Origin of the sequence: Gordonia oryzae (assembly GCF_003797185.1) — a bacterium.
In the GTDB taxonomy this organism is placed as follows: domain Bacteria; phylum Actinomycetota; class Actinomycetes; order Mycobacteriales; family Mycobacteriaceae; genus Gordonia; species Gordonia oryzae.
Map to the genome: position 1 here is coordinate 57,672 of NZ_RKMH01000016.1, position 44,571 is coordinate 102,242.

General features: G+C 65.9%; 40 protein-coding genes and 2 pseudogenes. 28 read left to right on the forward strand and 14 right to left on the reverse strand.

The window, feature by feature from the left end; translation table 11 throughout:
- The first annotated feature begins 32 nt into the window (after positions 1-32).
- Together EF294_RS18200 and EF294_RS22255 are read left to right on the forward strand one after the other, a co-directional pair.
- Positions 33-341: a WhiB family transcriptional regulator gene (locus EF294_RS18200; RefSeq protein ID WP_006373141.1), complete on the forward strand. Its 309-nt coding sequence runs from the start codon at positions 33-35 to the stop codon at positions 339-341.
- A 301-nt stretch (positions 342-642) separates the two neighbouring features.
- Positions 643-939 (forward strand): hypothetical protein, encoded by a 297-nt coding sequence (locus EF294_RS22255; protein ID WP_246007941.1) that lies wholly within the window; start codon positions 643-645, stop codon positions 937-939.
- Positions 940-1,071: 132 nt separating this feature from the next.
- Here the strand turns inward: EF294_RS22255 and EF294_RS22260 are convergent, their stop codons facing one another.
- Genes EF294_RS22260 through bagA form a run of 3 tightly spaced genes read right to left on the reverse strand, consistent with a single transcriptional unit; the run spans position 1,072 to position 3,672 of the window.
- The gene (locus tag EF294_RS22260; protein ID WP_246007942.1) at positions 1,072-1,458 is read right to left on the reverse strand and encodes a hypothetical protein; all 387 of its coding nucleotides are present in this window, start codon (positions 1,456-1,458) and stop codon (positions 1,072-1,074) included.
- A 22-nt stretch (positions 1,459-1,480) separates the two neighbouring features.
- Positions 1,481-2,575 (reverse strand): ArsA family ATPase, encoded by a 1,095-nt coding sequence (bagB, locus tag EF294_RS18210; protein WP_123932375.1) that lies wholly within the window; start codon positions 2,573-2,575, stop codon positions 1,481-1,483.
- Positions 2,575-3,672 carry an ATPase BagA gene (gene bagA, locus EF294_RS18215; RefSeq protein ID WP_123932376.1) on the reverse strand — a complete coding sequence of 366 codons (1,098 nt, stop codon included), beginning with the start codon at positions 3,670-3,672 and terminating at the stop codon, positions 2,575-2,577. The genes bagB and bagA overlap by 1 nt, the downstream gene beginning before the upstream one ends.
- 105 nt (positions 3,673-3,777) lie before the next feature.
- On the opposite strand from bagA, the gene sp36 reads away from it, so the two are divergent.
- The 4 genes and pseudogenes from sp36 to EF294_RS18235 all read left to right on the forward strand — a co-directional run bounded on the left by sp36 (position 3,778) and on the right by EF294_RS18235 (position 5,804).
- Positions 3,778-3,942, forward strand: a complete 165-nt coding sequence (gene sp36, locus EF294_RS18220) for a Sp36 family protein (protein WP_123932377.1) — start codon at positions 3,778-3,780, stop codon at positions 3,940-3,942.
- Positions 3,943-3,946: 4 nt separating this feature from the next.
- Entirely contained in the window at positions 3,947-4,423 is a 477-nt protein-coding gene (locus EF294_RS18225) for a RidA family protein (RefSeq protein WP_123932378.1), read from the forward strand.
- A 48-nt stretch (positions 4,424-4,471) separates the two neighbouring features.
- Positions 4,472-4,814 (forward strand): annotated as a pseudogene (locus EF294_RS22785) (TSUP family transporter); the annotation flags it as partial.
- 126 nt (positions 4,815-4,940) lie between these two features.
- Positions 4,941-5,804 carry an MBL fold metallo-hydrolase gene (locus tag EF294_RS18235; protein ID WP_123932379.1) on the forward strand — a complete coding sequence of 288 codons (864 nt, stop codon included), beginning with the start codon at positions 4,941-4,943 and terminating at the stop codon, positions 5,802-5,804.
- A 105-nt stretch (positions 5,805-5,909) separates the two neighbouring features.
- Here EF294_RS18235 and EF294_RS18240 read toward each other — a convergent pair whose 3' ends face one another.
- Complete coding sequence (locus EF294_RS18240) at positions 5,910-6,584, reverse strand: Crp/Fnr family transcriptional regulator (protein ID WP_123932380.1); 675 nt, start codon at positions 6,582-6,584, stop codon at positions 5,910-5,912.
- Between the two features lie 204 nt (positions 6,585-6,788).
- Positions 6,789-7,001, reverse strand: a complete 213-nt coding sequence (locus EF294_RS18245) for a hypothetical protein (protein WP_123932381.1) — start codon at positions 6,999-7,001, stop codon at positions 6,789-6,791.
- 148 nt (positions 7,002-7,149) lie between these two features.
- Between EF294_RS18245 and nth the strand changes: the two genes are divergently transcribed.
- Genes nth through EF294_RS18265 form a run of 4 tightly spaced genes read left to right on the forward strand, consistent with a single transcriptional unit; the run spans position 7,150 to position 10,725 of the window.
- Positions 7,150-7,971, forward strand: coding sequence for an endonuclease III (nth, locus tag EF294_RS18250; protein ID WP_123932382.1), 822 nt, complete (start codon positions 7,150-7,152; stop codon positions 7,969-7,971).
- Entirely contained in the window at positions 7,968-8,699 is a 732-nt protein-coding gene (locus tag EF294_RS18255; RefSeq protein ID WP_123932383.1) for a TlpA disulfide reductase family protein, read from the forward strand. The genes nth and EF294_RS18255 overlap by 4 nt, the downstream gene beginning before the upstream one ends.
- Positions 8,696-9,535 (forward strand): NUDIX hydrolase, encoded by an 840-nt coding sequence (locus EF294_RS18260; RefSeq protein WP_123932384.1) that lies wholly within the window; start codon positions 8,696-8,698, stop codon positions 9,533-9,535. The genes EF294_RS18255 and EF294_RS18260 overlap by 4 nt, the downstream gene beginning before the upstream one ends.
- On the forward strand, positions 9,532-10,725 hold the full coding sequence (locus EF294_RS18265) for a MarP family serine protease (protein WP_123932385.1): 1,194 nt from the start codon (positions 9,532-9,534) through the stop codon (positions 10,723-10,725). Before EF294_RS18260 ends, EF294_RS18265 begins: the two co-directional genes overlap by 4 nt.
- A gap of 472 nt (positions 10,726-11,197) precedes the next feature.
- Here the strand turns inward: EF294_RS18265 and EF294_RS18275 are convergent, their stop codons facing one another.
- From EF294_RS18275 to acs, 3 genes are all read right to left on the reverse strand, one after another.
- Positions 11,198-12,127, reverse strand: coding sequence for an alpha/beta fold hydrolase (locus tag EF294_RS18275; RefSeq protein ID WP_123932386.1), 930 nt, complete (start codon positions 12,125-12,127; stop codon positions 11,198-11,200).
- 3 nt (positions 12,128-12,130) lie between these two features.
- A complete protein-coding gene (locus EF294_RS18280; protein ID WP_123932387.1) occupies positions 12,131-12,694 on the reverse strand; it encodes a phage holin family protein in 564 nt (187 codons plus the stop codon).
- A gap of 197 nt (positions 12,695-12,891) precedes the next feature.
- Positions 12,892-14,844, reverse strand: coding sequence for an acetate--CoA ligase (gene acs, locus EF294_RS18285; RefSeq protein ID WP_123932388.1), 1,953 nt, complete (start codon positions 14,842-14,844; stop codon positions 12,892-12,894).
- Positions 14,845-15,527: 683 nt separating this feature from the next.
- Between acs and EF294_RS22790 the strand changes: the two are divergent.
- Both EF294_RS22790 and EF294_RS18290 read left to right on the forward strand, forming a co-directional pair.
- A pseudogene (locus EF294_RS22790) lies at positions 15,528-15,742 on the forward strand (ABC transporter ATP-binding protein); the annotation flags it as partial.
- A 198-nt stretch (positions 15,743-15,940) separates the two neighbouring features.
- A complete protein-coding gene (locus EF294_RS18290; protein ID WP_123932389.1) occupies positions 15,941-16,696 on the forward strand; it encodes a Fic family protein in 756 nt (251 codons plus the stop codon).
- 521 nt (positions 16,697-17,217) lie between these two features.
- On the opposite strand, the gene EF294_RS18295 is transcribed toward EF294_RS18290, so the two are convergent.
- On the reverse strand, positions 17,218-18,054 hold the full coding sequence (locus EF294_RS18295) for an HAD family hydrolase (RefSeq protein WP_123932390.1): 837 nt from the start codon (positions 18,052-18,054) through the stop codon (positions 17,218-17,220).
- Positions 18,055-18,501: 447 nt separating this feature from the next.
- Between EF294_RS18295 and ssd the strand changes: the two genes are divergently transcribed.
- The 7 genes from ssd to EF294_RS18330 all read left to right on the forward strand — a co-directional run bounded on the left by ssd (position 18,502) and on the right by EF294_RS18330 (position 23,335).
- Positions 18,502-19,578, forward strand: coding sequence for a septum site-determining protein Ssd (ssd, locus tag EF294_RS18300; protein ID WP_123932391.1), 1,077 nt, complete (start codon positions 18,502-18,504; stop codon positions 19,576-19,578).
- Positions 19,575-20,744 carry a TadA family conjugal transfer-associated ATPase gene (locus EF294_RS18305; RefSeq protein WP_123932392.1) on the forward strand — a complete coding sequence of 390 codons (1,170 nt, stop codon included), beginning with the start codon at positions 19,575-19,577 and terminating at the stop codon, positions 20,742-20,744. The genes ssd and EF294_RS18305 overlap by 4 nt, the downstream gene beginning before the upstream one ends.
- Positions 20,741-21,559 (forward strand): type II secretion system F family protein, encoded by an 819-nt coding sequence (locus EF294_RS18310; RefSeq protein ID WP_123932393.1) that lies wholly within the window; start codon positions 20,741-20,743, stop codon positions 21,557-21,559. The genes EF294_RS18305 and EF294_RS18310 overlap by 4 nt, the downstream gene beginning before the upstream one ends.
- 28 nt (positions 21,560-21,587) lie before the next feature.
- The gene (locus tag EF294_RS18315) at positions 21,588-22,220 is read left to right on the forward strand and encodes a type II secretion system F family protein (RefSeq protein ID WP_123932394.1); all 633 of its coding nucleotides are present in this window, start codon (positions 21,588-21,590) and stop codon (positions 22,218-22,220) included.
- Positions 22,221-22,302: 82 nt separating this feature from the next.
- Complete coding sequence (locus tag EF294_RS18320; RefSeq protein ID WP_123932395.1) at positions 22,303-22,569, forward strand: DUF4244 domain-containing protein; 267 nt, start codon at positions 22,303-22,305, stop codon at positions 22,567-22,569.
- On the forward strand, positions 22,569-22,967 hold the full coding sequence (locus EF294_RS18325) for a TadE family type IV pilus minor pilin (protein ID WP_123932396.1): 399 nt from the start codon (positions 22,569-22,571) through the stop codon (positions 22,965-22,967). Before EF294_RS18320 ends, EF294_RS18325 begins: the two co-directional genes overlap by 1 nt.
- Positions 22,964-23,335 (forward strand): Rv3654c family TadE-like protein, encoded by a 372-nt coding sequence (locus EF294_RS18330; RefSeq protein ID WP_425459452.1) that lies wholly within the window; start codon positions 22,964-22,966, stop codon positions 23,333-23,335. The genes EF294_RS18325 and EF294_RS18330 overlap by 4 nt, the downstream gene beginning before the upstream one ends.
- A gap of 25 nt (positions 23,336-23,360) precedes the next feature.
- On the opposite strand, the gene EF294_RS18335 is transcribed toward EF294_RS18330, so the two are convergent.
- Together EF294_RS18335 and EF294_RS18340 are read right to left on the reverse strand one after the other, a co-directional pair.
- Positions 23,361-23,960, reverse strand: coding sequence for a hypothetical protein (locus EF294_RS18335; RefSeq protein WP_246007943.1), 600 nt, complete (start codon positions 23,958-23,960; stop codon positions 23,361-23,363).
- Positions 23,961-24,099: 139 nt separating this feature from the next.
- Positions 24,100-26,460, reverse strand: a complete 2,361-nt coding sequence (locus EF294_RS18340; protein WP_123932397.1) for a DEAD/DEAH box helicase — start codon at positions 26,458-26,460, stop codon at positions 24,100-24,102.
- Between the two features lie 408 nt (positions 26,461-26,868).
- Here EF294_RS18340 and EF294_RS18345 point away from each other — a divergent pair, with 408 nt between their 5' ends.
- The 3 genes from EF294_RS18345 to topA all read left to right on the forward strand — a co-directional run bounded on the left by EF294_RS18345 (position 26,869) and on the right by topA (position 31,289).
- Positions 26,869-27,072 carry a cold-shock protein gene (locus EF294_RS18345; protein WP_004022110.1) on the forward strand — a complete coding sequence of 68 codons (204 nt, stop codon included), beginning with the start codon at positions 26,869-26,871 and terminating at the stop codon, positions 27,070-27,072.
- Between the two features lie 158 nt (positions 27,073-27,230).
- Positions 27,231-27,824, forward strand: coding sequence for a hypothetical protein (locus EF294_RS18350; RefSeq protein WP_123932398.1), 594 nt, complete (start codon positions 27,231-27,233; stop codon positions 27,822-27,824).
- A 258-nt stretch (positions 27,825-28,082) separates the two neighbouring features.
- Positions 28,083-31,289 (forward strand): type I DNA topoisomerase, encoded by a 3,207-nt coding sequence (gene topA, locus EF294_RS18355; protein ID WP_123932399.1) that lies wholly within the window; start codon positions 28,083-28,085, stop codon positions 31,287-31,289.
- A gap of 54 nt (positions 31,290-31,343) precedes the next feature.
- Here the strand turns inward: topA and EF294_RS18360 are convergent, their stop codons facing one another.
- A complete protein-coding gene (locus EF294_RS18360; protein WP_246007947.1) occupies positions 31,344-32,828 on the reverse strand; it encodes an adenylate/guanylate cyclase domain-containing protein in 1,485 nt (494 codons plus the stop codon).
- A 170-nt stretch (positions 32,829-32,998) separates the two neighbouring features.
- Here EF294_RS18360 and EF294_RS18365 point away from each other — a divergent pair, with 170 nt between their 5' ends.
- Positions 32,999-34,282 (forward strand): DNA polymerase III subunit delta', encoded by a 1,284-nt coding sequence (locus tag EF294_RS18365; protein ID WP_123932401.1) that lies wholly within the window; start codon positions 32,999-33,001, stop codon positions 34,280-34,282.
- Between the two features lie 22 nt (positions 34,283-34,304).
- On the opposite strand, the gene EF294_RS22265 is transcribed toward EF294_RS18365, so the two are convergent.
- On the reverse strand, positions 34,305-34,712 hold the full coding sequence (locus EF294_RS22265; protein ID WP_246007944.1) for a hypothetical protein: 408 nt from the start codon (positions 34,710-34,712) through the stop codon (positions 34,305-34,307).
- A gap of 1,018 nt (positions 34,713-35,730) precedes the next feature.
- On the opposite strand from EF294_RS22265, the gene EF294_RS21575 reads away from it, so the two are divergent.
- From EF294_RS21575 to EF294_RS18395, 5 genes are all read left to right on the forward strand, one after another.
- Positions 35,731-35,868, forward strand: coding sequence for a hypothetical protein (locus EF294_RS21575; RefSeq protein WP_185091148.1), 138 nt, complete (start codon positions 35,731-35,733; stop codon positions 35,866-35,868).
- A gap of 312 nt (positions 35,869-36,180) precedes the next feature.
- Entirely contained in the window at positions 36,181-36,372 is a 192-nt protein-coding gene (locus EF294_RS18380; protein WP_123932402.1) for a hypothetical protein, read from the forward strand.
- A 310-nt stretch (positions 36,373-36,682) separates the two neighbouring features.
- Entirely contained in the window at positions 36,683-38,269 is a 1,587-nt protein-coding gene (locus EF294_RS18385; protein ID WP_123932403.1) for a hypothetical protein, read from the forward strand.
- Positions 38,270-38,372: 103 nt separating this feature from the next.
- Positions 38,373-38,555 carry a hypothetical protein gene (locus EF294_RS18390; RefSeq protein ID WP_246007945.1) on the forward strand — a complete coding sequence of 61 codons (183 nt, stop codon included), beginning with the start codon at positions 38,373-38,375 and terminating at the stop codon, positions 38,553-38,555.
- A gap of 1,721 nt (positions 38,556-40,276) precedes the next feature.
- Positions 40,277-41,722, forward strand: coding sequence for a hypothetical protein (locus EF294_RS18395; RefSeq protein WP_148083267.1), 1,446 nt, complete (start codon positions 40,277-40,279; stop codon positions 41,720-41,722).
- 328 nt (positions 41,723-42,050) lie between these two features.
- Here the strand turns inward: EF294_RS18395 and EF294_RS18400 are convergent, their stop codons facing one another.
- Positions 42,051-43,853: an AIPR family protein gene (locus EF294_RS18400; protein WP_123932405.1), complete on the reverse strand. Its 1,803-nt coding sequence runs from the start codon at positions 43,851-43,853 to the stop codon at positions 42,051-42,053.
- Positions 43,854-44,571: the final 718 nt, after the last annotated feature.

Here is a 44,571-nt window from a genome sequence, read left to right on the forward strand (position 1 = left end):
TTCGCAGACAACGACAGACAGGGGCGACAACGATGGCAACAGCGGCAGTATCGGCAGACGAGGCGCGGTTGACCTGGGTGTCGCAGGCCCGGTGCCGCGGAGAGAACCCGGATGACCTGTTCGTGCGGGGCGCGGCGCAGCGCAAGGCCGCCACGATCTGCCGGCACTGCCCGGTGCAGTTGCAGTGCGGCGCCGACGCTCTCGACAACCGCGTCGAATTCGGGGTGTGGGGCGGCATGACCGAACGCCAGCGTCGGGCGCTGTTGCGCCAGCATCCCGAGGTCACCTCGTGGTCGGCGTTCTTCGAGGCGCAGCGTCGCCGCCAGCGCGTTGCGGGCTGACCCAGACCACACACTCACATCACCGGCGGGAGTGCCCCGCCGGTGATGTGAGTGTCCGGGCATGCGTGGTGCGTTCGGGAGACTGCGCCGTTCGAGGGACAGATCCGATCGCCATGCACCTATCGACTGGCGGCTGAGATCGACCGGCTGTGGCCACTGCATGGTTCTCGGCAGCAGGATCGGCAGCACCCCCTCCGGCCGCGACCCGGAGCGCCGGGTCGTCTATGTGGGCGATCGATACGTGCGTGACGCGAGTGCCGGGGCGCTGAACGTCGCTGTGAGACTGTCCCAGTCGAGGACGGTGAGCAACCAGCACTGGCTGCGGCCGTGGTCGTACTCGGTGGGTCCGGTAGCGGCCACCATCCCGACAGCGCCGTTCCGTCGGCGGGTGACCAAGGGTCCACAGCCCGTCGTCGACGGTCCCTGCGTGGAAGAATCGCGGTGGAACATGCTGCGTGGCAGTCGCTTCGAGAGGCGGTGCCCGAGCAGGGAGGGTGAGAAGCGGGGGCCGGTCGTCGTGGCCGTCGAGGATTGCCGGATCGCCTACATCCATCGCGCCGTCGTGACCGACGCGCCCCGCCGCCGGAAATGGCTGTGACGGCCACCGCAGGGGGTCTTCGACGTTGCGGGACTCGCCAGCCCCGATCGTAGATGGTCCATCGACCCGCGCCGCCTCGGGCCAGAAAGCGTTCGCCGACAACGGCTCCCGCGACGACCGGGTCGCCCGCCCCTACCGAACCCGCGGCGTGTCGATCCCTGTGACGCCGTGAAAGGAGCCGGTCAGCTCCACCTGTCCGGTCCGCGCTGTTGTCCGTCCCACGGCGCGGTTCAGTCCTCGCCGCGCAGGGGTCCGCCCCGCCAGAGGTCGTGTCGTCCCGCAAGTATCGGTAGCTGCGGGGTTCTCGGCGAGAACGAAACGCCGCGGTGGCCGGCCTGAGGGCTCGAGCCGGGCGCGCGTGGTCGTCGCGTCGTGCTGATCGGTCCCGGTCTCGCCCGACGAGTACTCCCAGAACCGCAGAGCGAACTCGATGACCTCCCCGATCGCGGGTGGGCGAATCTGTCCGTCCTCGATCGTGATGCGATCCACCAGGATCGTCAGCACGCGACGGCGAGCCATCGGCGTCACCGGCGGATCGAGGTCAGCCCCGACCGGTGATCTGCTCGGCGACCGCGCGCAGGGCGACGCGGTCGGCGACCTCAAACGGCAACGACGGGACGCCGACGATCGGCACCGTCGGATGCGCGGAGGTGAACCGCCCCAGCAGATGGACCTCCCGCTTGGCCGTCGCGGCACGCTCGGCGTGCACCAGCAGCACTCCGCGGGTGAGGTCGTCGTCGGCTTTGTCCGCGGCCACGCGCGCCACCTCTTCGGTGATGCCGGTGAGGTTGGGGTGGGTGCGATTGAGGATCAGCCCGGCCAGCGGCATCGACTCCTCCGACAGGCGATCGACGAAGAAGGCCGCCTCGCGCAGGGCGTCGGGCTCGGCTGCGGCGACCACCGCGAACCGTGTGCCGGGCTGTTGGAGTAGTTGGTAGGTCTTGAGCGCGCGGTCCTGGAACCCGCCGAACATCGAGTCGAGGGACTGCACGAACGTCGCGACGTCGCGCAGCATCTCACCCCCGATGATGGTGGAGACCCCGCGCATCGCCAGGCTCATCGCGCCGGTGACCATGCGTCCGACGCCGCGGCCGCCGCCGACGAGCACCTTCATCAGCCGACCGGACAGGAACGACCCGAGACGCTGCGGTGCGTCGAGGAAGTCCAGCGCGTTGCGCGACGGTGGGGTGTCGACGATGATCAGGTCCCACCGATTGGTCTCCAGTAGCTTACCGAGCTTCTCCATGGCCATGTATTCCTGTGTGCCGGAGAAGGATTCGGCGACTGTCTGATAGAAGGAGTTCTCCATGATGGCGGCGGCGCGCTCGGGCGTGGAGTACTCCTGCACCATCTCGTCGAAGGTGCGGCGCATGTCGAGCATCATCGCGTCGAGAGAGCCGGTCCCGTCGATGGCCACCGGTTGTGGGTCGTTGGTCAGTTCACTCATGCCCAACGACTGCGCGAGCCGCTTGGCCGGGTCGATGGTGAGTACTGCGACGGTGCGGCCGTGTTCGGCAGCGTGCAGGGCCATCGCCGCGGCGGTCGTCGTCTTGCCGACGCCACCGGCGCCGCAGCAGATGACCACGCGCGTCGCCGGGTCGGCGAGTACCGAGCCCATCTTCAAGTCGAGCGGCATCATGCACCCGCTTTCTGTAGCAGAGTGGCCAGCTCGTAGAGGCCGCCGAGGTCTATCCCGTCGCCGAGGGTGGGCAGTTCCAGCGTCGGGACCTCGACCTCGTCGAGTTGGGCCTTGGCCACCTGCTGCGCCTGTAGCCGGGAGGCGTGATCGATCGTTTCGGTGAGCAACCCGGCGAAATCGGCCTCGCTCGCCTCGAGGTCTGCGTCGGCGAGCCCGGCCGCGACCCGCTGTGCGTCGACGTTGCCCTCGGCGATGTCGTCGATCTCGTCGGGCGGCAGATGCATCGGGTTCACCCGATTGATGATCAGGCTGCCGACGCGCAGCTTCTTGCCTCGCAGCTCGTCGACGGCCTCGATGGTTTCGGTGATCGGCATCGCCTCGAGGAGGGTGACCAGGTGGATTGCGGTCTCCGTCGAATGCAGCAACCGCGCCACCCCCTCGCTCTGGTTGCGGATCGGACCGGTCTTGGCCAGGTCGGCCATCGCCTTGGTGACGTCGAGGAAGCTCCCTATCCGGCCGGTGGGCGGGGAGTCGACGACGACGGCGTCGTAGAGCCGCACGCCCTTCTTGTTGGTTGCGATGATGCGTTCCTTGATCTTTCCGGTGATCAGGACGTCACGCAGCCCTGGGGCGACGGTGGTGACAAAGTCGATCGCGCCGATCCGCTTCATCGCCCGGCCGGCGAAGCCCAGGTTGTAGAACAGGTCGAGGTATTCCAGCAGTGCATGCTCGATGTCGAGGGCCAGCGCCCACACCTCGCCGCCGCCCTCGGCGGTGGCGATGCGGGTATCGGTCGGCGGTAGCGGGGGCAGGTCGAAGAGTTGCGCGACGCTTTGGCGCCCCTCGCATTCGACGAGCAGAACGCGCTTGCCCGCGGCGGCAAGGGCCAGCGAGAGCGCGCCGGCAACGGTGGTCTTGCCGGTGCCGCCCTTGCCCGAGACGAAGTGCAGACGTGCTTTGGCGGCAGAGTCCGGCCAGATGTTCGGTGCGGCCACCGCCTTCTCGTCGTCGAGAATCGAGCCGACCCCGTCAGGTCGGGGTCGGCTCTGCCGACCACTGGATGTCTGGTCGCCCCCGGACGTGTCGTACACCACGGATTCACCATATCGACTCAGTTGTCGTCCAGGGTTACTCCGGTCAGGTCATTTCGTCGGATCGTGTCTACGGGCATCCCACCTCGATGCCCTAGGCTTGGGGCCATGAGTGATGTCACCGCCTGGGAGTACGTGACGGTTCCGCTGCTGACCCACGCGACCAAACAGATTCTCGATCAGTGGGGCGCCGACGGCTGGGAGCTGGTCAGCGTGCTGCCCGGCCCCACCGGAGAGCAGCACGTCGCCTACCTCAAGCGGACGAAGGGCTGAGGACATGAGCACCTGGACACAACGGCTCGACGAGCTGGGTATCGTGCTGCCGACGGCTCCCAGCCCGGTCGCCAATTACGTCCCGGCGGTCCGGTCGGGGAATATGGTGTACACCTCGGGGCAGTTGCCCTTCGTTGACGGTGAGCTGTCGATCCACGGCAAGGTCTGCACCGGCGCGGAGGGCGTCGTCAAACCCGACGAGGCGACGGCGGCCGCACGACAGTGCACCATCAACGCGCTGGCCGCGATCAACGGACTCGTCGGGCTGGATTCGATTGTGCGGGTGGTCAAGGTGACCGGATTCGTTGCATCGGCGCCGGGCTTCACCGGGCAACCGGGTGTCCTCAATGGTGCATCGGACCTGCTCGGCGAGATCTTCGGGGAGGCAGGCGTGCATGCCCGCTCCGCGGTCGGTGTCGCCGAGTTGCCGTTGGGGGCGCCGGTGGAGGTCGAACTCGTGGTCGAGGTCGCAGACCGCTGAGTGTGGTCGAGGTCGCAGACCGCTGAGTGTGTTCGAGGTCGCTCACGCTTGGATGCTGAGGTCGTCGCGGCACTCATCGTCGCCGCGGCGGCTGCGGGATGGGTCGACGCGGTGGTTGGTGGGGCGGCCTGATCGGTATCCCGGCTCTGATGATCGGTGTGCCCTGGGATCGTCCCGGCGTCGGCGCTGTCCACCAACTCGCTGACCGCGGTCGTCGGGACCGTCTCTGCGGCGCGGCGATACTCGCGTACGGTTGCCGCCGCGTGCGCGTCGCCGGGTGTCGGTGTTCGCCTGTGCCGCAGTCTGTTCCGGTGGGGAAGTGCTGATGGCGAGTCGGTTGCCCACCGATGTTTTCACGCCGATCGTCCTGGTGCTGCTGGTGATCGCGGGGTCGTCGTGGCCTTCTGCGGACTGATGTTTCCGGGCACCGGGACTTTCTGAGCATCACGCCAACGGCGTTGGTGGGCCGGATGAGCCTGACTCTTACGTGGTGTCGCCACCGGATTACTCTGGCCTCATGAACGCCCCCGACGACAAGTCCCGAGCCGGCGAGGCCCCCGACGACGCTGCTGTTGACGCCGCCCCCCTGCATCCCGCCTATGGGGTACTGCGCGAGGTGACGCCGTTCGCGTCGGTGTTGTTGTGCGACAACCCCGGTGTGATGGAACTCGACGGCACCAACACGTGGATTCTGCGGGCGCCGGGTAGTACGGAATGCGTCGTCGTCGACCCGGGGCCGCCGCGTCACAAGAAGCACGTGAAAAGGGTTGCGGCGCAACCGGGTATCGCCCTAATCCTGATCACCCACCGGCACCTCGACCACGCCGGGGCCATCGACGCGCTGATCAAGCGGACCGGTGCCCCGAGCCGTGCGCGTCTGCGGTCGAATTGTCGTGACGCCGCTCCCCTGCGTGATCGCGAGGTCATCGAGATCGCCGGTCTGCGCATCACGGTGTTGTTCACGCCCGGCCACACCGGTGACTCCGTCAGCTATCTCGTCGAGCACGACCGGCAGCGCGCAATTCTCACCGGCGACACGATCCTGGGCAGCGGGACCACCGTCATCGATCCGTCCGACGGCAGTCTGCTCGATTACATGAGTTCGCTGAATCGGTTGATCGTCGACTGTGCCGATGCCGTACTGCTGCCGGCGCACGGTCCCGACCATCCGACGCTCGAACCCGTCGCGCGCTTCTACAAGGCGCACCGTGAGGAACGGATCGACCAGATCCAGGCCGCGCTCGACGAGATGGGGGTGTCGGCGAAGAAGGCGAAGCCGATGAAGGTGGTCCGCAAGGTCTATGCCGACGTCGACAAGAAGTTGTGGCCTGCGGCGCGGATGTCGGTGAAGGCGCAGCTGGAGTATCTGCGTCAACTGTGACGGCCGGCCGAGGGCCGGAAACAGTTCTTCCCCCACTCTTTCGTTCCTCCCCGGGAAATTGTCGGGGGAAGAACGAGAAAGTAGGGGAAGAACGTCGAGCTGAGGTCAGCGGGCGCGGCGGGCGAGGCGCTCGGAGTCGGCGATCAGCACGCTCTTGCCCTCCAGGCGGAGCCATCCGCGCTGGGCGAAGTCGGCGAGCGCCTTGTTGACGGTCTCGCGCGAGGCCCCGACGAGCTGGGCTATCTCTTCCTGTGTGAGGTCGTGGGTGACGCGCAGCGATCCGCCCTCCTGGGTGCCGAAGCGTTGAGCCAGCTGCAACAGCTGCTTGGCCACACGTCCGGGCACGTCGGTGAAGATCAGGTCGGCGAGGTTGTTGTTGGTACGGCGTAGACGTCGGGCCAACACGCGCAGGAGCTGTTCGGCGATCTCCGGGCGGTCCTTGATCCAGGCGCGCAGCGCATCCCGATCCATGGAGACCGCACGGACCTCGGTCACCGTGGTCGCCGAGCTGGTCCGGGGACCTGGATCGAAGATGGACAGTTCACCGAACATGTCCGATGGACCCATGATCGTCAGCAGGTTCTCGCGACCGTCGGGTGACCGGCGGCCGACCTTCACCTTGCCGGACAGGATGATGTATAGCCGATCACCGGGTTCGCCCTCGTGGAAGATGACATGTCCCCGCGGAAAGTCGACAGGGTGAAGCTGCTTGGTCAGTGCCGCTACGGCAGAGGGCTCGACGCCCTGAAAAATGCCTGCCCGCGCCAGTACTTCCTCCACCAAGGAGTCCCTTCTCACTCAAGAATCTCGGTTGTGCTCCACTGGCACACCCGCTGCAACGCTACTCTCGTCCCCAGCATATGTGTTGAATAGGTCACCGGTGTTCCAATGGGTGGCGTGTCTGCTCACGGCGAACATCCGACTACCGGCGTGAGGAACCTGCCGACGTGATCGGACGAGCGGAGTCAGGTGGTGTGGAGGCGGTCAGCCGGCCCGACGATTGCGCAGCTCGTCCAGCGCATCCGGCATGCCCTTGCGGGCCAGGGTGTCGACGTCCTCGGATTCGGCCGCCGACAGGAATTCCTCGACGTTGTCGCGGTTCACGGTGACACGATCTGTCCAGGACTGGACCTTCTCCATGCCGAGGGCGAAGAGCATCAGTACGGCCGGGAACAGCAGTACGGCTAGTCCGTGCATGGCCACAAGTAAACACAATCGGGCGCGTGACTCCCAACCAGAACGGCCGCGGTAACCCAGTTGTGACCAAAGCGCGCCGCTGGTTGACATCGGCAACACAGGGCGCCGTACCGCGCCTCACGCCACCGCGCGTCGCTAACCTGGTCGGGTGAGCGCGCGCAAGTCGGCTGCATCGACAACCCAGCCGAAGGCTGCATCGAAAGCCCAGCCGAGGTCGGGGACGGGTCGTTCGGGTACCAAGAAGGCCGAGACCCACCTCGGGTTGGTTCGTCGTGCCCGCCGGATGAATCGCACGCTGAAGGTGGCTTTTCCGCACGTCTATTGCGAGCTCGATTTCACCACTCCGCTGGAGCTGTCGGTGGCCACCATCTTGTCGGCGCAATGCACCGACGTCCGCGTGAACCAGACCACCCCGGCGGTGTTCGCCCGCTACCGCACCGCACTGGACTATGCACAGGCCGACCGCACCGAACTCGAGGAATTGATCCGCCCCACCGGCTTCTACCGGAACAAGACCAACTCGCTCATCGGGCTCGGTCAGGCGCTCGTGGAGCGCTTCGACGGCGAGGTGCCGCACACCCTGCCCGAGCTGGTGACGCTGCCCGGATTCGGCCGCAAGACCGCAAATGTGGTGTTGGGCAACGCGTTCGGGGTTCCTGGGATCACCGTCGACACCCACTTCGGTCGTCTGGTCCGGCGTTGGGAGTGGACCGAGGAGACCGATCCGGTCAAGGTCGAGCATGCCGTCGGCGAACTCATCGAGCGCAAGGAGTGGACCGATCTGTCCCACCGGGTGATCTTCCACGGCCGACGCGTCTGCCATGCGCGCAACCCGGCGTGCGGGGTGTGCATCCTGGCCAAGGACTGTCCTTCGGCGGGTACCGGGCCGATGGACAAGACGGCCGCCGCGGCCCTGGTGAAGGGGCCCGAGACCGATCACCTGCTGGCGTTGGCGGGGATCACGTCGTGACCACCGACAATCTGCCGCCCGTGGAGAAGCCGACCCCGCCGCATCGCCGGCGGGGCTCTCGTTTCCCCCCGGCCGCGCGATGGACGCTCGTGTTCTTCGTCGTGGTGATCGCCCTCGTCGTCGCGATCTGGCCGCGCGATTCGTCGACGGGCGATGACGCCCAGCAGATCCGTCCGTCGGGTGCCGCCTCGGCCACCGACGTGCGGGTCGACGACGCGCAGTTGGCACAGGCCCGCGCCGACGCCGCGATCGCACCGTGTCCGCAGGTCGGCGGGCCCGCGCCGACCGGGGCCGCGGTGCTGGCCGGGGTGCGGGCACCGTGTCTGTCGACCGGGGCGAGCTACGACCTCGGCGCCGGGACCGTCGGTAAACCACTGATCATCAACATGTGGGCGGTGTGGTGTCAGCCGTGCCGCGCGGAGCTTCCCGTGCTCGCCGACTACGCCGAGCGGGCCGGGTCGGCGGTGACGGTGCTGACCGTTCACGCACGCGAGGGCGCGGGCAGTCCTTACCTGGTGCTGCGGTTCCTCTCCGAGCTCGGGGTGCATCTGCCCGTCGTCCTCGACACCGACGGACAGGTCGCGGCCGCGCTACGGGCTCCCCGCGTGTTCCCGTCGACGATCATCCTGCGCGCCGACGGTTCCGTCGCGAAGGTCGCGCCGATGGTCTTCGAGAATCCACAGCAGATCGCCGACCAGGTCCGCATGGCGACCGGGGTCACCACGTGAGCACGAGTGATCCGACGCCGATCCCCGAACCCCACATCGGCCCGCTGGTGGCGCGTGAACGGATTCCGTCGTGGATGCACCGGCTCACCGACGACGTCGGCTCGGTGACCGAGATCGTGCTCAATCGTGGCGGTGACCGCACCCGATGGGCGGCGATGGTCAACCGGAACCGGCGCGCGGCCGCGGTGCTGGTGTTGTTCTCGGGGTCCTTCGACGCCGACCCCGACTATCCCGGTGGGCTGCCCGCCGACGCCGAGGTGCTGCTCACCGAGCGCGCGTCGACCCTGCGTCAGCACAGCGGGCAGGTCGCCTTCCCCGGCGGCGGCTACGACCCCGGTGACGACTATCCGGTCGGCACCGCGCTACGGGAGGCCGACGAGGAAACCGGCCTGGCGACCGAGGGGGTCGACGTGCTGGCCACCCTGCCCAGCTTTCCGGTCCCGCCCTCGGGTTTCGACGTCGTACCGGTCATCGCCCACTGGCGCGAACCCGGTGAGGTGCGTGTCGTCGACGAAGGCGAGACCGCCCGCGTCGCGCGTGTCAGCATGCGTGAGCTCCTGGCACCGGAGAACCGATTCCAGGTGCGCCGATCGGTCCTCGGTGCCCGCGCCTATCAAGGTCCCGCGTTCTTCGTCGACGGACTGCTCGTCTGGGGTTTCACCGGCGGCCTGATCGCGGCGATCAGCGACGCCGCCGGGTGGGGGCCGGCCTGGGACACCGACGATGTCCGTCCGCTCGACGAGATGATCCGACGCTCCGGCAACCGGCAGGAATCCGGTTTCCGCGCGCTCCACCCCGACCATCTGCGCGACCCCGACGGCCGGGGCGGCCGATGAGCGGTTCGACGTGGGTCGACATCATCGTCGTCGCGATCGCTCTGATCGCCGCGATCAGCGGATTCCGGCAGGGTGCAGTGGCCTCCGCGCTGGCCGTGCTCGGTGTGCTCCTCGGCGCCTTCGCGGGCATTCTGCTGGTGCCGCATGTGATCTCCCGGATCGACGATCCGACGATGCAGCTGGTGGCGGCCGTCGGGGTGCTGGTCGCGCTGGTGGTGATCGGCGAGATCGCCGGAATGATCCTCGGTCACGCCGCCCGTGGCGGCATCCGGTCGCCGGAACTGCGGGCCATCGACAGCGGCGTCGGACTGGTGTTGCAGGCCCTCGCGGCGCTGGTGGCGATGTGGTTGATCGGCACCCTGCTGGCGAGTTCGCATTCGCAGGCGTTGACCAAGGCCATTGACGGCTCCAAGGTGCTCGGCGCGGTCGACGACGCGGCGCCGGGGTGGCTGGCCGCTAAGCCGGTCGACGAGTTCCGCCGACTGCTTGAGGATTCCAAACTCGACGGCGTCATCCCTACCGCCAGGGCCGGCCAGGTCGCACCACCCGACGCGGCGCTGCTGCGTCTGCCGGTCGTCGCGCAGACCAAGCCCAGTGTGGTCAAGATCGAGGGCGAGGCACCCAACTGTCAGCAGGCCCTCGAGGGCAGCGGCTTTGTCGTCGGCCCGGACCTGATCATGACCAACGCGCACGTCGTCGCCGGGACGTCGACCCTGCAGGCCCAGCAGTCCGACGGCACCTCCTATGACGCCGACGTCGTGCTCTTCGACAGCGTCAACGACGTGGCGATCCTGCGGGTCGACGGCATCGACGCCCGGCCGTTGCGGTTTGCCTCGGGTACTGCGTCCACCGGGGACGACGCCATCGTCCTGGGGTATCCGCAGGCCGGACCGTTCCAGGCCACTGCGGTGCGGGTGCGTGACATGCGCGAGTTGCCGACCGCCAACATCTACCGCAACCGCCAGGTCACGCGCGAGGTCTATACGGTGCGCGGCGTGATCCGGCAGGGCAATTCCGGTGGGCCGATGCTCAATTCGGCCGGCGAGGTGCTCGGTGTGGTGTTCGCGACGTCGGAGAACGCCGCCGACGAGACCGGCTACGTCCTCACCGCCGCTCTCGTACAGCAGGACCTCGCCCGCGCCCAGGGGCGCTACGGGCGGGTGTCGACCGGGGCGTGTGTGCGCGAATGACTGATTGAGGCGAGTCGCGACCTGAGCGCCGTCGATGACCAGGCCGGGAAGCTCACGGAGGCACTGGAATACATCGAACGGGCGCGTGGGAATCTGTACGGCTTCTCTCTTCGGGCACGCCGACGCCCTGCTCGAGGAGGCGGTCGCCGAGATGCGCGATGCCGGTACACCGAACTGGCCAATCGGATCGAGACGCAGATGCTGGGCCGCAACGTGATCGAGTGCCGCCGGACCGTGCTGGTCGTCGAGGAGCTTCGGCGTCGGTTGGCACGCCGCGTTCACCGACATCGAAGCGCGGGTGCGTGCGGAACTCACCGCCGGGGTGCGTCACGCCCACGAGGCAGCGGACGAAAGGACTAACGGCGCACACGGACATTGTGACCACACCGCCGGCCAGGTGAGCCAGGCCGCAGCTGAGCCCGGCCGCAGGTGCCCGGCCGCAGGTGCTCGGCGGACGTGGACGACGCTCGGCTCAGGAACCCAGCAGTTCGAGCAGCGCCGCGTCGACCGCGTCCGGCTGTTCCTGATGCGCGAAGTGCCCGCTGGCCGGGATCTCCTGGAAGTCGAGATGGTCCACCCACTCGCGGCTCTCGCGCATCACATGGTCGGTGATGTAGGGATCGTCGGCGCCGCGCAGCGCGAGCACCGGGATGTGCAGTCTGCGGTGCATGAGGCGCATGAACCGAATGCCGTCGGGACGGAACTGTGACCGGAATGCCCAGCGCTGGTATTCCAGACTCGAATGAGCCACGTAGGGAATCTGGATGGCCGAGCGGTTGAGACCGATGGTCTGCGCGTAGTCGTCCGTGCCGCGCCAGGCGCTGCCCGCGCGCTGATCGAAGTACCGAGCGATGAAGGTGCCGTCGCGGCGGGTCAGGCGCGCCTCGGCCGACCGGGGAAGCTGATTGCGCAGGAAGTTCGGGAGGAACGCGCTGCGTTGCGGCCCGCGTAGCAACACGTCGTGGCGCAGCGAACGGGGATGCGGTGAGGCGATGACCGCGATGCGGGACACCGCGCGGGGGTGCAGGGTGGCCGTCGCCCAGCAGACCAGACCGCCGTCGGCGTGCCCGACCAGGGTGGCGTCGGTGTGCCCGAGTGCGCGGACGAGGCCGTTGGTGTCACCGGCCAGCGTCCACCCGTCATAGCCGCGCGGCGGCTTGTCGGTGTCGCCGTATCCGCGCAGGTCGACCGCCACCGCCCGATGACCGGCCTCGGTCAACGCGGTCAGCTGATGACGCCAACTCCACCAGAACTCGCCAAAACCGTGCAGTAACAACACCAGTGGCCGATCCGCGATCGGCTCGTCGACCTCGACGGCATGAAACCGCAGGCCGTTCGCGCGGACGTCGAGATGCCGCCAGACGCCGGGGAGCCGAACGCTCGACGGGTCGGGCGAGGCCATCGCTCAGCCCTCGCGGGCGGGCGGGGTCCGTGGATGCTCGGCCGTGGCCGACAGGGTCGAGCCGACAGCGTCTCCGGGCACCGTGATCTTGGGGCGGTCCGCGGCCGGTGGGGCCGACTTGGGCAGCACCGACGGGATCTCCTTGACGGTTTCGACGGTCTTCTTCGGTCCGCGGATCTTCTTGAAGAACAGGTAACCGGCAATCGCGACCACGATGGTGATGACGACCAGCAGTGCGAACACGATGAGGAACGCCGCCCAGCGGGGCAGCCACTCGCTGAGGAGTTCGGCGAGGAAGAAGAAAAAGAAGAAACTCGCATACAGTGCGGTCACCCCGGCCACGGCGAGCGCGCCGGCTCCGGCTCCGGCCTTTTTGGCCTCACCGACCAGCTCGGACTTGGCCAGCGCCACCTCGGAACGGACGAGCGTGGACATGCTCGCGGTCGCGTCCTTGACCAGGTTGCCGATGCTCGGTTCGCCTTTGGGCCCGAGGTTGGCATCGGACAGGGGGATCGAGGGGACCGGACGTCCTCCTGGTGCAGACCGGCCGTTCTCTTTTCCGCTCACAGCATCCTCCGTATCTGGGGTGTGGGGCATATGTTGCCATGTCGGCCGATCGAGGTGGTCAGTGCGCCCGCGCGCGCAGCCTCGTCACCGACCGACGAGCGGCAATCGACACGCGAGTTGCGCCACCTGTGGGGGCGCTCGGTGGCGCAACTCGCGGGCCGTGTAGCGCTCGTCCCCGCGGGGGAGCTCCAGCCCGATCAGGCCTTTTTCGCGCGGATCGCCTCGAAGACCGAGGGGTCGACGAGGGTGGAGGTGTCACCGAGTTCGCGTCCCTCGGCGACGTCCTTGAGCAGGCGGCGCATGATCTTGCCCGATCGTGTCTTGGGGAGTTCGGGTACGACGTTGATCTCGCGCGGTTTGGCAATCGGGGAAATCTCCACCGACACCTGTTGGCGCAGTTCGGCGATCAGCTCGTCGCCGGTGTTCTCGATGCCCTCGCGCAGGATGACGAAGGCGACGATGCCCTGGCCGGTGGTCTCGTCGGCGGCGCCGATGACCGCGGCTTCGGCGACGCCGGAGTGTCCGACGAGGGCGGATTCAACCTCGGCGGTGGAGATTCGGTGGCCGGAGACGTTCATGACGTCGTCGACGCGGCCGAGTACCCACAGTGCGTGGTCGTCGTCGTAGCGTGCGCCGTCGCCGGCGAAGTACCAGCCGTGTTCGGCGAAGCGCGACCAGTAGGTTTCGCGGTAGCGTTCGTCGTCGCCCCAGATCCCGCGCAGCATCGACGGCCACGGCTTGTCGAGGACGAGGTAGCCTTGCTCTCCCGCGCCGACCGGGTTGGCGTCGTCGTCGACGATGGTCGCCGAGATGCCGGGCAGCGGTGCCATCGCCGAGCCGGGTTTGGTGACGGTCACCCCCGGCAGCGGGCTGATCATGATCGCACCGGTCTCGGTCTGCCACCAGGTGTCGACGATCGGCGCGGAGTTGCCGCCGATGACCTCGCGGTACCACTTCCACGCCTCGGGGTTGATCGGTTCGCCGACGCTGCCGAGCAGTCGCACCGAACTCAGGTCGTGGGCGTCGGGGATCTCCCGGCCCCACTTCATGAAGGTGCGGATCAGTGTCGGTGCAATGTAATAGATGGTGACGCCGTACTTTTCGATGATCTCGAAGTGGCGGTGCTCGTTGGGGGAGTTGGGGGTGCCCTCGTAGACGACCTCGGTCGCGCCGTTGGACAGCGGGCCGTACACCAGGTAGGAGTGGCCGGTCACCCAGCCGATGTCGGCGCCGCACCAGAAGACGTCGCGACCTTCCTTGTGGTCGAAGACGTAGTGGAAGGTGTAGGACGCCTGGGTGAGGTAGCCGCCGGAGGAGTGCACGATGCCCTTGGGTTTGCCGGTGGTGCCCGAGGTGTAGAGCAGAAACAGCGGGTGTTCGGCGTCGAAGGCCTCCGGGGTGTGCTCGGGGGACTGCTCGGCGACGGTGTCCTCCCACCAGACGTCGCGGCCGTCGACCCACGGAAGGTTCTCGTCGTGGTTGGTGCGACGCACCACGAGGACCTTCTCGACCGATTCCGCGGCGTCGTCGCCGGTGCCGAGTGCTTCGTCGACGGCGGTCTTCAGCGGTGCGGGCTTGCCGCGGCGGTACTGGCCGTCGGTGGTAATGACGAGTTTGGCCTGGGCGTCGTCGACGCGGGAACGCAGTGCGCCCGAGGAGAATCCGGCGAACACCACCGAGTGGGTCAGGCCCAGTCGCGCGCAGGCGAGCATGGAGATCAGTGCCTCAGGGACCATCGGCATGTAGATCGCGACGCGGTCCCCAGCGGTCAATCCGATCGCGGTGAAGTAGTTCGCGGCGCGACTGACCTCGTCCTTGAGCTGACTGTAGGTGATGTCGCGGTGATCACCAGGCTCGCCGACCCAGTGGATCGCGACGCGATCACCCTTGCCCGCGGCGACATGGCGGTCGACGCAGTTCACCGACACATTGAGCTTGCCGCCGATGAACCACTTGGCGAACGGTGCGCCTGACCAGTCGAGGACCTCCCCGAAATCGGTGTCCCATTCCAGCCGGCGCGCCTGCTCCGCCCAGAACTCCAGACGATCGGCCTCGGCCCGGTCATAGAGTGCGTCGGTGCCGTTGGCCTGCGCCGCGAACTCCTCCGACGGCGGGTAACCGGGGGTGGTGGCGGAAGCGGAAGTGGTCATCTGAGCTGGCCTTTCACTGGTCGGCAACAACATCGCGCGCGGCAGCCCCACGTGAGTCGACTGCAGCGAGATCCCTATTGTGAGGGTAGTCACGTTGGATACCCGTTGCAGGTGGCGGGGTGACGATAGGTGTTCGTTCGTCGCCGAGACGATCCGATGACTCGTGGGTAGGGATTCTCCGGACAGCTTCCGCCTACCATCGCGTCGGGATCGGGAAAGTCCACGAAGCTGCGCGAGCAATGCAGAAGTGGGCCGGAGGTGTGGTGTAGCGCCTTGCGGCGCCTGGTTGCAGGTGTGAAGTTGCAAGTGTGAACCAGTCAGACCTTCACTGTCGTCTCGGTCATGATCATCCCGGTGATCGGAATCCGGCTGTTCCCCTGGCTTGTTGATCCGTCAGGACCCGCGCTACTGCCAGGGCGGCAACAGCCCGTTGCCACCGGGTTCGTCGCAGTGGTTCGGCGCCGATCTGCAGGGCTGTGACATCCACGCGCGCAGCGTCTTCGGTGTCTGCGACTGGCTGATGCCCCTCGGGCAAAACCACCACCAACGCGGTGCTCGACCTGATTACCCGGAACGTGCCGGATCACCGGCGGCACCATCATGATCGAAGGCATGGATCTCACGACGGCATCAAAGAAGCAGATCGGCCACATGCGCGGCACCGGAATCGGTCTGGTCTCACAGCATCCGGTGGGCGCCGGCGTGTGACGATCGGGCGGGCGTTGGCTCTCGAGCAGGAGACCGTCGTGTGGGACGAGGCGGTCTCGGCGCTCGACGTGCTGGTCCAGGAGCAGATTCTGACCCTGCTCCATCATCAGCAGGGCGCGACGGGCTGACCAATTTGTTCATTACCCACGATCTCGTGGTGGTCCGCCAGACCGCCGACGACGTGCCCGTGAGGGAAATGAGCGCGTCGTCGAACAGTTCGGCCGAAGCGATCGTCGTCGCGCGAGGAGCGTACGCGCAAGTTGCTCAAGGCGATCCCCGGCCGGTCGATCCCCCTCGGGCCGCGTGGCCTGACGGTCGCCCTCACCGACGGTCACCCTCACGCGATAGCCTGGGCGGCTCGGTCGGCAGTGCGGATTATGGTGTTCGGATGACCTCCGATCCGCTCTCACCGCTCGCCGACCTGCCCGGGGTGGCCGCCGCGGCCGACGCCGCGCGCGACGCGCTGGGCGCGGTACACCGGCATCCGGCGAACCTGCGCGGGTGGGACAAGACGGCCACCGAGGCGTCCTGGCGAGCCGGACGGTCGTCGGCGGCCATCGACGGCGGCAGCGTCGAACTGCGTCGCGACGGCGACTTCGACGATCCGCTCCTCGCCGGCGCCATGCGCGTGGCCCAGGCCCTCGACGGCGACTCGCTGGAAAGCCTCACCTCGGTGTTCCGGCGTGCTCCCGCGCAGGCCTTCGCTCGCCTGCACATGCTCGCCGCCGCTGATCTCATCGACGATCCCGACGAACTCGGCCGCCCGCGCGCCGATGCCGAGGTTGCGACCCGGCTGGATCTTCTGAGCCAGCTGATCACCGGCGGCACCAAGGTCGGTGCGCCGGTCCTCGCCGCCGTCGTCCACGGGGAACTGCTGAGCCTGAACGCCTTTCGATCCGCCAACGGTATCGTCGCCCGTGCTGCGTCTCGGCTGGTATGCACGTCGTCGGGTCTCGATCCGCACAATCTCGGCGTCCCCGAGGTGACATGGCTGCGGCGGGTCGCCGACTATCGCGCCCTGGCCCATGCCTTCGGCACCGGCCACGCCGAGGCGCTGGGGGAGTGGATCATCTTCTGTTGTGAGGCCCTCACCGCCGGTGCGGCAGAAGCGAAGTCGATCGCCGATGCCGCGCGGGCCGGCTGACCTGGCAGACAGACAACGGGATCACGCGACACTGGCCTCACACGCACTGCGGGCGGCGATCCGGTTCGAGAACCGGATCGCCGCCCGCATAGCACGAACGAAAGCTACCAAGCGTGCTCGGTGGGTTGTGTGATCGCCTCGGCGATTGACCGCGGACATTTCCCGATACCGTTCCGGCGCTGCCAATCTCGTCCCATCACGACGCCATCAATGATGTCGTCGGCGCTGTCCGAGGGTCGGGGCGCTGCCGTCGAAGGTAGTCGTTCACATGGCCGCGATGTCGCAGGCGCACAACACTTGTGCCTTATGCGGCGCGCTCCGCGTGGGTACTTGCCGCTCGTGCTGGGAAGTGCTCGGAATGGGGGTCCGCTCCTTCTCTTCCGGGGCGAACTTTGCCTTCCGAGGTTCCGTAAGACCTTTGTACACCGTGATCGCGATCACATCAAGACTCAAGCGTGTCAATGTTCGGTGGCGTTCACATCACCGCCGACTGGTGCACTAGTGCAACGGTTTACGGCTCTTCAGGGGTGTGGGCCGATACTCGCCGCTGCGGTGCGTCGAGGCCTGGCGAGACGGATTCCGACGCCACAGCCGACCGCGGCACCGATCCCCAGGGCCACCGCTGCGGCCAGCGCCGGCGCGGTGGCGAACGAGGGATCCGCCTCGCGGTCGAAGTCGAGGATTGGCCAACCGTTCTCCTCGGCGTGCCGGCGCAATTGCCTGTCGGGGTTTACCACCGTGGGCCGCCCGACAACCTCGAGCATCGGCAGATCGGTCACCGAATCCGAGTACGCATAACAGAGGTCGAGATCGTAGCCGTACTCCTGCGCGATCTGCAGGATCGCCGCGGCCTTCTGCTCTCCGTAGCAGTAGAAATCGAGGTCGCCGGTGTAGTGGCCGTCGGTGATGTGCATCCGGCTCGCACGCACGTGATCGACGCCCAGCATCACACCGATCGGCTCGACCATTTCTAGCCCCGATGCCGATACCAGTGCGACGGCGTGTCCCTTCTGCCGGTGCGCGTCGATGAGGTCGACCGCGCCGCTGTAGACGAGCGGGCGGACGACCTCGTCGAGGGTGTCCGCGACGATCCGGTTCACCTCCGAGACATCCCATCCCTGACACATCGTGGTGATGTGTCGGCGCAGTCGCTCGACGTGGTCGGCGTCGGCGGCCGAGCGGGCGAAGCTCAACTGTGTGACGGCCGATCGGAGCAACGTTCGGGTGTCGAGTAGGCCCTCGGTGAAGAACTGCCGACTGAAGGCGAGAACCGACGATTTCGCGATGACGGTCTTGTCGAGGTCGAAGAATGCGGCGACCGGCGGCGTTTGGCGAATACCCGGGCGATCATCGCTCATTTCGGGCATCGTACTGGAGTTCTGCGATGGTGTAAGTCGACTTGGGCTATCCCGCGCGATGCCGCCTCACAGCGGTGGCGATCACCGCTGTGAGGCTTGGGTACAGGGCAACAAACCTGCAGGCAGTGAGACGAATCTGCGATGTTGTGTCGGGTCTCGCGAGTTGTTTGCGAGTGCCGTGTGAACGTGTATAGTCGTAGGCACCCGGTCTTCGGACCGGTGCCGCTTCAGCCCGACCCCCCGGGGCTGAAGCGCGACGACCCCGGCCTCCTCCCCCCCTGGCCGGGGTTGTCCTCTATCTGGACCCTGTCAGCTCGTCGGGTTCCGTTGTGGCATCGCTGTCACAGGTCCTGCGGTTCCTCCACAGAACCGGCTGCGTCCACGGGCCGACAGCTCCGCGCTGGTGCGCACAGAACGACGACGTCGGAATCGGCCACGATGGCGCTCATGTCCGAAGCCCTCCTCGCCCTCGTCGACGACGATTTGCGCGATGACGTTGCCCGGTGTGCCGCGGCCGCAGGCTATCGGCTGGTTCTCGGCGATCCCGAGACCTGCCGCGCCGAGTGGCTGCGGTCTCGAGCGGTCGTCGTCGACCCCCGTGCGGTCGGCGCATTGGTCTCCACATCAGTGCCGCGGCGAGCCGGGGTGCTGCTGGTTGCCAACTCCGCGCCCCCTGCCGACGTCTGGCGTTCGGCGATGGACCTCGGTGCCGGCGACGCCGCCCTGTTGCCGGCCGACGAGGGCCATCTGGTGCGCACGCTGACCGAGCTGCGTACGCCACGACGTGCCACCGGCAGCGGCGTCGCGCTGATGAGTGCGCACGGCGGGGCCGGGGCGTCGGTGCTGGCCGCTGCGGTGGCAACGGCCGCGGGCGACGCCGGTGAGCACGTGCTGCTACTCGACGCCGACGATCTCGGTGGCGGTCTCGACCTCATTCTCGGCATCGAGGACCGTCCCGGCTTGCGATGGCCGGATCTCACTCTGGAGGGCGGTGCTGTCAACGGACTTGCCCTGCACCGTGCCCTGCCACGGGTCGATGACCGGATCGCGGTACTGACCGGCCGCCGCGACGAGTCTCGCCCGGTTCATGCCGACGCGGTGCTCGCCACCATCGACGCCGGACGCTCGCACGGTGATCTGGTGGTCGTCGACCTTCCCCGCGCCGACACGGACGTCGTCCGCGGCGTCGTCGAGTCGGTGGATCTCGTCGTCCTGGTGACGTCACCGACCGTCGTCGGCTGTGCCGCCGCCCGCCAGATCGCTGCCCGGTTGCTCGCCGATGCCGCTGATCTCGCGCTCGTCGTGCGCGGCCCATCGCCGGGCGGGCTGCGCGGCGTGCAGATCGCCGAGGCCGCCGACCTGCGATTGCTGGCCGCCTACCGGCCGGACCCGCGCCTGCCGGCGCGGCTGGAGAGTGGACGACCCGGGATCGGTGCGCGCAGTCCGCTGGGGCGGGCGGCGCGAGCGGTGTACGAGGCCCTCGGTGTCGGGGCCGGGGCCGTCGGGACGGGGCGGACCGGATGAGCGCACACAACGACGAGGCGCTGCTGGATCGGGTGCGTTCCCGGTTGGCGGCCGATGCGGTGGAGCCGACGGCGGCGGTGATCGCCGACGCGATCCGCGCCGAGGCCGGTGGGGTGCTCGGCGACACCGATCTCCTCGCCGCCCTGCGATACCTACAGACCGAGTTGACCGGCGCCGGGCGGCTCGAAGAACTCCTGGCCGAGCCGGGGATCGCCGACATCCTCGTCGTCGGTCCGCAGCGGGTATGGGTGGATCGGGGTGCCGGACTGGAACTCTCGGGGATCACCTTCGACGACGACGCAGCGGTCCGCAGGCTGGCCGGACGGCTGGCGCTGGGCGCCGGACGCCGACTCGACGACGCCCAGCCGTGGGTCGACGGACAGTTGTCGAATGTCGGACGCCGGGGATACACGGTCCGCCTGCACGCCGTGATACCCCCGTTGGCTGCCGACGGCACATGTTTGTCGCTGCGTGTGCTGCGCAGTGCCGGAATGGGTTTCGATGCGATGGTCGATTCCGGCGCGATTCCGGCCGAGGCGGCCGAAGTCATGGGTGAGGTACTGCGTGCCCGGTTGTCGTTCCTGATCATTGGCGGCACCGGGTCGGGCAAGACAACGCTTCTCGGTGCGCTGATCGGACAGATGGGCGCCACCGAACGGGTCCTGTGCGTCGAGGATGCGCTCGAACTGACGCCGACCCACCCGCATGTGGTGCGACTGGTGGCGCGAACGGCGAATGTCGAAGGGGCGGGCGAGGTTGCGGTACGGGCCCTGGTGCGCCAAGCGCTGCGGATGCGACCCGATCGAATCATTCTCGGCGAGGTGCGGGGTGCGGAGGTGATCGATCTGCTGACCGCCCTGAACACCGGTCACGACGGTAGCGGCGGCACCCTGCACGCCAACTCGACCGCCGAGGTACCCGCGCGGATGGAAGCGCTCGCCGCCTTGGGTGGGATGGGCCGTGACGCCCTGCATAGCCAGCTCGCCGCAGCTGTCCATGTCGTTCTCGGTGTCGCCCGCAACCTCGACGGAACGCGTGGTCTGTCCGAGATCGGTGTGTTGCGCCGCGGGGCCGACGGCCTCGTCACGGTGGTGCCGATCTGGCTACGTAGTCTCGGATTCACCTCGTCCCGAGCTCTTTTCGATGAGATGGTCGCGATTCGATGACGGTGATCCTGCTTGCCTCGGCGTGTGCGGTCTTGTGGTCGGGCGCACCGCGCGCCGCCCATCGGCTCCGGTCAGTGGGCGGGCGGCACACTCGCTCCACCGCGAGAGTCGCGACATTGCGATGGATCGTTGTGCCCATCGGGATCTGCGGTGCGCTGCTGGTCGGCGGTATTGCTGCGGCGGTCGCTGCGGGAATCGTGGCCGGCGTGTACGGATGGCGGGCTCACCGACGCCGTGCCGCCGAGCGGGCCGACGTGCGGCGAGATGATCTCTTGACCGCGCTGTCGTTGATGATCGCCGAGCTTTCGGTCGGTGCGCCACCCGCCCATGCCTGTGCGGCCGCTGCGGCGGAGATGGCGGCCATGGATAGCGTTACCGAACAACAAGATTCGGTGTCCTCGGCGCTGTCGGTGCTGGCCGGGCGTGCCGAACTCGGTGGTGGGGTTCTGATCGACTTGACCGCAACGCGCAGCGCCGACGACTCGTGGCAGCGTATCGCGACGGCCTGGCAGACGTCGGAGTCCCACGGGCTGCCGCTGGCCGATCTGCTGGGATCGGTGCGCTCGGATCTGTTGGCCCGTAGGGCCTTCGTCGAGCGCACCCGGGCCGGAATGGCCGGTCCCCGCGCCACCGCCACGGTCCTCGCCGGACTCCCGCTCCTCGGCATCGCTCTCGGGCAGGCCACCGGTGCGCGACCACTGTCGACCCTGCTGGGCGGTGGCCTCGGTGGAATCCTCCTCGTCGTCGGTACCGCGCTGGTCGCGAGCGGGCTGCTCTGGGCGGACCGCATCGCCGCGAAGGTGGTGGCACCGTGAGCGGCGGTCTGCGCAAGGGGGTGGCCCGGTGAAGACCCTGGCCCTGCTCCTGGCGGCGGTCGCCTGCTGGATCTGGCCGGCGGCGCGATGGCGTCTCTACCGGGTGATCGATCTGCCCGCACCGCCTTCCCGGCAACCACGATTGCTCGGGGCGAGGGACCGTGGGACGGACCCGTTCGCCACCGCGGCCGCATTGGACCTGCTCGCGGTGTGCCTGCGCGCCGGGCTACCGGTGGCGCAGGCGATCCGGGTCGCCGCGTCGAGTGCGCCGCCGTCGCTGGCGCGGCCGTTGACCGCGACCGCTGAACTCCTCGAACTCGGCGCCGACCCGGACCGGGCCTGGGCTGCTCCCGAGGTGTCACCGGATACCCGCCGACGTCGGCGACGGGTGGCGTCGACCGACGCCGGCGCAGACTGTTTCGCAGATCTGACGATGCTCGCCCGGCGATCGGCGCGCGCCGGCTCGGCGCTGGCCGACGGGGTTGGCGAACTCGCCGTACAGGTCCGCCGGCGTGCCCACGACGAAGCGCTGGCCCGCGCCGAGCGGGCCGGGGTGATGGTCAGTGGGCCATTGGGTCTGTGTTTCCTGCCGGCCTTCATCTGTTTGGGCATCGTGCCCGTGGTCATCGGCCTCGCGTCGCAGACTCTGGGAGGTCTCTAGAAAAACTTGCGCGGGGAGGGAGCCAAATCGCCACCGCCCGCGTCCAATTGTCGCAACGTTCGAACACCCGAAAGGAAAAGACATGTCACAGAACATCAATCAAAGCCCTCCCGACGACAACGAACCCATTGAGAACTCGCGCGGCTTGCGCGCTGCCGGCGAGTGGCTGAACACCACGACGCTGCGCCTGATCAGCGACGAGGAGGGGATGAGCACCGCCGAATACGCTATCGGCACCATCGCTGCCGCGGCGTTCGGTGCGATTCTCTACACCGTCGTCACCGGCAATGACATCGTTGCCGCACTCACCGGGATCATCAACAAGGCCCTCACGACCTCGGTGAGCTGATGAGGGTGTGTCATCGGGCCGTGCTACGACGTCTTGTCGACGATGACGCGGGCATGGTCACCGTCGAGGCGGCGTATGCGATCGTGGCGATCGTGGCGGTTCTGCTCCTGGGTATCGGGGCGATCGGTGCGGTGATCGCCGAGATCCGGTGCACCGATGCCGCCCGTGAGGTCGCGCGGCTGACCGCAGCCGGTGACGCCGGGGCGCGGGCGGCCGGAGCCCGGCTGGTCGGCGCCGACGCGATCATCACGGTGAGCGAGCAGGGTGGCAAGGTCGTCGTCTCGGTTACCGACCGGGTGCTCTCGCTGCCCGGGCTGACGATGTCGGCCCGGGCAGTTGCGGGCAAGGAGCCGGACGGTTCCGATCACGTCGACATCGCGCCGGGGGTGACGCCGTGAAAACGTTTGTGCGCCTTGCTCGTGATGATCGCGGGTACGCCACGGTCGCGGCGGCCGGGGTCATCGTCGGGGTGGTGTCGGTCCTGGTGATGCTGGTTTATCTCGGTGCGGCGGTGATCGCCCGGCACCGGGCACAGTCGGCCGCCGACCTCGCGGCCCTTGCCGCGGCGATCGATCACGTCTCCGGTGATGCAGACGCGTGCGCAACCGCCCGGGAGGTGATCGACGATCAGCGTTCGGGGGCGGTGCTGCGCCGGTGCCGTACCGACGGCACCGACGTCGTCGTCGAGGCAGTCGCGCCGATCATTCTAGGGCTCTTCGGTTCTCGCGATGCGTCCGCGGCGGCGCGGGCGGGTCCGGCGGAGTGAACCAACCCACAGCCCCTCACCGCCGCTAACCGATGGCGTCGTCGTCGATGATGATCCGCTTGGGGTAGACGCGCACCGAATGCATCGGCGCGAACCACACCTGACCGAAATACACCGACGTGTCACCCCGGTAGGCCAGTTCCGGAACACCGTCACCGTAGGCGGTGCGGACTCGCGGGCGTACCGCGGTGACGAACGGCGCCCAGTGCACCACCTCCCCCTCGGTGAGGAAGCCACCCGCCGCTGCCCAGGTGTCACCCGAAAAGCCCTCGGAGATCGCGAGGTACACCTCGCCGAGTGACGGGCTGATGCGAGGCCCGACCATGGCGCTCTGTAGATACCACTGGGCGGTATCGGCCACGGTCGGGTTCTCCAGGCTGGCCGACGCCCACGCGTAGTGGATATCGAGCGCGTCGAGTGCCTCGGCCTCGGAGAAGAACACGTCGCGCTCACCGATCGTCGACGGCATCCGGTCGGGTTCCTGAGTGGGGCGGGCGAGCAGGAAGTGCACCGGGCACGGCCGCAGGATCGTGCCCTGCGCCCCGGTGTGCCAGGCGTCCCGGTCGAGCCCAGCATCGCTGTCCCGCCCGGCATCCCCGTCCCGCCCGGCATCGCTGTCCTGCATTGGTCGATTATCGCCGAGAAGCGAGGGTGTGGTTCCTTCCGACACGGCATTCACCGAGACGCCTTGACGATTCATGTGGGCGCACGCCGAGGCGCTGAAATGCGTCGATGATGCCGGGTTTGACCTCTGATGGACACTCTCAGCCTGCGAGCAACGCGGACAGCAGCGACAAGGTGGTGATGGCTCCGGCCTTGTCGAGTGGATCGTTTCCGTTGCCGCACTTGGGGGACTGCACGCACGACGGGCAGCCGCTCTCGCAGCCGCAGCCGGCGACGGCGTCCCGGGTGGCGGCGATCCAGGCGGCGAATTTCGAGTAGCCGCGTTCGGCGAATCCCGCGCCGCCCAGGTAGCCGTCGTAGACGAACACCGTCGGCAGTCCGGTGTCGGGGTGCCGGTTGGTGGAGACCCCACCGATGTCCCAGCGGTCGCACGTCGCGATCAGAGGCAGCAGACCGATGGCGGCGTGTTCGGCGGCGTGTAGCGAGCCTGGCAGTCGGGTCGCGTCGATCCCGTCGGCGGCGAGGACCTCCGGCGGCAGCGTGTACATGACCGCGCGGGTGTGCAGGGTCTGACGTGGCATGTCGAGTTCGACGGCGTCGAGCACCTCGCCGGAGAGCAGCGTGCGTAGATAGCCGACAACCTGATGGGTGACGTCGACGTCGACCAGCGCGGTGTGCAGCGCCCCGTGATCGGTGGCGGCGACGACGTCGGTGATGGTGATCTCGGTGGTCTCCCGGGCCGACGTCGTCCAGTCCGGCTCCTCGGGGTGGGCCAGTGCCAGTCCGCCGTCGATGTCGAGCTCGTCGACGACGTAGGTGCGGCCCTGATGGATGTGCGCGGCACCGGGATGCACGGTTGCCGGCGCGCGTCCGGCGTCGACGGTGCCGAGCAACTCCGAGGTGGTCGCGTCGACGATCAGGATCTGTCCGCCGATGCCGCCGCGGATGTCGATGTCGCCGTGCGGATCCACCCCCGGCGCGGCATACCAGCCGGTCTTGCGCTTGCGCAGCAGCCCCTGCGCAGCGAGGTCGGCGACCAGCTGGCCGGCGCGCCATTGCTCGATCTCGGCATCCTGGACCGGGAATTCGGTTGCCGCACAGAGCAGGTGGGGGCCAAGGATATGGCGATTGGTCGGGTCGATGACCGGGGTCTCGACCGGCGTGCCGAGCAATGCCTGTGGGTGATGGACCAGATAGGTGTCGAGCGGATCGTCACGGGCGACGAGCACCACGAGTGCGTCGCCCGAGGTGCGCTGACGACCGGCACGTCCGGCCTGTTGCCAGAACGATGCGACGCTGCCCGGGTACCCGGCGATGATGACCGCGTCGAGGCCGCTGATATCGACGCCGAGCTCAAGTGCGTTGGTGGTGGCCACGCCGACGAGTTCGCCGGAGGAGATGGCGTGTTCGAGTGCGCGCCGGTCGTCGGCAAGATACCCGGCGCGATATGCCGCGATCTTGTCGACGAGCTCGGGGGCGCTGTGCGCCAACAGATCACGGGCTTGCATCGCGGTGATCTCCACACCGCGCCGACTGCGCCCGAAGCACAGTGTGCGTGCGCCTTCGATGACGAAATCGGCAAGTAGTCTTGAGGATTCGGCACCCGCCGACCGGCGAACCGGAGCACCGTTCTCGCCGCTGATCCCCGGTACGAAATCGGGCTCCCACAGGGCGATGGTGCGTTCGCCGCGCGGCGAACCGTCCTCGGTCACCCCGACGGCAGGTTCGCCGATGAGCCGAGACAAGGCAGCGGCGGGGTCGGCGACGGTGGCGCTGGCCGCGATCACCGTCGGATTCGATCCACACGCTCGTGCCAGTCGTAACAATCGCCGCAGCACCAGCGCCGTGTGCGAACCGAACACCCCACGGTAGTGGTGACATTCGTCGATCACGATGTATCGCAGGTGTCGGAAGAACTGCCGCCACTGACCGCGCACCGGGCCCGTCGACGAGCCGCCGCCACCGGAGAGCACGCCGGTGAGTATCCCGATGTGCAGCATGTCGGGATTGGTGAAGATCCACCGGGAATGCGTGCGTGCCCAATGCCGTATGTCCGGATCGGTGTCGCCGTCGTAGGCGCACGGCGCGAGGTGCGCGAACGGACCGCGCCCGGCGGTCAGTGCGGAAACTGCCCGGATCTGGTCGGCGCCGAGCGCCTTGCTGGGCGCCAAATACAGTGCAGTGGAGTGTGGTTCGGTGAGCATGGCATTCAGGATCGGTAATTGGTAGGCCACCGACTTTCCCGATGCGGTGCCCGTGGAAATGGACACATGTCGACCCGAGTGTGCATGTTCGGCTGCGGCCGCCTGATGAATCCATGGTTTCGTGATGCCGTTCGCCTCGAATGCCTCTCGCACGTGCTCGTCGACCCATTCTGGCCAGTCGGTGAAAGTCGCTGTGCGCGATGGGATGACGGACAGGTGCGTGACTGGACCAGAGTCCGCTTCGGTACCGGCGAGGGAGCGGCGGAGGAGTTCGGTTCCGAAGGTGTGGCTGCTCATAACTCTTTGTCGTCTACTGTGTCGCGTGGCGGTCTGCCCTGGTTCTCAAACTCTGCGACGGGGATTCGAGACCGAATTGATATGTGACGCTCTGGCGTGACGTCGGTGCAGATGTTACTGCGTGCTGTCGAGCGGTTGAAATCGTCCACATTTTCGATCTTGCTGGTTCCTGTGACTATCGCATCGGTGTCAGACGTGATTGACTATGTGCGGCCGCAGCTTCTTCCGGTGCATCGTCACTGCGGTGATCGGGGGAATCGGGTTGCAGCCGTGGTACTGAGTTTTTCCCTCCCTGAGTCGCGTGCTCGGTTCATCGGGGTTTCTTCGAGGTATGGCGGTCAGAACCGGCCACGGTGCGAGTACATCTCGTATCGGAGTCAGATCGAATGAATGTGAAGGATTGCAGTAATGGCACAGGGAACTGTGAAGTGGTTCAACGCGGAAAAGGGCTTCGGCTTCATCGCTCCTGACGAGGGGTCCGACGACGTGTTCGTCCACTACTCCGAGATCCAGGGATCCGGTTTCCGCACCCTCGAAGAGAACCAGCGTGTCGAGTTCGAGGTCGGGCAGGGCACGAAGGGCCCCCAGGCGACGGGCGTCCGCGCCGTCTGATAGGCGACCTCGCGGCAACGCGAAGAGGTTTGTCTTAACCGCTCCCGGTCTGGGTCGTCCAGACCGGGAGCGGTTTTCTCTGTCCGGCCTCTGATGTTTGGGTCCCGTGTGGCGGGCGCTGCCGCTGGTACCTCGCGCAGCGCAGTAGGCTCCTATCCGTGGGTCAGTTGGCGTTTTTCTCGGCGGAGACCGACGAACCGGTGATCGACGATCTGGCGGGTCTCCTCGCCGGTCCCGGACAGTCGGCGCCGGTGTATGCCGGGGCGGACCTCGTCGGTACGCGCGTGTCGGTCATCGTCGCGCAACGATGGCGCGCCGACGCCATCGTTGCGCAGGTACAGACGGTCGGGCTCGATGCCGAGGTCATCACGTCCGACGAGGGCAATCCCTTGGCGCGCACCGCGCCGAGTCCGCGTCTTGATGAACTGCACCTCCGCTGGTCGACGGGTGCGGTCAAGACGATGCCCGCCGCGTGGGTCCCGACACCGCATGCGTTGCGGTTTTGGGTGCTGGCAGCCGGCCGCACCGATCCGACCGGCCAGTACCTCCTCGGGCTCGATGCGCACTGCCCGGACTCGCATTCGGTGCTGGCTACCGCGCTGATGCGGGTGGGTATCGCGCCGACCCTGGTCGGCAACCGGATCGGTGCGCCTGCGCTGCGGGTGGGGCGCCGCCGGCTGACGCGGTTGGCTGAGTATGTCGGCCCGCCGCCACCCGGTGCGACGGACCGCGAATGGCCCGGTGGCTGCTGATCGTCGAGGTGCGCGCGACCGTCGGGTCCCGGTATCGGGTGACGCCGATGACGCCGCACTGTGATGCATGCTTCACAGCCGTCCGACCAGCGAATTCATGGAAAGAATTCGAGATGTCCGGTCCGTCGGGTATACCTTGCCGGGAATTCGGATGTGCAATAGGCGCTATATATAAGGTACAACCCCACTGAACGAAACAAGAGCGGCTCCGGGCACAATCATCCTCCCGAAGACCGACTCGATAGCGAAGGACCCCCGTTGGCCGAGACCAGCACCACAAGCCCTACGAGCGGCACAGCGATTCGACGGCTCGTGATCGTCGAGTCGCCCACCAAGGCGCGCAAGATCGCCGGGTACCTGGGGGCGAACTATGTGGTCGAGTCGTCCCGTGGACACATCCGGGACCTGCCGCGCGGCGCCGCAGACGTCCCGGCCAAGTACAAGGGCCAGTCCTGGGCGCGCCTGGGTGTGAACGTCGACGAGAACTTCGAGCCGCTCTATGTCGTCTCGCCCGACAAGAAGTCGACGGTCACCGAACTCAAGTCGCTGATGCGCGATGTCGACGAGCTCTATCTCGCCACCGACGGTGACCGCGAGGGGGAGGCGATCGCCTGGCACCTGCTCGAGACGCTCAAGCCGAAGATCCCGGTCAAGCGGATGGTGTTCCACGAGATCACCGAGCCGGCGATCCGCGCGGCCGCGGAGAATCCCCGCGACCTCGACATCGATCTCGTCGATGCCCAGGAGACCCGCCGCATTCTGGACCGTCTCTACGGTTACGAGGTCTCCCCGGTGCTCTGGAAGAAGGTCATGCCGAAGCTGTCGGCAGGCCGTGTGCAGTCGGTGGCCACCCGCATCATCGTCGAGCGTGAACGAGAGCGCATGGCATTCGTCTCCGCGGAATACTGGGACATCGACGCCACCATGAACGCCGGCGGGTCGCAGGCGGACGAATCCAATCCACGCAGCTTCTCCGCGCGCCTGGTCAACGTCGACGACGCGCGCGTCGCAACCGGCCGTGATTTCACCGCGAAGGGTGTCCTGAAGAAGGTCGACGGCGTCATCGTCCTCGACGAGTCCCGGGCCACCGCGCTGGCCGGCGCCCTTGACGGCGCCGACATGACTGTCACCTCGGTCGAGGAGAAGCCCTACACCCGACGACCGTACGCGCCGTTCATGACCTCGACGCTGCAGCAGGAAGCCGGCCGCAAGTTGCGGTTCTCCTCCGACCGCACCATGCGCATCGCGCAGCGCCTCTACGAGAACGGCTTCATCACCTACATGCGTACCGACTCGACGACGCTGAGCGAGTCGGCCATCAACGCCGCTCGCACGCAGGCGCGAGAGCTGTATGGCGACAACTTCGTCCACCCGACCCCGCGGCAGTACACGCGCAAGGTCAAAAACGCCCAGGAAGCTCACGAGGCGATCCGCCCGGCTGGCGAGACGTTCCGCACGCCCGGCCAGGTCGCCGGGCAGCTCGAGACCGACGAATTCCGTCTCTACGAACTGATCTGGCAGCGCACGGTGGCCAGCCAGATGGCCGACGCCAAGGGCACCACCTTGAGCCTGCGCATCACCGGAACCGCCTCCAGCGGCGAGGAATGCACCTTTGCCGCGTCGGGGCGCACAATCACCTTCCCTGGCTTCTTGTCGGCCTACGTCGAGACGGTCGACGAACAGGCAGGTGGCCAGGCCGACGATGCCGAGAACCGCCTGCCGCAGCTGGCCGAGGGCCAGTCGTTGACCGCCTCGGAGCTGCGTGCCGACGGCCACTCCACCAACCCCCCCGCCCGCTTCACCGAGGCGTCGCTGGTGAAGGTACTCGAGGAACTCGGTATCGGTCGCCCGTCGACCTACGCCTCGATCATCGGCACCATCCAGGACCGCGGTTATGTGGTCAAGAAGGGCAACGCGCTGGTGCCCTCGTGGATCGCGTTCGCCGTCGTCGGCTTGCTGGAGGCGTACTTCGAGAGCCTCGTCGACTACGACTTCACCGCGTCTCTCGAGGACGATCTCGACCAGATCGCCAACGGTCAGGAGAACCGCACCCGGTGGCTCACCGAGTTCTACTTCGGTGATTCGGCCGCGAATGCCGCCGGGAGCGGAGCGAGCGGGCCGAATGTGGCTGGCGCCGGGAGCGGAGCGAGCGGGCCGAATGTGGCTGGCGCCGGGAGCGGAGCGAGCGGGCCGAATGTGGCCGGCTCGGAAATCGCCAAGCACGGGGGGTTGAAGAAGCTCGTCGGGGTCAACCTCGAGGAGATCGACGCCCGCGAGGTCAACTCGATCCGGCTGTTCGACGACGAGCAGGGTCGACCGGTCTGTGTGCGCGTTGGACGATTCGGTCCGTACCTCGAACGTAACGTCGCAGCGAGCGCCGACGCGGAACCGGACCTGCAGCGTGCCAACCTGCCCGCCGACATGACTCCTGACGAGCTCACCCTCGCCGTGGCGGAGAAGCTGTTCTCCACGCCGCAGGAGGGACGCATACTCGGCACCGACCCGGTGACCGGGAACGACATCGTGGTCAAGGAGGGTAGATTTGGCCCGTACGTGACCGAGATCCTGCCCGCCGAAGACGATGGTGACGATTCCGGCTCGGCCGGCGCGCCGGCGACGATCCCGGCCGGGCCCACCCCGCGTGACGGCGGTGGCGCCGGTGACGGTGAGGTCGTCCCGCTCGACGACACGCCGGCCGGCACGGGCGGATCGGCCTCTGGTGGTTCGACGGCCACCAAGACCGCCGTCAAGAAGGCTGTCGCCAAGAGGACCGCTGCGAAGAAGACCGCCAAGAAGGCTGCGGGCCCCAAGCCGCGGACCGGATCGTTGTTCAAGACCATGGACATTTCCACCGTCACGCTCGACGACGCGCTGAAGCTGCTGTCGTTGCCGCGCGTGGTCGGTGTCGATCCGGCGTCGAACGAGGAGATCACCGCCCAGAACGGCCGCTACGGCCCGTACCTGAAGAAGGGTACCGACTCGCGGTCGCTGACCAGCGAAGATCAGTTGTTCAGCATCACTCTCGACGAGGCCCTCACGATCTACTCCGAGCCCAAGCGTCGAGGCCGGGCCGCTGCCGCTCCGCCGCTGCGTGAATTGGGCAAGAATGACGAGGTGAGTGGGCAGCCGATGGTGATCAAGGACGGCCGTTTCGGCCCGTACGTCACCGACGGCGAGACCAACGCCAGCCTGCGCAAGGGCGACGAGGTGGCCTCTATCACCCCCGAGCGGGCGATGGAATTGCTAGCGGACCGTCGCGCGCGCGGACCCGCCAAGAAGGCAACCAAGAAGGCCGCGAAGAAGACGCCTGCCAAGAAGTCAGCAGCCAAGAAGACGCCTGCCAAGAAGACGGCAGCCAAGAAGACGGCAGCCAAGAAGACAGCAGCCAAGAAGACAGCAGCCAAGAAGACGGGTGCCAACAAGACGGCTGCCAAAAAGTCGGCCCCTGGCGCATCGGGGGACTGAGGGGTCCGAATCCGGCCCCGGCCGGCGGATCTACGCGTGCTGAATCGAGGCTGCTCAGCGCACCGCGGTGACGGGGATCGGGCTGGTGTTCATCGGGTCGACCTGCGGGCGCGCCAGCAAGGTCTCGATGCCGCGTCCGCGCAGTTCTACGCCTTCACCGATCTCCCAGTACTCGGCCTCATCGTGCGAGGCCAGGAACACCGCTCGCGCAGACCCGAGCACACGTGTCGGCTCGTCCTTGGCGAGCTCGGTGAGGCGCGCGGCCTCGTTGACCGGGTCACCGATCACGGTGTACTCCAGGCGCTGTTCGGACCCGATGTGGCCGGCGATAGCCTTGCCCGCCGACACCCCGATCCCGATGTCGGTGTCGCCGAGCGTCCGGTACAGCTCGATGCGCAGCTCGCGTGCCGATGCCAGTGCGCGACCGGCGAAGTCTTCCAGGTCCAGGGGCGCACCGAAGATTGCGAGCGCGGCATCACCCTGGAATTTGTTCACGAAGCCGCCGTGTCGCCCGACCACCGCCACCACAACGCGGAAGAACTCGTTGAGCATGTCGACGACCTCCCGCGGGGGGCGGTTCACTGCTAGGCGTGTCGAGCCGACGATGTCGACGAACAGCACTCCTACATAGCGTTCCTCGCCGCCGAGTTCCGTGCCGATCTCGATGGCGCGGCGCGCGACGTCCTCACCGACGTAGCGGCCGAACAGATTGCGCAACTGCTGGCGTTCGCGCAGATCAGCCACCATGTCGTTGAATCCGGCCTGCAGCAGGCCGAGGTCGGAGCCGTCGTAGATTTTCACCGCGGCGTTGAGATCACCTGCGGACACCTTCGACTGTGCGCGGCGCAACTGTTTGATTGGGTCGTTGATCGCCGTGACCACCCGCACGATCGCGAGCAGGCTGAAAGCCAAGGACGCCAACGCCATCCACAGGATCGGCCGTTGCAGCCCGGCGGCGTCGGTCTCGATGAATTTCAGCCGCTGCATCGTGATCAGGCCGACGATGACCAGCATCGGGGCGACCACACTGATCACCCAGAACACGGTGATGCGGGTGGTGACCCCTGGTGCGATCGCGTTGTCGGGGTTGTTGGCCATTGCCGCGACGGTGATGGGTCGCAGCACCTTCTCGAATTGCAGGAAGCTCAGCACGCAGGTCACCAGTGCACCGATGAAGCTGGCCATCGCGACGATGAACGCATCCCGGTGCGAGACAGCCAGATTCACGCAGGTGAACAGGATGCCGCCGACTAGCCACATGCCGACGTTGACCGCTGAGAGAAGCATCGGCAGCTGTAACGCGCGCCGGCGGGCGCCTTCGTTGTCCAGGCGGGTGCGGCGCCGATGCCAGATCAGCACCGGCAACGACAGCTGGATACTGAGAACCGCGCCGAGAATCATGGCGACCACGAGATAGGCGGCGAAGATCGCCTGGTTGAGGGTGTTGATCTCGTCGAAGCGGAACGAGTCGCTCGCGGGCATCCCGAACCGCAGGAAGGCGAAGGTGAACAACGCACCGACCAGGTTGGCGCGCAGCATGTCGAGCGCAAGAATCGGCCACGGGGTGCGGATCAGCCACTTCCCCGTGTGTAGGGCTTGTGACACCCACGACCGACGCTTAATCACGTCACCACGGTAGCTGGCTGCTTGCAATTGTTAAACGCGGTCGATGGATCGAACGTGTCCGACATGCGGTTTAGGGTGAGGGTGTGACAAATGTCTTCGATCGGATGATCGGGCAGACGGCGGTGATCGCCGACCTGAGTGATGCCGCTCGCGCGGCACGGGGCCTGGCGAATCGACTCGACGAGCACGCCGCGGGCGCTGTGTCGATGTTCGGCGAGGCCGACGGTGACGACGATCTCGGGGATCCAGCCCGGTCGTCGATGACCCACGCCTGGTTGTTCACCGGACCGCCTGGCAGCGGCCGGTCGGTGGCCGCGACCTGTTTCGCGGCGGCACTGCAATGTCAGGACCCCGAGGTCATCGGTTGCGGCGAGTGCCGCGCCTGTTCGACGGTGATGGCGCAGACCCACGCCGACGTACGCAACATCGTGCCGCAGGGATTGAGCCTGTCGGTGGACTCGATGCGGGAGATCGTGCAGGTCGCCTCGCGACGTCCGGGCACGGGCCGCTGGCAGATCGTGATCGTCGAGGACGCCGATCGGCTCACCGAGCAGGCCGCGAACGCCCTCCTGAAGGTCGTCGAGGAACCTCCGTCGCGGACGGTATTCCTGTTGTGCGCCCCGTCAGTCGACCCCGAAGACATCTCGGTCACGCTGCGCTCGCGGTGCCGTCACATCGCCTTGACCACGCCGTCGACCGCCGACATCGAGCGCGTTCTCGTCGATCGCGACGGCATCGACGCCGAGGCGGCCCGCTGGGCGGCATCGGTCTGTGGCGGCCACATCGGCCGCGCGAAACGGCTGGCCACCGACCCGGATGCCCGGGCGCAACGGGAATCGGCGCTCGGGATCGCGCGGGCGGCGACCCGCGACTCGACTGCGTACAAAGCGGCCGAGGATCTTGTGCGCTCGGCCGAGACCGCGGCCAAGGCGATCAGTGCCGAACTCGATGAGGCCGAGACCGAGGAACTCAAGACCGCCCTGGGGGCCGGGGGGACCGGCAAGGGCACCGCCCGTGCATCACGCGGGAGTGCCGGGGCGCTCAAAGAACTGGAGCGGCGCCAGAAGTCTCGCGCCACCCGGGTCGGTCGTGACGTCCTCGATCGGGCGCTGGTCGATCTTGCCGCCCTCTATCGTGACGCGCTGGTGCTGTCGATGGGCGCCCAGGTGACCGCGATGCACCCCGATAAGACCCACGACACCACACGGCCGATGGCCTCGTATGCCAGTCCCGAACAACTGTTGCGATGCGTGCAGGCGGTGCTCGAGTGCCGCGAGGCGCTTGAGGCCAACGTCAAACCGAAGTTCGCCGTCGACGCGATGGTCGCACGGATCGGGCTGGCGATGCGCGCGACCGATCGGGTGTGAGTCCGCGCGATCGGACCTTCGCTCAGGCGTCGCCGTTGCGCTTGGCGAGTTCGCGGACCCGGTTGAGTTCGGCGATGTTGCCGAAGATCGCGATCCAGTTGTAGACGAGACACGAGATGATGCCCCACCATCCCAGCGTGAGGCAGTGCGTCTGTGCCGCCCAGAAGGCCTTGCGGATCTCGGGCCACGTGCCGATCGTCTGTGTGGGGTTGGTCAGAGCCAAGACCACCATCCCGGTGTGCCGCTTGAAGACTGCGCGGTACGCGCCCGTCGGTGCTGCGCGGTACGCGCCCGGCGGGTGGGGCTGAACCGGGTACGGCCCGGCATTCTGTTGCTGTGGGTACGGCTGCGGGTACGGGTACGGCTGTGGCGGACCGGCGTGCAGCTGTTGCGGATACGGCTGACCCGGATAGTGCTGCGGTGCGTTCATGGTCATTCTCCTCCTACCGATTCCCTGTGCGTCGACGGCTCATACGCTAGGGCACGTGGACCCGAGTACGGTGCGTGTGTCGTTCAGGTGGACGAACTCGGCTTCTTGTCGGTAACCCGACAAGAATCGAGATCTTCCTGTTGAGCCGTCGCATGGTTCCCGCCACGCCGCGCCTGGCCGGCACCGGACGCGACATCGCCGAACTCGCCGAGGAATGCACCACGCGGGCACTCGGCAGATCGGCGACGGTGACTGCGGTCGCCGAGGTCGACCTGAAGACCTCAGCAGGGGAGTTCCTGTCGCTCTTGGGGCCCCGCCGCGGTGCTGGCGTGGTGCCCGGCAGGCCGGTGACATCCCTCAGGTGGGGCGGGTGCCGGGGTGGAAACGGGTCAGACGTCAAACACGGTGCGGATCGGCATGACCACTCCGGTCATCGTGCAGGGGGGCGAAGGTGAAAACCATTGCTGTGGCGTACTTCCAGAGGAAAATTCGTTCTGCACGTCTCCTCGGCGGCCAAGCCGAGCACCAGCCCGCAAGGGATGAAGGGTAGGAAGATCGGTGTGCACGCCTGCAACGAGATTGTCTCCCAGGCGCTGCTCACCGCGAATGGCTCACCGAATCCGACGTCCAGAAGACCACCGTGCACTACGCTCCCACCCCGCTGGCCAAAGGTGCGGCGACGGCTGGGTCGCCAACATCGCCAATGAGCCGATCACGCTGGCCGAGTAGGGTTTCGAGGACATGGCGCTTCTCTGTGCGGACTTCAATCTTCCGCGCGTCACCGAAACCCTCGTCGCGCGCCAGGAGACCATCGACAACGAGTGCGACAAGACTGAAGGCTGTCCTCAAGGCCGACATCTAGGGGCAGTACGACGTCGCCGATCCCGCGGGCTCGGGAGCTCGCTGTCACCAAGTACGGCAATGATCTCCGACTCGACGAGGTCAAACAGGTTGAGGAGGCGATCGTCCAGAACATCCTCGGCGTCTGAGATGTCACCGAGCCAATGGGTTGCTCACCATGACCGACGCGTTGATCGCCAAGAAGATCGACACCCTCGCCAAGGCGAGGTCTACCCGATCACGCCCGAGCAGACCTTTCGACTTGTCCCTTGTCACGGAGATCTGCGAGGAGGACCCGACCCTGATGGGGGCCTGAGTCCGCCCAGTCGATCCCACTCGACTCCGACCATCCCGATGAGCGAGGCGCGGAGGAGTGGGAACTATGGAGCCTCGAGACCCACTGCGCTGGTGCGTATCCGGCCGCATGTGTGTCGGAACAATTGCCACCGCAACAGGTCTTGAGATCCATCCGAATGCGCATCCACCACGCCGGACCAACAACGACCATCGAGAAGGCGCCATTTCTCATCGACCCGGCGTCCCAATCCGCCCACCGGGCGTGCTCGGATACCCTGAAACTCTGCTCGGTGCGCCGCGGCCCGGGCGAACTGTGACGAGGAGTGACGACATGTCCGAGTTCATCAAGAAGATCAAGGACGAGGCCAAGGCGGTCGAGGCCGCGATCGGCAACGAACTCACCGTGCTCGAGGGCGTCCCCGGCTATGACCCGCTGGCCAAGGACGAGGACGAGGACGACAACGTCACCGCCACCGCCGACGACACCGAAGGTGGCGGGTCGCCGGTCGACGGGCCGAAGTAGGTAGCGCCCCCGTGTCGGTCTCGGCCGACCTGTTCGTTACCACCATCTAGGCGCATCAGTGGATCTACCAGCACACGCTGGGGGGATTCTTGAGGAGGTACTGAATCCTCTGTGGCCGGACCCTGGGAGAGGTCGGTCGCAGCTGGCTTTCACCAGCAGTTTTCGTTCGATGGCCCCGTCCGGACGATCCTGAGAGAATTCTGCTAATCGGCACGTACGGGCGGTTTATCCGGATTAGTGTCTTCGGTGCACGACGGGGAAGTCGGGGGCTCCTTCTCCATATCGCACACCGGATTGAAGGAGCCGATCCATGGGAAGACACAGCCTGGTACGTGAACCCGCGACCCGCCGTGTGGCTTTGGGTGCCACCGCCCTCGCGGCGTCGGCCACTCTGACGGCCGGTCTGGCCTTCGGCGACGGCCAGGCGCAGGCCTCGATTCCGCAGGTGACCAGCGGTCTGGCGAGTATCCACGACTGGTCGACGGCGACCCTGGACCAGGTGATCGCGGCGTTGGGGATCGAGAGTCAGAGCATCGGCGGTGGCGTCGCGTTGGGGCCGAACTACCTGATCGATCAATTGGCTAGTTTGCTTGGCGTCGACTCCAGCCTGATCCGTGATGGACTGGCAGCGCTTGGCGTGCAGTTCGGCAACGAACTGGCGATCGCGATTCTTCCCGGCGTGGCCGCTGCAATCCCGCTCGGCGCGGGTACCAGCGCAGCAGCGCTGTCAATTCTGGGTGTTGCGCTAGCCACCGATGGCATTACTTCCACCGTCAACGACATCTGGGATCTGGTCCTGATCCCTGAGATTCCGGTCATCAATCCCAATCCGGTCACCCTCGGGGATCTTGCGGAACTGGCCGGCATCGACCGCGCCGACCTGCCCGATGACACAGTCTTCTGTCTCGGCGCCTTGGCGGCCGCGAACTCGAAGACCGCGGGTTCGTGTCTGAACATTGCCGCCACCATCGATGCTCGTTACATCAAGGTCTCCGATGGCCAGCAGTCCGGGGAAGTGCAACTTGCACTGACCAATCCGCTCTCGGTGCTGACCTTGCTGACCGATCAGAATCAGTTGCTCGACATCCTCGCCCAGGCGATTTCCGGCGATCCCATCTACGTCACCAAGGACTTCCTCCGCCTTAGTCTGAATGGGCCGGAGAATCTCGCGCTCACCAGCGATTACGGATACTCGGGGCCGATCACGATCGCGTGGCTCGGTTCGCAGTTCGTGGTGTTCTCCGGCACCGCGCAGACACACGGCACCAACGGCCCCGACTACGTCAACTACCTGAGTGTGCCCTCCCTGACGCTTGGCACCCCGACATCGCTGCAGCAGATCATCCCGACCCTCGACGTCTCGTCGTTCAACGTCTTCGATCTGTTCACCATCCCGGCGTTCAACACCGGCAGCCTGACCTCTCCGTCGCCGACGAGCGCGACGGTCCCGGTGTCGGCGTTGCGCTCGGCGCAGCCGGAGCTGATGAGCGTGTCGGCGGCCGACGCCCCGACCACCGACGCGTCCACCGCGAATCCCGCGACCAGTGACGCCGGAGATGGGGGACAGGACTCAGGTACGCCCGCCTCGACCAACCCGGCGGCCACTCCCACGCCCGGCCAGGCCACTGCTGCCACCGGCTCGACGGATACGGATCAGCCTGCACCGCACCACGACACGCCGACCCCCGCGCCCGTCGTAACGATCCCGTCAGGGCAGTCGGGTGCCGGTGATCAAGCAGGCGGTGCCACCGGCGATCAGGCTGCAGCAAACCCGACACCGACCACCGACGACTCGTCCTCGACGACGCCGTCGAGCTCGCCGGAGGCAGGGTCCGCGACGACAGGCGGCACCACCGGTGCCTCCACTGCGAGCAATCAGCGGCAGCCCGCGGCGTGACCGCTCGCGCGATGTCTTACGACCGTCGCTGAACCAACGCCGGGGAACCTTCGAAGAACTGTCGCGGCGCCGATGATGTTGTCTGTCGAGGTGACGATCACCGATGCGACGTTCACGCATCAGGGTTTCGGTGCAGGACGTGGTCTTCGCCGTCGTCACCGTGGTCGTGTTCGCGGTGTGGGACGTGGCGAGTTCGGCGTTGCGTGCGCGTCGGCGGGGTGACGTGCACGGTCGTACCGGACAGTCGATAGGGGCATCCACTGGAGTTGCGGCGGACCTCTCGTGAGTACACCGACCGACATGCGCCGCGATCTCAGTGATCGTCCAGCCGCCTTCACCCCGATCGCGATCTCGGCCCGATTGTCCACTGCCTAGAACCTCCGCCCCACCACAACCTCTGTCCACCAGCACTTTTCGACTGCCGTTGCTTCTAGGGTGTGACACCGCCCCGGCGAGGAGATCGCCGCCGGCCTCGAGGTGTCGGCAGTCACGTTGTACAACTGGCGCCGCCAGTACGGCATGGGCGGCGACGCCGCGGAGAACTCAACGAGCTGCGCGATCAGGAAAGCCGGCTCCAGCGGTTGCTCGCCGACGCGGAGTTGGCGAAGGATGCACTGCGGGAGATCCCCAGCGACTGCTGGCCCCCTGCTGGAGGCCCGGGCGGTCATCGGCGACTTAAGAGATCACCACAACCACCGACACCGGCATTCGGCACCGAGCCACCAGACCCCGGCCGAGTAGGCTGCCGGATGCGCCCAGCGGCATCACCCCGCGGGCTGCGAGATCGGCTGATCGACTACAAGTATGAGCCGGCTCCAGAACTGCCTGGACCGGTTATCGGGGACCCGCCAGTGGCATCCGCGAGCGGATGGTGAAGTCGTCGAAGTCGGGACTACGTCGGTAATCTGCACGAAATTCTGGGCGCCTGGCTGTGTGGCCGCCCGCGGGGAGAAAGTGAAATCGGGACTACCTGGCCGGAGTTTCGGTTGGGGGTGTCCAGATCTCCTTTAGAGGTGTCTATGGTCGGCGCGTGAGTGAGATTCCCGAGCGGAGGTCTACGCCGCGCCTGGTCGGAGCGTGGGTGTGGTGGTTGGGTCAGTGCGTGTTCCTGACTGCGATCCAGCTCGTTCCCGGGTCCAATGTCATTCCCGACTATCCCGAGGTTCCACGGCGGGATTGCTCTGATCTTCGTCGGGCTCGCCAGAAGCGCGAGGCCGAGGTTGCTCGTTCGCGGGCTACTCGGCGCCGTTGGGCCGCGAAGGTGCGTCGCTGACCCTGGGCGACCATGACGACGACTCCGCACCTGTTCGTGGGTGAGGGTCGTGTGGTCGACGCGCTCGTCGGTCCTGGAGGGTGGAAAGTCCACTGGCGGGACTGCATGGCGAAAGGCTCGCGGCGAGGGCTACCCCTGGGTCAAGCTGGACCGAGGCGGCGCCGACGCAGAGCTCGCGCTCGACCACGACCACTGGGGGGCCGCGGTGACCGAGTGGTCATGGTTGAGAGGTCCGTCGATGCGCCAGACACGCGCGGCGCCCTTGACAAGCTGGCGAAATTGCTTGCTGTATCTGTGCCCTGGACAGTGAAGGCCAGGTGACGCGGTCTGGAACCGCTATCTACCTGGCCCTTTCCGAGCCGCCCAGGGGAATCGAACCCCTGACCTATTCATTACGAGAATAATCCTGTGGCCAGGTGACGGTCACCTGTCTGCCGGTGACCAGGCATTTAGGGACATCGGTAGACACGGTGGAGCACGGGCGTGGGTCTGAGTACCGACACCACGCCGACACGGCTCGTGTCTCGGATGCGGTCCTGAAATGGACTCAATGAACCTGGTTGGATGTGACTGGAAGGTACGCAGTGTCTGAGTCTCAAGGGAGCACAACGAGTGCTGACGGGGAGCGTTTGGGCGTGGAGGCCGGGCGAGCGAGCACGGCCGCTTGCGGCCGCGCGCAGCGAGATGCGGCCGAGGCCGCCGAAGGCGGCCCCCTTGGTAACTACTCAGAATTAGTGCTGGCACACCAGGTCAGCGACGGTGACGAGGACTCGTATCTTGGTCTGAGCCGTGTGGAGCGGCGTCGCGTCCGGTTCGGCGCGAGAGCGATGCTCTGGGAGGCTTCGTCGTTGAAGTCGGTCCGCTGCTGCGGCCGACTGATTCACGGTGACGGGCCGGATCGTCGCGCCGACATGGGCGTGACGGTGAAGGTGAGTCCGGGGCCTAACGGGTCGAATGTGGCTGGCTTTGGAAATCTCGCAACCTGCGGTTCGGTCTGGGCGTGCCCGCGCTGCGCTGCTGTAATCGCTAGCCGTCGAGCAGTTGAGATCGGGAACGCAGTGCGTGAAGCCATTCGTTTGGGCGGTTCGGTCTACATGCTGACGCTGACAATGCGTCATGACCGTGAGCAGCGCCTGGAAGACCTCTGGGAAGGGCTCACTTCCGGCTGGCGAGCGACGTTTGGGAGTGAGCTGTGGACTGGTCGGGAAGCTCGGGTCACGGCCAAGCGTGGGTACTTCCGTCCCGCAGTTATGGGCGACGCCGATCGATTCCAGGTGGCTGGCCTGTCACGGACCGTGGAATGCACGTACGGCGTCGCCGGTTGGCACCTCCACGCTCATGTCCTTGTGTACTGCGTCGAGCGGTCGATGGCGAGTGCGTTGACGGAAGACTGGAAGGGGCTAATCAGAGAGTTGACTGGCGCAACTTCTGTCCCAGAGGTGGGCTGGTGGGGGCGTGTTGCGTTCGGTGCACGCGTGTCAGGGCAGTGGCGTCGCGGACTGGTAAAGAAAGACCTCAACTGCGGCGCGGTTGGCGTCGACCTCCGGCAAGTCACCGATGATGGTGCGGACTACATCGCCCGCTACCTCTCGAAGTCGACATACGATGTTGCGGCGAAGATGGGGGAGGAGGCCGCGCTCGGTTTGGTAACGAAGGCCGGACGGGGACGAAATCAGACCCCGTTCGAATTGCTGTATGACCTCAGCGAGAGCGTCTCCATGCGCGCTTGGGGTATTCGAACACCGCGACATTGGAAGGTCGTTGCCGACGAGTCAGAGTTCCTCGTCGTCGACATGGATACCGCAGAGGTACGGGCTGCGGTGCCGCCTGGTCGATGGAACCTGTGGTGGGTTTGGGAGCAGGGATCACAACGTCGGCGCCAATTGGTGTGGACGCATCGGCAAGCGGCTCTGACAGAACGCTCGGTTCGCTGGAACATGATTCTGGACGCACGCGGTCGAGAGCGCGCAGACGACGACATCGTCGGCGAGGGACTGGGCGGTTATCATCTCGGCGAGATTGCGGCAAGCGAGTGGTACGGAAAGCTGGCATTCAGACCGTCCTGGCTCGCTGAACTGCTCGAGGCCGCGGAGGATCCAGACCCGAATGAACTCTCAGTTTGGATGCAAAATCGACGTATCGAGTTAACTCACGGATCTCGGGCCAAGAACACTGAATGAGCACGTAGCCGCCTAATCCATTTGGACGCAGGGCTATTGGGATGAAACTTGCAAGTTCTTCGTCAACTCTTCAGGTCGAACTAACACCCTCAGCAGCAGCTGTTCGACAGATTGCGGCGTGGCTATCGAGGCGTATAGCGCCAGGCGCGATCGCGGCAAGGACGCGTGCGCGGCAATGGCACGGTTCTACGCGTCTACGTGCGTGGAGTGTGTCGTTCTAGGCATCGGATTCTTGAACTGGCCTCAATCTGTTTCATCTGGGAAGAATCTAGGAGGTAGGGCACGAATGCTGATGGCCATATGATGTTTTCATATTGGACCGTAAGAGCTATTCATTAGGATGAAAAAACATGTTGTGAAGTTCTGTTTCCACAGACTTGTTGCGCACGTCATCTTTAACCAACGGCTTTCCGATTTTCACTTGTGCTGCGAAGTGTTGAAGGAGCGATTTAATGGCTATGGCGACACAATTATCGATTGAGTCGCTCAAATCCGACTTTGCAACAGCGCGCTCAATCTCCCGTGCGGCTGTATCGATATCCTTATCGGTAGGCTCCTTTTCTTCTTCAAAGACTGAAACTAGCTCAGGAATGAGAAGTCCCGCTGTCATCATTGCAAGGTGATACTTGGCTGCCTTAACGAGCTGTATGGAATCGTCGCGCGCCGATCGGCGAAATAGGCTCTCAATCCGATAAACTATTAGCGCGGAAAAGTAGTAGACGTCCACAGGATGATTGTTCCATATGAATGAACTCTTCCCGTATAGTGATTTGGGTGATCCGATGGACGTGGATGACTCTCCGAATATGCACGCGGCGACAGCACGATCCAGATCCGAAGTTGTCACAACCCTCAGTCCTGGTACGTCCAGATCGGATAGGTCGGTGCCGTTCTGCCGGGCATATCGTAGACCATCCGGGCCTGATTGAGCGAAGTACAGCTCGACGTCTTGTGCATGCTTTTTGCTGGATTGAATGTCGGTTTCGGAGATGGCGGACTGCAAATTTGTGGCCACGGAGACTCGGCTAAATATCTCCGAACTCGTTGTTGATATGAGCTTGATAGGTACCGCGACCTTTGCGAGTTCTCTCATCGCATTCTCTTTGCCCACGGTATCCCGGAGATGTTCGGCCCATCGTGCGAGTTGATGGCTTGTCTGTCCTCCGTTAACTATCTGATAGCTAGAGATCGTGATGCGTCCGCCGGCGTTGTTCAGCTTTCGGGCGATTATAGTTAGTCCGTTATTTAGGAAGGGAAATAACTCAACATCCTCCGATAGTAGCGTAGAATATATTTCGCGGTTTACCGGATTTGCGTCTCCTTGATATGTCCGGACATTTTCCTTCAGCACTCCGTCACGAACTCTGCCGCTGTCATTGCATATGACGTTAAGTAGCTGGTCCGCCTGCGCAACGCCGATATAAGCTTGGTCTATACCCATCGTTTCGGTGATAGGCTGCGCTCCTGGAAAGCGAAAGGTCACGTCCTGCGGCCCGCTAAGTGTACTTTCCCGCTCTTCGCGGTCATTTTTTCCTTGAAGAATGCAAGTGATATCGTCGGGAAAGATTGCGTGACGCTGAAGCCGACGCAATGCCGCCAAGACTTGGGTCTCACCGAGAGCTTCAACGTCGGTGGACGTCTTGCTGTTGGTGACATAGAACAGCTCTGCGGGTATGCGGGGAGTATTGAACCTAGTGATATTGTTGAGAACCTCATCTACGACCATCGCAGTTTGACTCAAGCCAATTGGGAGATTGGTCGTATCGCCGCCGTTTGCGGTGTACTCGGCTATTTGCTCAACGCCGTGCAGGAATTTAGAAATGAGTTTTGTATCGTATTTCTCGCTGGTCTTTGCCTGAATGAGTGTTATGTAAACCGAATTCTCAGATCCGTCATTTAGCAGGTCTGCAATATCGCTGGCATCAGTGACCACGGTTCCATTGATAACGACTGCGGCGACATCGATTCCGCCGTCATCGCCACCGCCGGTAACGATGTCATCTAGTATGCGAATATCTGCAGAGACGTATCTATTGAGATAGAGGTACGCGACATAGAACTCGAAAAGTTTGCTGTCGATACCGGTTAGACCGTGATCTCGCGCGAATGATCGTACTTTTCTCGCGGTCATTGTATCCAATTTAACCCCTCATTGTTCTGATTTTGGTCTAGAAATATGCTACAACAGCTACGATTTCCCTGTGTGCGGACGTCTGCAGGAACCCTGGTAGCGACGAGTTAGTGTAGTCAGGCGCGGCCGCGGGTCGGAGGTTTCCCTGTGACGATATCGGTGATCGCTGCGTTCCAGGTGAGATACCTCCCCCATGGATTGGATTGCGGACTGGTCAACGCTCATCTAACTGGTTGCTCCCCTCAGTCCCGAGGCTATCGAGCGGTTGTCGGCGCCTGTGGGGTTGACCCTAGTGTGGTGGTGTGACAGACAGTAGCCTTTCGGACCGTTCGAGAGCTGACCTACCTTTGTGGGTCTGTTGGGCCGGATGACGGGAGCCACGACGGCACTTTTCGACCCCGTATCACGCGCGATGAAGGCCAACTTGGCGGCACTTCGACCGGAGTGCTGCGTAGCGCGCGGAAGCCGTGGTCGACGGTGGGCCTGCGCCAATCGCATTCCGGTAGGCGACGAAGCAGTTGAACGGTATGCCGCACGGGGGAAGCGCGGTGTGTCAGCATCGTGGCTATGGCTGAGAACTGGGGACCGGACGCGTACGGGCCGGGCGGCAGGCTTTGGTGGGAGATCGAGACTCCTCCAGGTGAGGTTGACCCCGTTTCCCGGACACCGGCTAAGCGGGCTTTCTCGCCGCCTTGTCGATCATGTTCTGTTCGAAAGT

Coding starts and splice junctions, on each gene's coding strand:
- ssd (WP_123932391.1), top strand. CDS start 18,502: ATGTCCGAAGCCCTCCTCGCCCTCGTCGACGACGATTTGCGCGATGAC.
- EF294_RS18380 (WP_123932402.1), top strand. CDS start 36,181: ATGTCCGAGTTCATCAAGAAGATCAAGGACGAGGCCAAGGCGGTCGAG.
- EF294_RS18400 (WP_123932405.1), bottom strand. CDS start 43,853: ATGACCGCGAGAAAAGTACGATCATTCGCGCGAGATCACGGTCTAACC.
- EF294_RS18360 (WP_246007947.1), bottom strand. CDS start 32,828: ATGCTGCGCGCCAACCTGGTCGGTGCGTTGTTCACCTTCGCCTTCCTG.
- EF294_RS18245 (WP_123932381.1), bottom strand. CDS start 7,001: ATGCACGGACTAGCCGTACTGCTGTTCCCGGCCGTACTGATGCTCTTC.
- EF294_RS21575 (WP_185091148.1), top strand. CDS start 35,731: ATGACCGACGCGTTGATCGCCAAGAAGATCGACACCCTCGCCAAGGCG.
- sp36 (WP_123932377.1), top strand. CDS start 3,778: ATGAGTGATGTCACCGCCTGGGAGTACGTGACGGTTCCGCTGCTGACC.
- EF294_RS22265 (WP_246007944.1), bottom strand. CDS start 34,712: ATGAACGCACCGCAGCACTATCCGGGTCAGCCGTATCCGCAACAGCTG.
- EF294_RS18335 (WP_246007943.1), bottom strand. CDS start 23,960: ATGCAGGACAGCGATGCCGGGCGGGACGGGGATGCCGGGCGGGACAGC.
- EF294_RS18340 (WP_123932397.1), bottom strand. CDS start 26,460: ATGAGCAGCCACACCTTCGGAACCGAACTCCTCCGCCGCTCCCTCGCC.
- EF294_RS18235 (WP_123932379.1), top strand. CDS start 4,941: ATGAACGCCCCCGACGACAAGTCCCGAGCCGGCGAGGCCCCCGACGAC.
- EF294_RS18385 (WP_123932403.1), top strand. CDS start 36,683: ATGGGAAGACACAGCCTGGTACGTGAACCCGCGACCCGCCGTGTGGCT.
- EF294_RS18290 (WP_123932389.1), top strand. CDS start 15,941: ATGACCTCCGATCCGCTCTCACCGCTCGCCGACCTGCCCGGGGTGGCC.
- EF294_RS18325 (WP_123932396.1), top strand. CDS start 22,569: ATGAGGGTGTGTCATCGGGCCGTGCTACGACGTCTTGTCGACGATGAC.
- bagB (WP_123932375.1), bottom strand. CDS start 2,575: ATGCCGCTCGACTTGAAGATGGGCTCGGTACTCGCCGACCCGGCGACG.
- EF294_RS18275 (WP_123932386.1), bottom strand. CDS start 12,127: ATGGCCTCGCCCGACCCGTCGAGCGTTCGGCTCCCCGGCGTCTGGCGG.
- EF294_RS18310 (WP_123932393.1), top strand. CDS start 20,741: ATGACGGTGATCCTGCTTGCCTCGGCGTGTGCGGTCTTGTGGTCGGGC.
- EF294_RS18295 (WP_123932390.1), bottom strand. CDS start 18,054: ATGAGCGATGATCGCCCGGGTATTCGCCAAACGCCGCCGGTCGCCGCA.
- EF294_RS22260 (WP_246007942.1), bottom strand. CDS start 1,458: ATGGCTCGCCGTCGCGTGCTGACGATCCTGGTGGATCGCATCACGATC.
- EF294_RS18305 (WP_123932392.1), top strand. CDS start 19,575: ATGAGCGCACACAACGACGAGGCGCTGCTGGATCGGGTGCGTTCCCGG.
- EF294_RS18345 (WP_004022110.1), top strand. CDS start 26,869: ATGGCACAGGGAACTGTGAAGTGGTTCAACGCGGAAAAGGGCTTCGGC.
- EF294_RS18320 (WP_123932395.1), top strand. CDS start 22,303: ATGTCACAGAACATCAATCAAAGCCCTCCCGACGACAACGAACCCATT.
- EF294_RS18265 (WP_123932385.1), top strand. CDS start 9,532: ATGAGCGGTTCGACGTGGGTCGACATCATCGTCGTCGCGATCGCTCTG.
- EF294_RS18390 (WP_246007945.1), top strand. CDS start 38,373: ATGCGACGTTCACGCATCAGGGTTTCGGTGCAGGACGTGGTCTTCGCC.
- acs (WP_123932388.1), bottom strand. CDS start 14,844: ATGACCACTTCCGCTTCCGCCACCACCCCCGGTTACCCGCCGTCGGAG.
- EF294_RS18225 (WP_123932378.1), top strand. CDS start 3,947: ATGAGCACCTGGACACAACGGCTCGACGAGCTGGGTATCGTGCTGCCG.
- EF294_RS18200 (WP_006373141.1), top strand. CDS start 33: ATGGCAACAGCGGCAGTATCGGCAGACGAGGCGCGGTTGACCTGGGTG.